This is a genomic window from Lysinibacillus sp. FSL M8-0355 (assembly GCF_038008985.1).
In the GTDB taxonomy this organism is placed as follows: Bacteria; Bacillota; Bacilli; order Bacillales_A; family Planococcaceae; genus Lysinibacillus; species Lysinibacillus fusiformis_D.
Genome location: NZ_JBBPAI010000001.1, coordinates 3,056,589 through 3,114,259 on the forward strand (window position 1 = coordinate 3,056,589; position 57,671 = coordinate 3,114,259).

Consider the following 57,671-nt stretch of genomic DNA (forward strand, 5'->3'; position numbering starts at 1 on the left):
TCCATGACTTTTTTAGGAGAAATCATGTCTAGTAAATTTTCAAATTTAAAATCTACATTCGTGATGCCCTGACTTCTTTTTGTATCAATGAGCGTAAATAGCATCTTTAAAAAATCGTTATTTTGGTCGATTGCTATTTCAGATATACAATCATCTTGAATTCCTTCAGGCTTTTTCAAGGTATACATAACCTTTTGATTTGCCGCGTTATAAAATGAATACACAGTAGGTGAAAACTTATCTAAAAATTCGTCGAAGCTTTTTACAAGAAGATGTTGACTAATTTCTTTGATCTTTTCATCACTTAGACTGTCGATTCCTTTTACATCGCCAACAAGCGTAATTAAATCCAATTTCTCTGGGTTTATTTCTTCAAAGAGCATTGTTCTGTTCGTTTGACTAATAATCTCCATTCATTTGGCTGTATATTACTACAGCCATCCCTCCTTTAGATAACGAATTTCGAGTAAGCATAAACATTAGTGCGTAAAAAATACAGAATTAGAATTGTATAACTACTTGAATCGAGCATCTTAAAAGAACATTTAGACACTTAAATTAAGTCGATATATACATTTAAGATAAAATTTTACAATAAAAACAATAATGTACTGAACTATGTACGAGAAGCTCTAATTCAACTTTATGCATTTTTTATACAAAATTCACTAATGGTTTTATGTATCACAAAAGTAACTATACAATACCTAAAATCAATGTCAATATTTTCTATAGAATATATTGTAAGCAAAAACATTTTAAGGACATTTTATTAAAAATATTACATGGTAATAATTATGATATTTTTTAGGGAAATAGTGGATAAATCCTATTTTTTTATAAAAAAAACAACTAAAGGTCCGATTGCTATTAGGCCCTAAGTTGTTCTTTTGAATATCATACTTTTAAGACTAAAATGAGTAAAAAGTATTAAAAATATAGTAATTTTGGTCTTTTAGAATTAATTCATTTAAAATAGTTCTTTATACATTTGAATTTTCTTTCCAAAATAATCATGTATTTAATAAAAGAAAGGGAAGAACATCTTTTTTTATGCTGCACTTGCAAGCCCCATAAAATAGTCAATGACATAAGAATGCTCACTTTTCTATTATATTTTCTCACATTTGTAAGTTTATCCTCGATTACTCTTTGTGAAACATCTAGTGGGACTTCGTTTGTTAATGCGAAGTATAAAGTTGCCATCAAACTATAAATATCTGTATAAATGCCTTGCTCTCCTTTAACGGAATACTGCTCAATAGGTGAGTATCCCAGTGTAGTAAATATTGGATATTTTTCCACCGTTTTATAATAAATTGCTGAACCGAAATCTAATAAGCAAGGTTTCCCTTGCGTATCAATTATAATATTATTCGGCTTTATATCCCGATGAATAATGCCTTTACTATGTAAATACGAGATGGCATCAATTAAGGGAAGGAATACTTCTTCATATAGATGATGCCTTTCGTGAATAGCATATTTATGTATATATTGGTCCAGTAATATCCCTTCATAATAATCTGTAATCATATATATAGAACCATTTTCAGTAAAATGATGTCTATACTTAACAATATTTTGATGGTTCAATTGTTGGATCATGAATGCTTCACTTAGAAATCTTTCCTTTAATTCCTGAAATTTTCCCTTTGTTGAGGGTACACGATTGATTACTGATTTGTTATCCAAATCTCGTAACGCTATTTCCATTGGGAAAAATTCCTTAATGATTAGTTGCTCTCCAGTATTTATATGTTCAGACATATACACAAAGGATAATTTACTAGTGGCAAGAACTTGCGTTATTTTATATGTATTATGTAATAGACTGTTTATTGGTAAGCTCAATTCAAATATTGCTGCCTGCATTTTAATCTCCCTTCAAAAATCAAATATACAAATTAATGTAATTATATCAATTACTATATTTTTATGTATAGTTTGTACTAGCCTAAAGTGCGTAAACAAAAAACCGTTCAATATGAAGTGAACGGTTTTTTGTGGATTATGCTTTTTGATAGCGCAGCACTGGTGTACGAGCAGCGCGTGTTTCATCAAGACGAGATACGACAGTTGTATGTGGTGCTTCTTGCACGATAGATGGATTTTCTTCTGCTTCTTTCGCAATTTGAATCATCACATCACAGAATGCATCTAATGTTTCTTTTGATTCTGTTTCTGTTGGCTCGATCATTAATGCCTCTTCCACGTTTAATGGGAAGTAGGTTGTTGGTGGATGGTAGCCAAAGTCTAACAGACGTTTTGCAATATCTAATGTGCGAACGCCCAATTTCTTTTGACGACGACCTGATAAGACAAATTCATGTTTGCAGTGACGGTTATATGGTAAATCAAAGAACGGCTCTAAACGACGCATCATATAGTTTGCGTTTAATACAGCGTATTCTGTAACAGCTTTTAAGCCATCTGGACCCATTGTACGAATGTACGTATAAGCACGAACATTGATACCAAAGTTACCAAAGTAAGGTTTTACACGTCCAATTGATTGTGGACGATCGTAGTCGAAGTGGTATGTGCCTTCTTCTGTTCTCACTAGTACTGGTTTTGGTAGGAATGGAATTAAATCTGCTTTTACGCCTACTGGACCAGAACCTGGACCACCGCCACCATGTGGGCCTGTAAATGTTTTATGCAAGTTTAAATGCACGCAGTCAAAGCCCATATCGCCAGGACGTGCTTTACTCATAACGGCATTTAAGTTCGCGCCATCATAGTAAACTTTCCCGCCTACAGAGTGAATAAGCTCCGCCATTTCAATAATGTTTTCTTCAAATAGACCGAGTGTATTCGGGTTTGTTAGCATTAATGCAGCTGTATCAGCACCAACGACTTTACGAAGGTCTTCGATATCAACTAAGCCATTTTCATCGGATTTCACAGTGATTGTTTCAAAGCCTGCTACTGTTGCTGAGGCTGGATTTGTACCGTGAGCTGAGTCAGGAACAATAACTTTGTTACGGTGACCTTCACCATTTGCCTCATGGAATGCGCGAATCATCATTAATGCTGTCCATTCACCATGGGCACCTGCTGCTGGTTGTAATGTTACTTCATCCATTCCTGTAATTTCTACTAAAGAAGTTTGTAAATCATAGAGAAGCTCCATCGCACCTTGTACTGTCGATTCATCCTGTAATGGGTGAACATTCGCGAAGCCTGAAAGACGTGCAACTGCTTCATTAATTTTTGGATTATATTTCATCGTACAAGAGCCGAGTGGATAGAAGCCAGAGTCTACCCCATGGTTTCTACGAGAAAGTGCTGTGTAATGACGCATAATATCAAGCTCAGACACTTCAGGTAACTCTGCAGCTTCCGTACGAACTAAGCTTGCAGGCAGTAAATTTGCTAGGTCTACTTCAGGTACATCAAGTGCTTCTAAGCTATAGCCAACGCGACCTTCTTTTGAAATTTCAAAAATGAGTGATTGATTTTCGTTATGCATTAAGAGCCCCCATTTCTGCAACAAGTGCATCAATTTCTTCTTTTGTGCGTAATTCAGTTACTGCAATAAGCACATGATTTTTCAGAGAGTCATAATTTTGCCCTAGAGGATATCCACCGATTATACCCTTTTCGATTAAGCCTTTATTGATTTCCTTCACACATTTATTCGTTTTCACAACGATCTCGTTAAAGTGCGCACCTTGGAATGCTACTGTAAAGCCAGCTGCTTCAAAGGCATTTTTTGCATAACGTGTTTTGGCAATATTTTGCGTAGCCATTTCACGAATACCTTGTTTACCTAAAGCTGTCATCGCTACAGATGCAGCAAGTGCTAAAAGTGCTTGGTTCGAACAAATATTAGATGTTGCTTTATCACGACGGATATGTTGTTCACGTGCTTGTAATGTTAATACATAACCACGGCGCCCTTCACCATCCACTGTTTCACCAACAAGACGACCTGGCACTTTACGCATTAATTTCGTTGTCACTGCAAAGAAACCACAGTGTGGCCCACCAAATGCTTCAGAGATACCGAATACTTGCGCATCCCCTACACAAATATCAGCACCTAGCTTACCAGGAGGCGTTAAAATGCCTAATGAAAGTGGGTTAGAAGAAACAACAAATAAGCTTTTCGCTTCATGTGCAATATCACTAATAACTTGAATATCCTCCACTTGACCGAAGAAGTTTGGATATTGAGCAATAACAGCTGCTGTGTTGTCATCGATTAACTCTTTTAATGCTTCGACATCTGTCACACCATCTTTTTGTGGGATTGTCACGATTTCAATGGATTGACCATAGGCATATGTAGCAACAACATCGCGATATTCTGGGTGCACTGCTTCAGACACTAATATTTTCTTACGACGCGTATGACCTGCTGCTAGCATACCTGCTTCTGCTAATGCTGTACCACCGTCATACATAGAAGAGTTTGCAAGATCCATGCCAGTTAGCTCGGCAATCATCGTTTGGAATTCAAAGATTGCTTGTAGCTCACCTTGTGAAATCTCTGGTTGATAAGGTGTGTACGCTGTATAGAACTCTGAACGAGAAATGACATGGTCCACGATTACTGGTTTATAGTGATTGTAAACACCTGCACCTAAAAACGATACATTAGCATTTGTGTCCTTATTTTTTGCAGAGAGTGCTGTTAATTCTTTTAATAAAGCAGATTCTGATTTTGCTTCCTTAATATCATAAAGGCCTTTAAAACGGACTTTCTCAGGAATATCCCCGAATAATTCATCAACTGAGGATACACCGATTACGTCTAACATTTCTTTTTGATCTTGCTCCGTCATTGGTAAATAACGATGTTTCATAAATGTAGGTCCCTCTTTTCAACTATTATTTTGAACGCTTGTAAAACGGTGTTTCTACTGTTACTACCTTTAAGTGTTTCCCACGAATTTCGATTTCTAGCTCAGTTCCGATTGTTGTGAATTGACTGTCAATTAAAGCGTGACCAACATTACGTTTAGATGAAGGAAGCTGTGTACCCGTTGTCACTTCACCGATTTCCTTACCGTCCTTGAACACTTTGTAGCCATGACGTGGAATGCCTTTATCAATCATTTCAATGCCTACCAATTTGCGTGTAAGACCATTTTCCTTCTGCGCTACTAATGCTTCATGACCAATGAAGTCTTCTTTATTTAATTTCACAGCAAAGCCAATCCCAGCCTCAAGTGGAGAAATTGTTGCCGATAGCTCTTGACCGTATAATGGTAGCCCTGCTTCAAAACGTAGTGTATCGCGGCATCCTAAACCTGCCGGTACTACGCCTTTATCATGACCAGCATCTAAAATTTTACCCCATAGTGCTTTAATATCTTCTGGAGCACCGTAAAGTTCAAAGCCATCTTCTCCTGTATAGCCACTACGAGAAACTAATACTTGATGACCCGCAACTTCAACGCCCTCTTGGAAGCGGAAAAATTTAATGGCACGAACATCAGTCGAAGTAAGGGATTGAAGAACTTCCTCTGCTAATGGTCCTTGAAGAGCAATTTGTGCATAAGCATCGGACTGGTTATCAATCGTCACATCATATTGATGTTGATTTTCCATCATCCAATCATAGTCTTTTTCAATATTGGCTGCATTGACACATAATAAATAGTGATTATCAGCTAATTTATACGTTAATAAATCGTCAACAACGCCTCCATCTTCATAACACATGGCTGTGTATTGCGCTTGGCCATTAACAATTTTAGATACATCATTTGATAAAAGATTTTGTAAAAAACCTAATGCATCGGGACCTGTTACTAAAATTTCTCCCATATGTGATACATCAAATAAGCCTGCACGATGACGCACTGCATCATGTTCTTCTTTAATGGAAGTAAATTGAACAGGTAGTTCCCAGCCACCGAAGTCTACTGTTTTTGCACCGTATTTCGCGTATTCTTCAAATAGAGGTGTACGTTTTAATTCATTCGTCATTCTTTTTTGCCCCCTTATTGTTCGTTACATTTTTACTGGTAGTAGTTCGTCTGCTTTTGTATTAATACAGTCAGTGCGTATCGTTTCCAATCTTTAAAGCACCTGTGGACATAAAAAAAGACAGACGAACCCCTTTTCGGGATTCTCTGTCCTTGCACCTGAAAGTTACACCAGACTGGCTCGCAAGTTTTCACACTGCCAATCAGCCGGCTTTCCCCTTTGGTGGCTGTTATTGTTATACTACAGCTCTCTCCAGAGTTGCGTCTTGTACGAGTCCTTTTACCTGAGAGATTCATAGCCATTTACTACTTGCTCCTTCGGTGGCGTCTACACGCGCTCTCCCCGCACAATCATCCGCCCAAGATAGTTCTTGGTACTATTTAGTAGTCAATGAACATTTAGTTACTTATTTGTCTATATCCTAACATTAAATGCATTGAAAAGGCAATCATTTTTTAAAAGATAATAAAACACGAACATAATTTATCAATAATACAATCATCGTTCGTTTTTTAATCTTTTCACTTGAAATACTAAATACTCTAGAATATGACGGATAGTTCTACCTTCTGTCAATACTTGGATATGTCCTACCTCACGGTAAAACTTCCTTCTGTAATGATACAGGCTTTCTAGCTCTTCCTTTGTAGAGCTCTGGACAATGGGTCTGTTTGGATCATGCTGTATTCGTTTATAAATATCTTCAAAAGACGCATCTAAAAAAAACACTAATCCACTACGTCTCATAATTTTTCGATTCTCAGCATTAATGGCAACGCCACCACCTGTAGAAATAATACAAGCCTCATCTCTGAAATTTTTCAAAAATTCTGTTTCTATTTCTCGAAAATGGGCCTCTCCGTATTTTTCAAAAATCTGTGGAATTGTCATTCCCTGCTGGCGCACAATCTCACGATCCATATCATAATATGGCATCTTTAATAAATAACTTAAACGTCTTCCTAACGCACTTTTCCCACTGCCCATAAAGCCAACTAAATATATTTTTCGCAATTCGGATCACCTTCTTATAACTACGATTCTACACTGTCTGACAAAATTTGTCCTAATAAATTTATCGTAGTTTGAACATTTAATTTTTCTAGCCCATCATATGTTCGAAACTGCATTTCATAAGACATACAATACGCAAGAACAAAAGTAGTTACAAAAAATAATAATGCAATTGCGATCAAAAAAATAGCCCCTCTGTCATTTTTCAATAATTGGCACATAGAAGCTTCGCTCCTTTTGAATACCGCTAGTCATTTCAACAGCTACCGTCAGCATGTTTTCTGTATAATTAAATTGGCATTTATTAATTCCGATTAGCATGGGAACATGTCCACCATTTATTTGCTCACGAATAATATTAGGATAGCAATCAATATGATGGATTGTATTTGCAGTTTGAAAGCTCACTCTTTTTCGATCTTCCCGAATAGCAAACGCAGAGACATTCTGTAGAGAATGATTTACATCATAAACAAATAGCTCCCACTTTGTTTGTTCATCTGTTAGCATGGTTGATTTCATTTCAGCAAACCACAGCATAATAAGAACAAAAAGTTGAGATACAAGCACAAAAACAACCAATTGAAATATGGCTTCTATTAATGTATAGCCTTTGTCATTCACGGACTTCACCTGTATCTTGTATACATTTTTGGCGCAGTTCACGCATGTTTTGAAAACGGACACAAATTTGTTGTCCATCAAATTCCCAATGATACTCTACTTGTTCAATGGTCCTAGAGCCTTCTGTTTGCTGTACTGCCTGATATTGCTTTAAACCTTCATAGGCAGTTTCAGCTGCGATGAGTTCTAGTTTTTTATTTGTAAGATTCGTCTTCATCGTATAGGTAAGCGGTATTAACGACATACACAATATTGTTAAAATCCCCATAGCTAAAATGGTTTCTACAAAAGAATAGCCTGACTCATTCAACTCTAGCTCTCCCTCGTCCTAATGTAATAACGACCTTTTTCTTTCCTTGAGGGGTTTTAAAGGCAATGGTTCCAGCTGACATAACATTTCCTTTAGTATTATAACTAAGTGTATGAATAGAACTTTCTGCGTTCAAAAACTCCACTCCTTTTGGAAAAGGACGTTCATATAAAATGGTATAAAAATCTTTTTGAATAACATAACGATTACTGGGACTTATTATTTTCATTGCTATATATTGCCGTTCATTCATGCTATAGGTTTGAATATACTGAATATCTAGTTGCATTTGCGTAAAAAATCGTTCCAATTCCTTTGCTTCTGCTATTTTGAATGAAAATTTACTAACAATCGCTGTTAAACTCATAACAAGAAACAAAACAATCAGTATTTCAAGAATTGTAAAACCACCATTTTTATTATGTTCATCAGCTATTTGACCCTGTTTCCAAATCTGCATTGGCTAGTCGTACCTCTCCCTCATTCGTGATGACTATTTCGGCTTTATTTGGGCAAGTCGTTTCATGTTCTTTTAAATAGCCTTTCATCACTAGATCATCTAATGTTGGATAGGTCATAAAATCTACTCGATAGGCCTCGACCTGCCCTTGTACCATAGATATATAAGCCTTACAGCCCTTCTCATCAATGGTAGCAAAATGCTTCGTAACATTTGGAATCGTAATTAAAATAAGGATTGAAATGATTAATAAAACAATTAGCATCTCGATTAAAGTGAACCCTGCTTGTTCGTTGATACGTTTCATCTTTTCCCTCCTAAACTAATTCAATCATGTGATAGATGGGTAATAATAAACTGACATAGGCAGCTACTATACAGACTGCTATGAGGATAAAGAAGGTTGGTTGTACAAATGCTAATACTTTTTGCAGAAGTTGTTCCTGTTTTTCCAGTAATAATTCGCTATACAACACTAATTCTTTTCCTAAATAGCCGCTTTGCTCACCGTGCTCTACAAAAACAGGAAAATCCTTTTGAAAAACAGCTAGTCTCATTACGGCAAGTGTTAGTGACTCTCCAAAAATAACCCTTTCTTTTATGCGCTGCGAAAGAATTTGCAGAAAAGGTTGAAGTTGTTGCTCTTCTAAAAGTTGGAGGCTGGCTTGTAATGAAAATCCACTTTGCAGTAAGCTTCCTAAATAAGCAGCAAACTGTCTTGTTAATATCAGTCGCATATAGCGTTGAATAAAAGGAATCTTGAATAGGATGGTGAGTTGATGTGCAGTAGGCTGTCGATTGAGATAGAGACGAACAATAAATAAACTGCCTGTTGCGATGAAAATGGTGAGGATGACTACATCAGGAACATGTAATAACGTAGTGGACAACGTAATACTTGTTTCTGTTTCTGCGGTTCGGCCGGCTACCAGTCTTTCGATGTTTGGTAAAAAGATGGTACGAAACACCAAAAATAATAACAGCAAAAATACGATCAGCGTGACAGGATAGATCAGCAGCTTTATGAGCTTTTTCTTGGTCATTTCACTTACCTTTATTTGCTTAGCTACACCTTGTAAAGCTTCTATCATATGACCATTATTTTCTGCTACCTTGATGGCCATTAAATAATGCTTGCTCAGCTGTAAAGTTTCAAGTATCCCTGCAACCCCTTCCCCTTGCTTCAGTTTTTCATCAATTTGCTGCTGCATATCTTCATGCGCCTTTATATGATGAGGCAATAGCATTGAAATGGCCTGAGGAAATAAATATCCTTCTTGCATTAACACACATAATCGATTAAAAAATTGTGCCTGCTCCCTTACTCGCCATTTTGTCGCCCTACTATAATAAAGCAAAACATTATGGATATATGTTTGTAGGTGCATAAAAGCTCTCCACTAATTCTTTTTGTCCCATTAATGTTAATTCATAAGGGAGTTCATAGTTGACCTTTTCTTTAATCGCAGAAATGGCTCTTGTTAAATGAACATCCTGTAAAATTTCATATACCGCACGGCGTTCATCTTGTACTGCTGAAGTCTGAACAAGTATTTGTGCCACAATACCGATAATCGTTTGATGAAGCTCCTCTATCGACACATCTAAGTCCATTAAACGATACAGGCAACGAATGGTATCTTTTGCATGAATGGTTGAGACAACTAAGTGTCCTGTTAAGGCAGCTTGGATAGCAATTTTTGCTGTCTCTTTATCTCGAATTTCACCAATCATGATAACATCAGGAGAGTGACGTAAAATGGCTTTTAGTCCCATAGCATATGTAACGCCCGCTCGCTCGTTCACTTGAATTTGAAGTAAATTTGCTTGGCTATTTTCTACAGGATCTTCTAAAGAAATCACATGCCGATTTAATTCTGTGGAACAATAGTGGATTAAGGAATAGAGTGATGTAGATTTGCCAGAGCCTGTTGCGCCTGTAAAAAACAGAAGACCTTGACGATGTTGCACAAGCTCCATTAAATTGTGTGCTGCACTTTTGGAATAGCTTAATGACGTTAGTGGGAATGTATGATTTTGGAGAAGTAAACGGATAATCAGGCTTTCTTTTAAAAAGACGGAAGGCAGTGTGGATACTCGAAAGGCGTATGGATTATGTTCCATTGCTTTTTGAAAGGAGCCGCTTTGAGGTTTTCGTCGTTCACTGATATCTAATGCCGCAAGAAATTTATAGTAGGAAATCATTCTTTCTGCAAGTTCATTTGGGAGCTCACCAGCTTGGAGTAGCTTATCATATTTTCGAAAATAAACCTGATATCTTTTATTACCTGGAACGAGTAATAAATCGGATGCACCAAAATGATAGGCCTTTAGTAAAAGTTGCTCACATTTTTGTTCGACAACTGTTTCAAAATTCTGCATATATGCACCTCACTTCTAGTTCATTCGAATATGACCGCTCTATTCGTTATTTCCTAGTATAAAGATGAAAATGCCACGAGAAAAGCCCTTTTCTGAAAATAAAAATTTGTTGTACATTTTCCTGTCAATCATGTTTTTTGCTATAAAAATGTGGATAAAGTGCAGTTTCCCACTAAAAAAGAAGATAAATGCATGAAAAAATTAATATTTATGCCGAAATGAACTGTACCTTTTTCAATAATACAATATAATAGAATGAACATGATTATTTTCCTAACACTTGGTAGGCGAACATAATTTTTTAAAAAAATTTAAAGAGGTGAAGCGCATGATCCATCCATTGAAAATTACTAGTACATTAGCCGATGAAACAAGGTACTCTATTTATGAGTACATATTGCAAGAGAAAAAAACAGTCACAGTACAACATATTGCTGATCAATTCGGCATCCATCCAAACGTTGCTCGGCTTCATTTAACAAAGCTTTCAGAAATCAATATTATTTCTGCGGACTATGTCAAAACAGGCAAAGGTGGTAGACCTGGACGTGTTTATAAAGCTTCAGAGAAAGGCGTATCTCTAACATTTCCAAGACGCGATGAAGATCGTTTATTAAAATGGACGATCCAATTAATTGAAGACATTGGACCATCTGCCTTAACGAAGTGCCAAGAAATTAGCTACCAAGACGGATACCAGCAAATGAAAAATTATATCAGCGCTGAATTAACATTAAATAATTCTCTATCCTTCGATGAAAAGCTTCAGCTGTTAACGGACAATGCCGCTTTAATTGGCTATATTCCACAAATTCAACAAACCGAACATGGCAAAAAAGTGACCTTCTCCATCTTCAATTGTCCTTTCCAGGAGCAACTTACTTCGCATTCTGATATTGTTTGTTCATTACATGAATCCTATTTAAAAGGTCAATTAGATGCATTGTTTACGAACAATGAATTTGTGCAAATTGAAAGTATGATACATAATTGCGATTTATGTAAATATGAAATAAACGTGACAGAAATCGAAAGCTAGATTAAAAATCCATTTGTTTGTCACAAAGACGGAGAAGTTCCAGTTTACAGACACCTTTCATATCATTTATAATGAGTAAGAGATTATTGTGTCGTGGGCAAAAGGAGGGGAAATCTTCATGGATAATATGTATAAAGTTATGGCATTCTGGACAGGTATTTTTGCCGTTATGTTCTACCTTGGTGGTATGAACGAGGTATCGCTATTATTCTTAGGTAATACAGGTTTATTCTTATTATTAGGCTTCTTAAACCTTTCAGAACGTATGTACATGTACATTTTCGGAGCATATTTAACTGTATTCTTCGCTGGCTTCACGTACTATACAACATTCATTCACGTACCTGGTGGCGGTCATTAATACAAAAAAAATCGCGTATCTCACAACTGCTGAGATACGCTTTTTTATGCGCTTTGGTTATTCCTTTTTAAAATCCATTTAAGAAAGGATTTGTCTCCATTTCAGCGCCTACTGTTGTATAATTTCCGTGTCCAGGATAAATAATAGTATCCTCGGGTAATGTCAACAATTTGTGATGAATGGATGCTAATAATACTTTTGTTGAGCCACCTACTAAATCTGTACGTCCCACACCTTGTTCAAATAACGTATCTCCAACAATGGCAAAACCGTCATTATCAAAAACATAAGAAATACTACCAGGTGAATGTCCAGGCGTAAAAACAGCTTGGAAAGCAAAATTACTGATCTCAAATAGCTGTTCTTCTTTAATAATTGTGTCTTGCGCTGGTGCTGCTACCCTATAATCTGGTAATGCAGCATATTTACTAGAGCCATTCTTCGTTGGATCTCCTAGCCAGCTAACTTCCTTTTCATGAATCCATACAGGAATATCAAACACTTCGCGTACAGCATCTACAGCCCCTATATGATCAAAATGGGCATGTGTTAAAAAGATAGCAAGTGGTTTTAAGCCATTGCTACGAATTGTTTTAATAAGACGCTCTGCTTCCTCACCTGGATCAAATATAATACATTCTTTTTCTTTATTCGATACGATATAGCAATTCGTTTGAACAGGTCCAAGAGAATAACTTCGTACGTTCATCATAGTGATCACCTCAACTTTCTATTATACAGGCTTTGCCACAATTTGACGATAAATGTTCATAGTTTACGCTATTTTAGTTCTCGACAAAAACAAACAGAACGTTTACAATTAAGGAGGAATATTGTTTGCGACATTCATTTTCTGATGTCGAAAGGAGTGTCTATTTTTAATGAACTTATTAATGGTTATTTTTGGTCTAGTAGCGATTTTAGCTGTAGTTGGTACATTCCAAGCAATTAAAGAAAAGAACCTATTAAGCGTTGTTTTCAACTTATTAAGTGCCGCTGTATTTGGATGGTTCGTCATCATGACGATTGTTCACAGTGGGTATCCACCACAATTACACTAAAATTCAGACAAAAAGGAGCAGTCTCCCTGGAGATTGCTCTTTTTTTGTATTTATTATTTATTTAATTTAAGAAATCGTTTCTTACCAATTTGAATGACATCATCATTCATTAGTACAAGTGATAAATCATCCATCACTATTTTTTCTCCATTCAAGGATACTCCATTTTGCTTGATTAACCGCAGAAATTCACTCTTACTATGAATATAATCCATTGCCACTAGTTGTGGGATAATATCCACTATTCTTTCCTTATCAATTTCTAGGAGCAGTATAGGAATATTTTTTGGTATTTCCTTTCTTTGAAATGCAGCTTGGAAATAGGATTTAGCTTCCTCCATTGCTGTAGTCCCATGGTATAATGCCGTTATAATTTCTGCTAACTGTAATTTTACATCACGGGGATTCTCTCCCATTTGCAGTCTATCTTGAATGGTTTGCACTTGTAGTGGATGCTCATCTGTTGCTAGTTCAAAATATTTGATGAGTAAGGCATCTGGTACTTCCATTACCTTTTTAAACATGACCTCTGGCGCTTCACTGACACCAATATAATTGCCAAGGCTCTTACTCATTTTTTCAATGCCATCTAAACCTTCGAGTAATGGCATAAAAATGGCAATTTGTTTTTCTAACCGCCGTTGCTTTTGTAAGGTGCGGCCCATTAAAATATTGAATGTTTGATCTGTTCCCCCTAATTCAATATCGGCCTGTAGCTCTACCGAATCATATGCTTGCATAAGCGGGTAGAAAAATTCGTGGATGCCAATTGGTATTTGCTGACGGTACCGTTTTTGAAAGTCCTCACGTTCTAACAGTCGAGCAACGGATGTCGTGGCTGCCAGCTGAATGACTTCTTCAAATGACAGCTTTGCTAACCATTCACTATTGAAACGAATAGTTGTCTTGTTCATATCTATCACTTTAAAAATTTGCTCACAGTATGTTTTAGCGTTTTGCTTGACCATGTCATCACTTAACGCGACACGGCCTTTTGCTTTACCCGTTGGATCACCAATACGCCCTGTAAAATCACCGATAACAATGACCGCCTGATGCCCTAAATCCTGCATTTGCTTTATTTTCCGTAGAACGACTGCATGCCCTAAATGAATATCCGGCGCGGACGGATCAAGCCCTAACTTAATGATTAAAGGCTTCTGCTCCTTATAGGATCGCTCTAATTTTTCGAGTAATTCCTGCTCATCAACGATTTGATGAGCCCCCTTCTTAATTATCGCTAATTGCTCTTTTGGTGTTAAAAACATATGAAACATCTCCTTGTAATATTAAATATTAATATTGCAAGCTCTATAAGAGTTCACTAATCAACTACGCCTCAGCGTAAGAGGACGGCCAAATCAAGATAAACACTTGGGCTGTAAAGGCATAAAAAAAGCCCTTAGGACTAATCCTAAGGACGTTCATGAACGTGTTACCACCTTTTTTCGAGAGCTATTCACACAGCCCTCCTCAATAAGTACAGCCATAGCGATACTTTTGCAATGATTACGGATGCAACCCCGTCGTAGCCTACTAAAATTTCGGTACGCAGCTCCAAGATGTATTCACTTTAATATCCCTTGCGCCTCTCAGCAACCGGCTACTCTCTGTCAGTTCGATTAAAGCTACTCGTTCTTTTCCATGCCTTTCACTCTTATACTCCGAAATGCAAAAACAAATCTTCGTTATGCAGATATTTAAATTTATTATAATTGCTTATAGTAATTTGTCAATCAAAAAAGAAAAGAGAGACCTCAACTTGAGATCTCTCTTTTGTTATTTGACGGAATCCTGTTTTAAATTACCTGTCTTTTCATCATAGAAACGTAGCAGGTCTCCATTTATGATAGCATCGGAATTTTCCAGCTCCATTGTCGCACGATCAGCATATGACTGGCATGGCTCACCATCTATTTCTTCACCAGTTGCTTTGTCATAGCAAGCTTCTCCAGCATAAACATATTTATCTGTTATAAAGCGTCCATCACGGAAGACAACAAAATCCTCATGCTCTGGAGAGAATAAATCTGCACCCATTTGCATGTCTTTTGACGTTTCAACGCCAAGAAGATGTAAGATTGTTGGACGTAAATCCATTTGCCCTGAAATCTCTTTCATTTCTTTACCATCGTCAGATCCTGGGATATGGATGAATAAAGGCACTTCTTGAAGCAATGCATTGTCCATTGGTGTAATTTGTTCTTTTCCTAAATATTGTGCCATCGCTTTATTATGGTTTTCAGAAATACCATAATGGTCTCCATACATTACGATAATAGAGTTATCATAAACACCTTGATCTTTTAACTCTTGGAAGAAGTCTTTTAAAGCTTCATCCATATAACGTACTGTTTGGAAGTAACGATTTAATGTACCTGAATTTGAATCATATTCAGGAATCATAATATCTTCAGGATCCAAAGTGAATGGATAGTGGTTCGTTAACGTAATTAATCTTGAATAGAATGGCTGTGGCATGTCTTTCATTAAAGCAGCAGATTGCTCTAAGAATGGTGTATCTTTCATACCCCAGTTGACAGCTTGCCCTTCTTCAACCGTATATGAATCTATATCGTAGAATTTATTAATTTTTAACGATTGATACATGATATCACGGTTCCAGAATGATTTATTATTCGGGTGCATGACATTTGTAAAGTAGCCATTTTCTCCAAGGCGTTCAGCCATTGAATTATACGTATTTCCACCATGCGTGAAGAATACAGCGCCACGACCTAATCCAAACAATGAGTTTTCAACAATAAACTCTGAGTCAGATGTTTTTCCTAAGCCTGTTTGGTGATAGAAGTTACTGAAATAATACGTATCTTTATCTTTTGTTAAAGAGTTTAAGAATGGCGTAGTTTCATGACCATTCATATCATTATTGATGACAAAGTTTTGTAAAGACTCCATCGACACAACAATTAAGTTGCGACCTTTATATTTCCCAAACATCTCTGGGTTAACGGCAGCCTGATTAGAACGCACATAGTTGTTTACTTCAACTAATTCACTGCCATCCGCTAATGCACGTTGAGCAGATGATTTAGTTTGAATATAAATATCATACAAATGGTAATTGTACGTACCAATATTTTTCACTAATAATTCGCGGTCAAAACTACGTGTTAATAATTGTGGACGCTCTGTTTCAGCTAATCCTAAGTTTAAAAATGAAATTGCGACTGCTAATACAAAAAATGCACGTCGGAATTCAATATTCACTTTAAATGCTTCTTTCATTTTCGGTAAAAATTTATTCGCTAAGATTAAAATAGCGACATCAACGAAATATAATACATCCCATGGCTCAACAATGGCTGCTACTGATGTTCCTAAGTCACTGAAATTACTTGTTTGGAATAATACTGGTAGCGTAATAAAGTCATTGTAGAATCGATAGAACGCTACATTTCCGTATAAAACAATGGATAAAATAACGCTGACCGTAATCAGATAACGATTTCTAGCTTTTGCTGATTTAAAGAATAGTGATAAACCATACGTAAATAGCAAGAAGCTTAATGGATTAATAAACAAAATAAATTGTTGCATTGCATTTTCAATTTTCATCTCAAAGCTTGTGTGGTAAACAATGACCGTTTTGATCCATGTTGCTATAATTGCTAGTATCATAAATGAATGTTTAGGCCACTTTATTGATTTCATTCCTAACATCCTCCCTACTTCCTTACAAAAAAATAATAATTTTTTACATTTTGTTACGGAAACAAAATATATCTTAATCCTTTTTTAACAGATAATCAACACATATCTTTTGGAAATTTTTTTCTCCGCGCTCTTTTTATGCACCAGACATCTATATATACGTTTTGGAATGTAAAAAGTTTCTTAAAAACATAAAAACAGCGGAAATCCACTGTTTTTAAGAATATTACATACTTGTTACATTATTTTCACAATACTCCATTACATTATATTTTAAACATTACTTTTTATTTTCTTCCATACGAAGTTTTGTTGTTTCTTGTCGAATGAGTAACAATGCCATTTGATAGTCTTTTATGTCTAGTACATTTGCTTTATAGAGCTCACGTATTTCATCCTCCATTAACATCAAATCGCCAATGGGATCACGTGTATAAATAAAAGTACCATATGTTTTCAAAAGTTCATAAATATCTAACATTTTATCCATTTTCGCTCGCTCCTCGTTGTGCTAGACAATCAATACGATCTGTCGGTGTCATAATGATGTCTACTGGGCAATCATGCTCCTCGGCTGGGACACAATCAATGATTTGCTCATCAAAGAGCAGCGACATCAGCTTCCCTTTTTTATAGTTTAATACATAGCGGTCATAATAACCACCGCCATAGCCGATTCGATAGCCATTACGGTCAAAAACAACGCCAGGCACAAGGATGACATCCATGTCATTTGCGTCAACTAACTCACATCTTGCTGGAATAGGCTCACGCAAATGCATATATACAGTTTCAAGCTGGGCAAATGAATCAATAATGTAAAATGACATTGCTCTTGTTTTTGGATGACATTTCGGAACAGCGACCTTTTTACCAAGTCGCCATAATTCTTCAATTAAAAGAATGGTGTCGACTTCTGGCTTATTTGAAATGGTCATGCCAATTATATTTGCTTCTATTATATATGATTCCTGTAGCACCTTTTTTACGATAGCTAATGATTGATATTGATAAGCTTCATCAGTCATTGTCGCAAGAGCTTGTCGCATCTTATTTCGTAATGTTGTTTTATCCATCCAGGCTACCTCCTATATCATCATACTTCGTATCCTTATACCCGAAATGATTTCATAAAATGTAGAAAGCCAAAACCACTTGTGGTTTTGGCTTAATGAGCGATTACTTAGTTTCACGGTGAAGAGTGTATTTCTTCTCGCGAGAGCAATATTTTTTAAGTTCAAGACGCTCTGGATTGTTACGCTTGTTCTTTTTAGAAATGTAGTTACGTTCGCCGCAATCTGTGCAAGCTAAAGTAATGTTTACGCGCATCATTAACCCTCCCACTCTATATCAAGAATTAAAATTTGAGCATGATTTATACGACTAACCTATTATAACATAAACTGAAAAAAAATCTACCTTCATTTCATATTAAGTTTGCATATGGTAAAATATCTTATAATTACATACTACATTGAGGTGAAACTATTGGATTTATCCATCTTACTAATGAGTATCGGCATAATTTTAATCATCCTATCGTTCTTTTTCAAAAATAGCTCGAAAAAAATCGAAAAAGATGTCGAAGAATTATCCATCTCAATCTTCCAAGAAACAAATAATTTAAAGCGTCGCCTAAAAATTGTCGAGGAAGAACTTTTATTAGAGCCTGAATTCCAAGTGAAATCAACATCAGCTCCGAGTCAAAAAGGACAAAACCCTAAAGTTCAACAAGTCATGCAAGCTGTTCAACAGGCTGCACAAGCGTCGAAAATTGCACAAACGACAACCCAAGTCAAACCGATTCATCAAATTATTGTTAGTCAGGTGCTCGAATTAAATAAACAAGGTCTTTCTGTAGCCGATATCAGTATTCGTTCTAATTTAACAGAAGAGCAAGTTCGTCAAGTCATTGCAAACGGAGGTCGATAAGTGATGAACAAGTCCGCCATCCGCGCATTTGGCATTGCCATTTTTCTTGTCGGAGCTTTGCTAGCACTCGCCAGTCGCTTTGATGTAAATATTGGTCTCCCTACTAAAGAAGCTGGCAATCTGCAACAGGTAGAACAACTGCAAGATAAGCTAAACAAGGCCAACCAAGAAATTGCCTCGTTAAAGGGACAATTAAAGCCAGTACATACAACAGAAGAAACGTCTACGACAGATTCTGATGAACAAGCCGTTGAAGAAACAAACGGTGATGTGACAAAGATGACATTGCAATTATACAGTGGAATCACACCCTATATTGTGGCACAAAAGCTTGAAGACGGCGGCATTATTACCAATAGTGTTGAAATGGAGTTACTACTCGCTAACGCAAAATATGCCCGCAGCTTACAAATCGGCTCCTATGAAGTCAATTCTTCCATGTCTTTAGAAGAAATTGCTAAGTTAATTACAGGCAAAAAGCAGTAACCTAAAAAGCTGTCGTCACATTAGACGACAGCTTTTTTGCGGCCATTACGCTATACTATCGAGGAAGGCTTGCATCATGATATTGCCTTCTTTTGTGCCGATTGATTCTGGGTGAAACTGCAGACCATAAAGAGGATAATTCTTATGTTGAATGGCCATAATCTCCCCATCATCACCGGCTGTTGCAATTATGTTAAAATCCTTATGCAATGTCCTTGCTTCAATAATTAAAGAATGATAACGCATTACTTCAATATCACCCTTTATTCGCTTAAATAAACCTGTTTGCTCGTATTGTAATGGTGACAGCTTTCCATGCATAATATTTTGGGCCTGCACAATATTGGAGCCAAAAGCCTGCCCAATCGATTGATGGCCAAGGCATATACCTAAAATGGGGAAATTTTGATACAGTTCCTTGATGACAGCTACCGTGATACCTGCTTCAGCAGGTGTTCCTGGTCCAGGAGATAAAATGATGGCTTCAGGCGACATTTCTTGAATTTCTTCTATTGTAATAGCATCATTTCGCACGACTTTAACGTTTTTTCCCAGCACGCTGATTTGTTGAAATAGGTTATAAGTAAAGGAATCATAATTATCGATTAATAAAATCATTTTTTGACCTCCAATAGCGCACGGGCTTTATTGAGCGTTTCCTCGTATTCCGACAATGGGATGGAGTCATAAACAATTCCCGCCCCTGCCTGTACATGGGCTTTTTGATCCTTAATGAGCATTGTCCGAATAGCGAGTGCTAAGTCCATATCACCTGTTGTTGAAATATAGCCCACCGCTCCCGCGTACACGCCCCGCTTCACTGGTTCCAATTCATTAATCAGTTGCATGGCTCGAATTTTAGGTGCTCCTGACACAGTCCCAGCTGGTAGACAAGCACGCAGTACATCCAGAACATGGAGGTCGTCTCGTAATTCGGCCATTACCTCTGACACCATATGCATCACATATTTATACCGTTCAATATTCATGTATTTCATTAGCTTTACAGAACCGACTTTGGCAATGCGTCCAAGATCATTGCGACCTAAATCCACTAACATACGATGCTCCGCTATTTCCTTTTCATCTGCTAATAGAGCATTTGCAATTGCTTCATCCTGTTCTGTTGTCGCGCCACGCGGCTTTGTACCAGCTATTGGATTGGTTGTCACCTGACGATTTTTTACCTTTACCAGACTTTCCGGAGATGTTCCTAAAATAACATAGGATCCAAAATCCATATAGAACATATAGGGTGACGGATTCGATGTGCGTAATTGACGATAAAGTGAGAATGGTGAACCTGTGAACGGTGCTGAAAAGCGTTGTGATAATACGATTTGAAAAATATCACCTCTTAAAATATGCTGCTTAGCACGTTCCACCAAAGAAACAAATCGCTCCTTTGACATCATTGGTGTAAAATGTAGTTCATCTACCTTCAATGCCTCAAAGGTCGTACCTGCACAAAGCTGTTGCTCTATTGTCGCAATAGCAGCCTCCATCTCCTCTATTGAACGCCCCTCCTGAAATAGATCAATCGAGGCCAGTGTGATTTCCTGTGTTACATGATCAAAAACAATAAAGGTATCATAGAAAAAAACATGCACATCAGGCATGGCTAAATCATCCTGTAAATAGTTTCCGATTTTTTCTGTATAAAAAGCTGTTTCATAGCCAAAGAAACCTATGATCCCACCAAAAAAGGCGAATGGATAGTTCTCCTCATGAAATGGCATAACTTGCTTTAATTGATGGAGCACATTCCCACTAATTGTGTCTTTTTCCATTCCTCTTGAAAAGATGAATTCTTCCTTGTTCCCTTTCAATTCAGCCACTGGATTGATGGCGATAAAGGAATATCGCCCACTTTCCTCATGCTTGGCTGATGATTCGAACAACATTTTATGCTGCCCACTCAGTGATTGATACACAGAGATAGGGGTCATCATATCCCCTTGTAATACTTTCATGGCATACTTTCTAAGCTCAACTGTCATACTCTTCTCTCCTTCTCTAAGCTCTTCTCTGCTCTTCTACACCTATCTATCGCTTCCTCCTCAGCGTATGTGTGTTCAGATTTTTTCAAGTTACCAACATAGCACCTCTTCAAAATCTGTGACATCCGATGGAGGGGCTTTCTCTTGCTTCAGCGGGTGTTTGAATCTGCTAAAAAAGTAAAACAAGCATCTATCTCCCCTATAAAAGAGGAAAATTTCTGCACCTCACGCTTCACTTTCAGACAAAAACATGACTGAATCAAAATAAAAAAAGGCCTTTCCATCACAAAAGGACGGAAAAGCCGTGGTGCCACCTTCATTGGTCTCCAATCTAGAAGACCCTCTTGAAGCCTTATAACGTAGGCATACGCTAATCCCTACTGTTGTTCAGGATTAGAGCTCCGAAGTCCATTCACCATTCATTTGTACTAGTTTCCACCACCCACTAGCTCTCTATGACAAATTTGAATAGCTACTACTCTTCATCAACGCTGATTTGTAAGTTATATTGTAATGCAAACTATCTCACAATTCAATTTATTTTTTATTTCGTAGACTGTCATCCTCATAAGGGGTAGCTAACGTAATGGATAACTCCTCCATTATTTGACGAATAGCAAATAAAATATCCTGACGCACTTCTAGCATAACAGCTGTATCATTTGTAGCAATAAAGAAACGAACAAGTACACGATATGAATCATGATGAAATTCATCAATAAAAACATGGATCATCTCTTTCTCCGTTTTGGCATGCAAATAAATTTCCTTATGAATGGCTGTTAAAGCACTACGTAAATGGTCCTCCTCTTTTTCGGCTGCTACATAGATAAATTGCTCACATTTCCGTTTTTCTCGTTTTGATAAATTATAAATAGGGCGGTTGACTAAATAGGAATTCGGCACATAGACAAGCCCCTTATCCCCTGTTTGAATTAAGGTACTTCGCAGATTGATATCTTCAATTGTGCCTTCAATTTTTTGATCTTCCGTTGCGATCCAATCTCCTATTTGGAATGGATTATCCAACGCGACGGACATACCACCAAATACATGTGCTAAAGTATCACGAATCCCAAAGGCAATCGCCACACCAGTTAAACCGATCCCTGTTAAAAAGCCATTGAGGTTAAAATCCCAAAACGAAGCAATCGTGAACATAGCAAAAATCATAATGATTACTTTACCGATTCGTAGAAAAAACGGTAATAAGACATTCTGATCCTCTTCACTCGTTAATTCGAATGGTTGTTTCGTATAAAAATTTAATACATCATAAATCCCTTTAAACGCAAAAAACACCAGAATTGACAATACAAAATTTTTCGTTGATTTATGTGTAAATAAAGGAACTTCTATTAAATAAGATAAACTCAGGACAATGACTGTCGTCATAAATGCATAGCCAATTGCTTTACTGAATTGGGCAAGTACATTCGCCTGGAATTTCCGCTGGCGATTTCTTAAAAAAGTCACTACACAATGAATGATTTTTTTTATGATGAAACGTTGAATAAGCCAACCAACTAAACAAATAATGGCGGCAATCAAGACATCCATCCAAGTTGGGACTGTAAATTTAGGTAATAACCAAAGTAATGAATCCATGTATTTCTCCTTTAAAAAACCTATGTATCTCCACCAAAAAGGAGCAAACCTTCAGAAACGGTTAGCCCCTATTTTTTTATTGTATAGCATCATCCGCAAAAAAAGCCTTATTGGCAAACCAAAACTGCTGTTTATTAAAATTATGTTCGTGCATGGCGATCACTGAAAATTCAGCATGGTATTTCCGCTTCATTTCCTCTAGCATCGTTCTTGCTTGTTTAGTTATGAGATGCTGTCCATCAATAGGCGTTCCTTCTGTAAAAATAATGACATCCGCTTCAGCATCGAGTTGATTTTCCTGTAGTAATGCTTTAACAAACTGTAAAACAGGCAATATTGCGGCTTCTCCTTGTGCCTTATATTCGATAAAACTCTTAAAATCAGCTAAATTTAAATGACCATTTTCAAAGCGATAGTGAACATGAATTTGACGATCATATGGAACAATATATAAATCGCGACCTTCACGATGAGCATTCATAAATAACGGTAAAATCATACTTTTACAAAGATCAGAGTAAGCAGCCATCCCCGTCGTTTGTTCTAAACAAATAATCATAGGCCCAGGTTCCTGTTGATATTCATGAAATGGCACATAAAAAATATTACCACTTTTTGTTGTCTGTTGCTTGAGCTTTTGACGTCTCAGCTCTGACCATTTTCGTTCATAATATAGGTATTGCTCATGGCCGTTTGCTAAGCGTTCAGCTTTTTCAATAGCAGGGATATTTTCTCGAATTTCATGCATAATATCTGCCAATTCTAGTGCAAATGCTGCCATATTTCGTAATGGCTCGCTCTTGAAAAAATAGTCGATAAAATAATGTTGTTCTCCTTCACTTAACTCCTCTAAATGTAAGTTTTTATAGAGAAAACGTAAATAGTCTAGTTGTTCGTTTGACATCTGCTGGTCAAATTGCTCAATGAATGTTTCGATTGCATCTTTCACGTAGCAGCACCTCCTAAGCATCACATTTTTCAGATAATGTCTATAGTATAGCCAAAAAAATTTTTTGACAATACAATAGTGCTCGTTATAAAGACGCTAGGGAAAAAGACAATGTTGCTGCTATATAAAATTTTTTTATCCAAATGAAAAGAAGAGCTAAAAGTAGCTCTTCCTCATTAATTATTTAATTCATAATGCTTGCCTTTGACTAAGTAAAATAGATGTTCTGCAATATTTGTCGCATGATCGGCAGAGCGTTCTAGATATCGGCAAATAAATGTGAGATGGGTTATCTGCGAAATATGTGCAGGATTTTCTACACCCGCGCGAAGTAAAAGTGTAATTGTTGCCCCGTATAAATCGTCTACATAATCATCTAATTCTGCAATTTCTTTGGCACGTGCCGTATCTTCCTCTGTAAAGGCCTTCATGATACTCTCTAGCATTTCGACTGTTTTATTACACATCGTTTGTAGATTGGTTATCGGAAACACTATCGGTTCTTTGCCAATTCGAATCGCTTCCTTAGCAATATTAACCGCATAGTCGCCCACTCTTTCCATATCTGCTGCTGCTTTTACAAGGACCATAAGTCGACGCAAATCTGTTGCCACTGGTTGTTGCTTAGCAATCATTAAAATCACATGGTCATTAATTTCCTCTTCAAGACGATTAATGACTAAATCATCTTCTAAAATTTTCAAGGCTTTTTCTAAGTCCTGCTCTACTAATGCTTCAAAAGCCGTTTGTAGCGCTAGAATACTGCTGTTGGCAAGGGCAATAAATTGACCCTGTACCTCTTGTAACTCTTGTTCAAAACGCTCACGAACTACCATCTATTGCTCCTCCTTAGCCGAAACGTCCTGAAATATAATCTTCTGTGCGTTGATCCGCTGGTGTTTGGAAAATAATATCTGTTTTATCGTATTCAACAACCTCTCCACTTAGGAAGAATGCTGTGCGATCAGAAATACGAGCCGCTTGCTGCATATTATGTGTCACGATGATGATGGAATAATCTTTTTTCAGCTCTTGCACAAGCTCTTCCACCTTCAACGTAGAAATTGGGTCCAAAGCAGATGTTGGCTCATCCATTAAGATGACATCTGGTTCAATCGCTAAGCAACGTGCAATACAAATACGCTGTTGCTGACCACCCGATAACCCATAGGCATTTTGATTTAAACGATCTTTTACCTCATCCCAAATCGCTGCCCCTCTTAGTGACTTCTCCACAATCTCATCCAAAATCTTTTTATTTTTAATCCCATGGATTCTTGGTCCATAGGCAATATTATCATAAATAGATTTTGGGAATGGGTTCGGCTTTTGGAACACCATCCCTACACGTGTCCTTAATTCCTCTACTGTATAGCTTTTATCTAAAATATTTCGCTCACGATAGATGATTTCACCTGATGTTCGAACGCTTGGTACAAGTTCTACCATTCTATTTAATGTTTTTAGATACGTAGATTTACCACAGCCAGATGGCCCAATAATAGCCGTTACTTCATTTTCATAAATACTTAAATTAATATCTTTTAAACCATGGTGATCACCATACCATAAATTTAAGTTTCGTGTATCGTAGACAATCTTCTTCGCTCTATCATCTGAAGACTTAGTTGCCATTTGATTCAACTTGACAATCGTTTTTTCCTCTTTTAAATCTAGCACCATAAGGTCACCTCATTAATAACGTTTTTGGAATTTATTTCGTATAAAGATAGCAATAGAGTTCATTAATAGCAGAACCGTCATAAGCACTAAAATACCTGCGGCCGCCACATACTGAAAGGCTTCTTGTGGTCGCTTTGCCCAATCATAAATTTGCATCGGTAATGCAGTGAATTGACTCAATAAACTATTCGGTAAAAACTGTAGAATAACTGGAATCCCGATGACAACAAGTGGAGCTGTTTCTCCAATGGCACGAGACATGGCTAAAATACTTCCTGTTAAAATACCCGGAATGGCAGCTGGTAGCACCACGCGTAAAATGGTTTGCCATTTCGTTGCACCCATACCATATGATGCTTCTCTTTGTTCATTTGGTACGGCACGAATAGCCTCCTGTGCAGCTACAATGATAACAGGCAATATTAATAAGCTCATCGTAAACCCTGCGGCTAAAATACTTTTGCCTAGCCCCATCATACGGACAAAAATTGTTAATCCAAGTAATCCAAAAACGATGGAAGGTACACCTGCTAGATTCGATATGTTCATTCGAATAAAGTCGTTAATTCTATTTTTTTTAGCATACTCCTCTAAATAAATCGCAGTACCTACACCTAAAATAATAGATACTGGCGCAACAACTGCCATTAACCACAGTGACCCAATTAAGGCAGCTTTAATCCCTGCCTTATCTGCAAATCGTGATGCAAAATTAGTTAAGAAATCGATATTTAAATAACCAATTCCCTGTGACACTATGCGATATAACAAAATAGCTAAAGTCACAAGCGCAAACATAGTTGCTAAGAAAAATAAGGTTTTCCAAACTTTATTAAATGTAATACGCTTGGTCAATCGTTTCATGACGACCGTGTCATCCATATAGCGCATGCTAGTAAACCTCCCTGAAGCGTTTCGAAATATAGTGAGCAAGTAAATTCATGATTAGTGTAAAGATAAATAATGTAAATCCTACTGAATAGATAGAGTAGTAGATTGTTGTACCATAACCTGCATCACCTGTTGAAACTTGTACAATGTACGCCGTCATTGTTTGAATGGAATCCGTTACATTTAAATCAAATTTCGGTGTAGATCCTCCAGCAAGTGAAACAATCATTGTTTCTCCAATTGCCCGGGAAATAGCTAACACGATTGAAGCAATAATTCCCGATAGTGCAGCTGGTAATACTACTTTAATAGCTACCTCAAATTTCGTCGCACCTAGAGCTAAAGCTCCTTCACGCATACTATTTGGTACGGATGACATCGCATCCTCTGATAGAGATGTAATCATAGGTAAAATCATGATACCTACAACAATCCCAGGACTTAATGCATTAAATAATTTGAGTCCAGGTACAATTTCTTGTAAAACAGGTGTGACAAACGTTAATGCAAAGAAACCATAGACGATTGTTGGTACACCTGCTAATACCTCTAAAATCGGTTTCACTGTACGTCGTGTTTTCTCACTTGCATATTCACTTAAATAGATAGCTGAAGCAATTCCAAATGGTACGGCTACTACAACTGCAATAAGTGTCACTTTTAATGTACCTGCGATTAATGGCAAAATTCCAAATAACGGTTCATTTCCTGAAAATGGTAACCACTTTGTCCCAAATAGGAAATCCGTAATCGACACACGTTTAAAGAACTCAAACGTTTCAAAAATAAGGGTGAAAACAATGCCAAACGTTGTTAAAATCGAAATAATAGCGGCAGAAAATAATAGAGCTGGCATTGCTTTTTCCACTATTTTCTTTGTTTTTTGATTGCGAGAATTTGCAATTAATTGCTGCACAGATAATGTCTTATTTTCCTTTTGAGAAACCATTGGGAGCTCCTTTCAAATAAGTGAGGGAAAGAGCATACATCTCTTTCCCTCTATGCATGTCTACTTATTTTAAGCCTTCTAAAGTTTTTAAGCCTTCAGTATATTTTTCTTCTGGTAAACGAACATAGCCAACTGCCTCAGCCATATCGCCTGCATTTTCAAGTGTAAATTGAATGAAGTCATATGCTGCTTCATTATCTTTCATAGCACTATTTTTCACGTAAGTGAATAGTGGGCGTGAAAGTGGTGTATATTCGCCACCCTCTATTGTTTCATTTGTTGGTTCAACACCATTTACTTTGACAATGTTTAATTTATCTTTATTTTCAAGATAGTAAGCATAGCCGAAGAAACCGATTGCGTTTTTGTCACCAGCTACACCTTGCACTAGCATATTATCATCCTCTGATAATGTTGCTGAGCTTACTAGATCCGCACCATCTAAAATGACTTCATCGAAGTAATCGTATGTGCCTGAATCAGTACCTGGTGAATAGTAAACGATTTTTTCATCTGGCCATGATGGATCAATATCAGACCATTTTTTCTCTTTTCCATCTTCAACCCAAATTTTTTGTAATTGTTCTACTGTTAAATCCTTCGCCCAATCATTTTCTGGGTTCACCACTACAGATAAACCGTCATATGCTAAAGCTAGCTCTGTAAAATCAATACCCGCTTCTTCTAATTTCGATTTCTCTTCATCTTTTATATTACGAGATGCATTTGAAAAGTCTGTTTCACCTGCGATGAATTTTTCAAAACCACCACCAGTACCAGAAACCCCCACTGATACTTTGACATCTGGTTGTGCGCCTGCATACTCTTCAACAACTGCCTCAATGATTGGTGCTACTGTTGATGAGCCATCTCCAGCTACAGATCCTTGTAGCTTTTCATCAGCAGCTTCTTGTCCTGAACTAGCTGGTGCGTTCGTTTCTGCATTGTTTCCATTTTGTGCAGAATCGCTACCACATGCACCTAGCATTAATGCAGAACCCATTACTGCTGTCATCGTTAAGTACTTCCACTTTTTCATCTCATTTGCCTCCGTCGTGAACTGTTTTATAGTTATTTGTCTTACAATCTTTACTATAATGACTGATTGTTGAAGTCGTATAAACGGTTCGTAAAAGAGATGTAAAGGAATGTAATGCTTTGTAAATGATTGTAAAGATGAGTTTACAATAGGGGAAACTTGCTTCCTATAGGAAAGGTGTTATAATAAGCAATTGTGTTAGGAAATATTTATTTTAATGATAAGGAGAGTTTGACCTTTGTCATGAAACATGCAAAAGTACAAAATGTCGATTATTTTAAAACATATTTATCATTAGTAATGGAACATCGGGACTACACACTTCAAGAGGCGATTGACTTTATGCTAGCTTCTTATTTCTATAACAATATAGAACTTTATGGGGTAAAACCAAGAGAGCAATTTGAATTAGCCATTCAGCAATTATCTGCATAAAGGCACTAAATATCTGAAAGGGGCGTTTTGCTATGCAAACGCCCCTTTCACTACTTAGTTAAGTTTAAATTTCGCAACTGATTGAGTTCATCAGCAATTTTGACAAGTGCCTCTGAATTGCCCACAATGTCAACTCTCTATAGTGGCTTTTTAAAACAATACCTTTGATTTGCCCCTTTATATGCCTACTGATAGCCTTGCTTTAATGATTCATTATCTCATTGGATTCATTTTGAATACCTGTCATAATACTCGTAGTTTCGCCCTTGAGCTCTATACACCCTCTACTAAATTTGGAATACTCCCCCACATCATTACCCTCTAATGTTATATTATGATATAAAATATCCAAACACAATCCATGACATAACATTCAATAAAATATGTTATCCCATTATAATAGACTGAATATTATTATTTAATTAAAATTTAGCTCACTATCTATTGAAAATCAAAAATAAAAGCGGGTTCTAAAAATTTAAATTTTAATTTCACATAAATCGTATCCTCACCATTTTTCGGAGCTGGTAATATTGATAAAATTGGCTATTTCACAGTATTTTCAGTTATATTTTCAATTTTGACACTTAACTTTTAATTCAAAATACTCATCTAGAGAACGTATACAAATATGCAGAATAGAGTTAGTATTTGCCCTTTTAATTTATGGTTTAAAATGAAATTATTCTAATCACTAATTTTTATAATACATTTTTCAAACGGCCATACTCTATAAATTTTTATATAGTAATATTGAAGGGGTCTTTTCTAAATCAATTACTTCATCTGGGAAATCACTTGCATTTATAGGAACAGACACAACATAAAATGTATTAAAATCCTCTAAATTTTTTACATCGATATTTACTTCAACAATAGACATACTTCCATCTGCCAACTCTGTTTCAAATGTACTTTCTTCTTTATTTAATACAGGTTTATGATTAATATAGAAAGTATTTCGATATCGAACTTTCGGATGGCCGTATATTTTAAACTTTACGCTAAGAGAACTATCATCATTTATTTGTATATTTTCAACATTTTCTTTATTTATATCAACATGTGTAAACACACTATGTTCTAATCTATTTAAATCTGTTAATTCCTTATCTAATATCTCTTTGGTTAAAGGTTCATTATATACACTTACGTTATTTAAAAATTGACTTTTTTCTATTTCTGACAAAACATTGGTGTTTGGATCCTGTTGGAAAAATAAAGAACTCACCACTTCTAAAGTAGAATGATAATTACCATAGCTACTTGTTTCCTTAATATCAGGGATAAATGACGGGTTGTAAATACTTGTAATACTAATACTAAGTGTATCACCTTTTTTTCCAGTGATAGGTGTAAACATGAAAGTAAGAGGAATATCTTTATTATCTTCCTCTATATCTAAAACATGTAAAAATTCATAAGATTTTTCTTCATCGACTTTATAAGGTTGTGGTAATCCATCTATAAATACTAGAAACCCAATATTTTTTGCCTTTCCAGAGGCATTTACTATGTAATCTATTTTCAACTCTCCTCCGCTATAAATTAAGGGAATCATTTCACCACTATCATTTATTTTTGGATTGAAGAACCCATGACTTAAAGCACCCATAATTGTTTCGTCACCTTCTATCTGAAACGGATTCTCTTTTGTATCTGGCATTTCTTCAACGTAATCATTTTGTTTCGAACAGGCTGTATTTAATAAAATAATTACTGATAAAACTATTAACAACCTCGAAAAACTGAATATTTTCATAATTACCCTCCACCAAACTATACTCTCTTAAAGTAATAAGAAGAGTATATTTGCTTGTTAACAAATTGAAAACCCATCCTGTATGGAAAAATTACTCTAACTTGGTACATAAAAAACGATTTTTATCTCTATACAAAATACAAACATAGATGTGCTAATAAAACAGCACATCTATGTTTTGAATTAACATATTATCTTATACTACCTAATACCCACTGAAGTATAAACAGCTTTAGCAGCATATGTATTTCCACCTTGTACACCGTGTGTACCATGTATTGTATATGCGTTTGTAGGAGCAGAATAATCAATACTGTGAGTTCTTTTCCCCCTAGCACTTGATGTTTGATTACTAGCTAAGTTCTTACCATTTCTATCTTGAATTGTATAACCAGCAACCAAATAAGCATTATCGTTATTACTATCTACCCATGTTTCTGCTCCACCAGTACTACCAGTAGTCCAAGAAGAACCTTTTAATGTTCCATATCCAGGGGCTGATGTTTCGGCGGCATCAGAACCATATGCAAATGCTCCTGTGGCCAATGATAAAGAAAGAGCCGTTGCGGCTAATCCAATTCCAAATTTTTTTCCTAACTTCATATTAAAACCTCCTAAAAATTTATAATAAACAGGAATTTTGTTATATATTCCTATTTATTATAATATACTACAAAATATTAAAATGCAAGATAATTTCCAACTATATTGAAATATTTAACATATTTTAGATGCATATATCGAGGTCCATCTATCTTTAAGGTTTTTGATATATAACTTTCTTTATATATAAACTAGATGTATTTGGCCAAATAGTGCTTTTCACTTAAATTGGAATTCTAGGTAGTAATTATAATAATAAAAATTAACACCCTTAAATTTCTCTTATTATGTAAAATAATTTAGTGAAAGGAAGGCATTCACATATAAATTCAAGGCAATAACGATTCGGAAAATGAAAAAGGAAAATGTTCATTTGAAATCTTTGAAGAAGCAGAATTCGAAATTAATCTTGTACGAATTCATAGGTTAAAATCATCTTTACCATTTGGTTCACAAATAGAAAATGCTAGATTAGTAGCACAGATTGCCCTTCTATATCAGGGCAGTGGAACCTAAAAAAGATGACGTCTGCTCAGTACAGACATCATCTTCTATAAGTTACTATGGCTTTTTTTAAACATACTAACATTAGTAGTACAAACCAAGGCCATGGTTTGTGCTACTATTTTTTATAATAGAAGTGAAAGAAAAGTCGACCAGCCTCTGGGACCATTTGTGGTCCGTATATAAAACCGGCTAACTTCATACCCTTAGAGGAATCAGTTTAGTATGTTGGGCCTAAGAGATCGTGTATAAGAAAGTGGAATCGATAAGGTACTGTGAAGACTTCTATGATTGGTCACAAGGAGAAGAATGAGATGAAACACATCATTGCGTTAGATGTCTGTAAAGGAAAAAGTACTGTTGTGATTTATGATGGTTACCTCCAGAAGGTGTGCTACTTCATACACGGACATGGAATGCATTATCGTTCACTTATATTTACGTAGGGTTCAACTGCTTGTGATTTATCTTCTACAGTAAATTTAGCAATAGAAAAACTGCACTTCTAGTTGTAGATGTGTCTAACAATAGAGGCACAGTTAATGCATTCGAATGCGCTAGCAGTATTTCTTATTCTTCCTCATCTTCCCCAATTTTGTCTTTTGTAATAGCAGGTAAAATTGTTTGTTTAACATCACTTTCTGTCACTTTTTCAGATTTATATTTTGCTTTTAACTCGAAATATTTATCCAGAGCCTTTCTTGCAATATCATTATTAGCAGAAAAAGGTTGATTAGGGTTTGTTGATGCCCAAGGAATAACTACGGCATAGGCAATTTCTGGATTTTCATATGGCGCAAAACCAACATGTGTATAAGTAAGGGAGTACTGACCCCTATACTGTCGTAAATCCCCATAATACATTACTTCAGCTGTTCCAGTTTTCCCAGCCGCTGTATATGGTGCATTCCCAAATTGTCTTTTAGCTGTCCCCTTTGAACCTGTATAAACACGACGTAGCCCTTGTTTCACATAGTTAAGATCAGATAGTGGATTATCAATTTGATTTAAAATAGTTGGTCCTATTTCAGTCACTAATTGGCCTAGCGATTGTCCATCTTTTGATGGTTCACGCACTTCTTTGACAACATGTGGCTGAATACGATAACCACCATTTGCTACTGTAGAAATATACTGTGCTAATTGTAATGGTGTATACGTATCATATTGTCCAATCGCTAAGTCGAGTATTTTCCCTCCATCTGTAGGACCAGAGGGACCTCTTACACCGCTAAATTCATTTGGTAAATCAATTCCTGTTTTTACACCTAATCCAAATTGTGCATAAGAATTACGCATTTTCGGGAATGTGTTTTGATTTAAAAGAAGAGGCATTCTATAGCTATATGGTGTTCCATTAATAAGCAGAGCTGTTTTAAACATATAAACGTTTGAAGATTGCTCTAATGCACTTAAACCATCCATTGAAATATAGCCTCCATGATTAAAAATTGATTTTTTTGCCTCAGTACCCTTTAACCAGATTGGTTCATCTCCTAATATTGTGCTTGGAGTAATGGCTCCTAGATTGTAACCAGTTAGTAATGTTGCTGCCTTAACTGCAGAACCTGCTTCATAAGCTGTTGTAAAGGTTCCATATGAATAATCGTACACCTCATATTTCCCTGTTTCGGGATTATTTTCAATTTTTTTACCAACCATTGATAAAATATCACCTGTATTCGGGTCCATCATTACTAAAAATGCACGATCAAGCAAAGTCGAAGCCCCTTGTGATTTTAATTTAAGCAATTCTTCTTCGACTATTTTTTCTGTTTCAGCCGACAATTCACTATCTAATGTTAAAACCAAATCTTTTCCAGGCTCTCCTTCATAAATCGTAGTGGTGTCAACGACCTGCCCTTTTTTATTGGTAATATTTTTGACAACTGTTTTTTGACCTTGTAGTAGCTCTTCATATTGAGCTTCGATATAACTTTCCCCTACTCGATCATTTCGTGAATAATCACGGGCTAAATAATAATTCAGCTTCTCTTTTGGTATCCCTTTTGTTGGGACCGTTGTACGACCAAGAATCGATAGAGAAGATAATTTTACGCGTTTCCAATCTGTCGTTGTGTTAACTCCTGGCAGTTCCGTTAAACGCTCGGAGACACGTGCAAATTCTTCTGCCGAGACATTTTCACTTTTTATAATTTGAGGTGATAAATTATAACCAGATGTCATCTCTCTAAAGATTGCTAATACTTCTAAATCTTTCTCTGACAATTGCAAAAGTTCTTCATTCGTAATGCGTTCACGTACTAGTTTATCAATCTCTGCATTGATTTGACTTGTCGTAATATTTTCTTTCGCTCGAATTTTAGCTTCTTCTGCCTTTGTCACTTTTTCGTAAGCCGCATCATGATTTTTGATAATCCAAAAATCTTGTTTATCACGCAATGTGACGCGTTTTGTTGGTTGTTCAATTAATTGCGCCAGCTTTTCAGCTATATTTAGCATTTCATCTGTTGTAGTCGTTTGCATTTTCGTATAGGTAATGGCATTTTCAGGGTGATTATCGACTAAAATACGCCCGTAACGATCATACATGCGGCCCCTTGGCACACTTGTATTAACAGGAACTTCCTCTTTACTCTCTAAAAGTCGTACATACTCTTCCCCTTTGACGATTTGCATATAACCCAGTCTAAAAATTAACATTGAAAATACGATAAATATTGCAAAGAAAAGGATATTCATACGAAATGTTAAATTAGAATGATGTTTTGCTTTAACACTCGCCGCGCGATTTTTTCCGGGTGCTTTGCGCATATGTATTCCCCTCCTCATCTTCTGATCATTTCAATACACGATACTTAGTATACCATTCGAAGGTATGACAGAAAAGCACGCACTTACGAAATCTTATGTAAAACATCATTTATTTGACGGCACTTTCTGAGGAAAGGTTGCTTTTTTTTATACTTTCCCTCACGCTTACTTTTCTATCCAATAAAAAAGGCTATGCCTTGGTGATTACTCACCTTTGGCATAGCCGAAGATTCATCATTATTTTGCAGCTTGGAATTTAGCTTCTACTACGTCCCAGTTTACTACATTCCAGAAAGAACCGATGTAATCTGGACGACGGTTTTGGTAGTTTAAGTAATATGCATGTTCCCAAACATCTAAGCCTAGAATTGGCGTTTTACCTTCCATTACTGGAGAGTCTTGGTTAGGAGTAGACGTAACAGCCACTGAGTCACCATCAACGATTAACCAAGCCCAACCAGAACCGAAGCGAGTTGTAGCAGCTTTAGCAAATTCTTCTTTGAAAGCATCGAAAGAACCGAATTTAGCATCGATTGCTTTTGCTACTTCGCCAACTGGTGTATTTGAACCGCCTGGAGCGATAACTTCCCAGAATAATGTATGGTTAGCATGTCCGCCACCGTTGTTGCGTACAGCAGTTTGTTTGTCAGCTGGAAGAGCGTCAAGGTTTGCGATTAAGTCGTTAATGTTCTTTTCTGCAAATTCAGTACCTTCTACTGCTGCGTTTAAGTTTGTTACATAAGTATTGTGGTGTTTAGAATGGTGAATTTCCATTGTTTTTGCATCGATATGTGGTTCTAATGCGTCATAAGCGTAAGTTAATTGTGGTAATTCGTAAGCCATTGTTAAGTTCCTCCCTAAAATAAGAAATAAATAGTACATCCTTAGATTATCAAAATTGGTCAAACCATTCAATGAAAAATACTTCAAATTGAAGATTTCAGCCTTTTGACTGAAATACCAATACGTTTACTATCTTACCCTTTCATCATAAACACTAAACCTTAAAAGTGAAGCATTAAATCGCGATAAAAAATACAATAATCATCACGATTTGAATAACAGCCTTTGCAATGGTAGATGTTAAAAAGCCTATTAGAGAGCCCACACCACTTTTCACAGCCTCATTCAAGGTACGTTTCTCAACAACAAGTTCTGCAATCACCGCGCCTAAAAATGGACCAATTAATATCCCTGCAACGGGAATAATAAATGGACCAATTAATAAACCGATAGTACTTCCCCACATTCCTGCGTTAGAACCACCAAACTTTTTAATACCGAACGCATTTGCCACTGTATCGGCACCAAATAATAGCACTACAAATAGGATTTCAATCACCCAGAACCACCAGCTCAGCTCTGCGAATGAGAAAAATACACCATAAAGCAAAAATCCGCCAACTAAAAATAGTACACCCGGAATAATCGGATACACTAAACCAATAAACGAAATAATAAAGCAGGCAATCACTAAGATCCAGCCAATAACTTCCATAAAGTTTCTCTCCTTTTACCGTGCATTGCCTTTCATACGGAATAACAAAGTGAAAAGTTTCATCTCGCTAATGACGAATGCCTAAAATCGAGTCGGCAATGTTTACTGCATGGTCTCCTATACGTTCTAGATTGCTTACAATATCCATATAAACAATTCCCGCTGCTCCACTGCATTCATTAGTGTTCAAGCGAGCGATATGTTTTTGACGGAGTTTATCTTCCATATCATCTATTAAGCTTTCTAGCTCTGTTACCTCCTGAGCTAAACTTAAGCTCGCCGTATCTAAAGCTTCAATGCTTTTCCGTACTGCTTCAATGGCTAAACTAAACATACCAATTAAATCTTGTCGTGCTGATTTACTTAAACTCACTTCATGATGATCTTTGTATTGTAGAAGCTCTAATATATTTTCAAAATGGTCTCCAATCCGTTCAAAATCTCGCACATTTGTTAATAAGGTATGGTGTCTTACTGAGTCTGCTCGAGATAGCGGCTGCTTAGACACCATGACTAAATAATCCGTAATTTCATTGTCGAGATGATTGAGGCCGACCTCTAATTGCAAAACCGTTGGAATATGTTCTGCTTCCCCCGTTTTCATATATAAAAACGTTTCTTCTAGTCCTCGCAATGCATGTTCACCCATTCGTAACACTTCCTCTTTCGCTTGACCAAGGGCAATGGCTGGAGAGGAATCAATAAAGGATGGATCCAGATGCTTAGTTGTCACATTGATATGACCGTCATTTCCTGGCAGCAACTTCGTAACTAATGTTGCAAGTCCAGCGATAAATGGAAGTTGAATCATCATATTAAATACGTTGAATGAACCATGTGCAAGGGCAATTTGCATGCGAGGCTCTAAATGAAATAACTCGCTTACCCACTGGACAAACTGGATAAATGGTGTAAAGAATAGCATGAAAATAATCGTGCCGATGACATTAAAAAGGACATGTGCGGCAGCTGCACGCTTTGCATAAATAGAAGCACCAAGGGAAGCTAATACCGCTGTAATGGTCGTGCCAATATTTTCACCAAACAAAATAGGTAATGCACTATTTAAACCAATTAAATGTTCAGCATATAACCCTTGCAGCACACCAACCGTCGCAGTAGAACTTTGCACCAATAATGTGAATACGGTTCCTAAAAATATGCCTAAAATCGGTTGATTACTTAAATGAAGCGTTAATGATGCAAAGTCTGCCAATTGATGTAGTGCCTGCATACTTGCACTCATTAGCTCTAGCCCTAAAAATAAACCACCAAAGCCAAAAAGAATCTGGCCAATATGTTGATACGTTGCTTTTTTCAAGAAAAACAAACAACCTGCACCGATTGCCAACAAAGGGTAAAAATAGATACCAATATTAATGCCAATAATAAATGCTGTAATGGTTGTACCGATATTTGCCCCCATGATGACGCCAATGGCTTGACGCAATGTTAAAAAACCAGCACTCACTAAACCTACAGTTATGACTGTTGTTGCAGAACTTGACTGAATACAAATCGTTACAAATATACCCACTAAGACACCCATAATCGGGTTTGTAGTAAAGCGATTTAACCATTCACGTAATCGATCATCCGCTGATTTCTGAAGTCCATCACCCATAAATTTAATGGAAAATAAAAATACCCCTAACCCACCTAAAAATTGAAAGAGTATGCTTTGCCAATCTATTGTCAATTGTTTTCGCTCCAATTCCTACATCTCTACTACTCTATTTGTAATCATTAAATGATTACCAACAAAAAGTAAAGAAATCCTTTAACTTCTTTACATAATGTTAACATTTTATCATCTAGTTCCTCTTCATTTATACTTCTTTCATATCCTGTCCTCTTTGAACATGTTAAAATATCGATTGGAGGAGATATAGTATGAAACACTCACAGCTTTTTATCGATAGTCTCATTCATCCTAAAAAACTAGCAGCCTATCGTTTATTACCTATTGGAAAGGTTATTCAATATACTTTTCTACTCATTACCATTGTGTCCGTATTTTCTTTAGGTCGCTTTGCAGCAGGTATGTCTGTTGATACATTTGATATGGATAGTTTAACTGGTTTAACGGAATATATAGAAGGCATTAAATGGCTCTTATACCCATTCACCTTCCTCATGCTTTTTGTTGTGACAACCATGCTCATATTTGCACAAATTGCTCTCTATGCTTTAGCTGGTTTATTTATCTTAAAGGCAATGAAGCGTCGAGGTGAATATCGTCACATCTGGCGAACAGCTACCTTTGCCATCACTTGGGCAACTTTGCTGTCAATGCTAGCAGACTATTTACCAATTAACAGTACCATTATCACTGTATTCTCTTTATTGTTAACCATTACTCTATTAATTGTGGCCTTTACAAAATATCCAAAACAACCAATTACAAAATAATGTGCATGAATCCCCTCTCTTCTCAATATAGTGTAGAAAAGGAGGGGATTTTTTGCGCGCATTCATCTTAACAGCCATCATCATTGTGATCGCCTTTGTCGTCAAAGTAGATTTAACCGAAGGATCTATCCCACTGGCAGCTTTATCTACCAAAAATACAGAAAATACTCTTTGTGAAAAACAGCGTGAGCCAAATTATATTACAGTACAAACGATTGAAGGTGACACTATCCATAGTTTATTTGCCCTACATCCTGCAAAAGTTCCTATGACCTTTCCAGAGCGCTTACAACTTTTTTACAACTTAAACCCACACTTACAATTACAAGCTCTCATTCCAGGTGAAAATATCAAGCTTCCACTGTCGTTTGAGCTTGAAAACAAATGTGGAAAATGAAAAGTTAGCGTTTCTTCCTTGTCCTTATTTTCCTACACTGCTAAAATAAATGACAGTGACGGCTGAAAATAGTGGCCCGAAAAGGAGAGAAAGTTAATGAGTGAAATTTGTCACCGTTCAAATACGCGTCCCGTACGTGTCGGTAACTTAACAATTGGTGGTAGTAATGAATTATTCATTCAAAGTATGTGTACAACCAAAACACATGATGTAGAAGCAACAGTTGCGGAAATTCTTCGTCTTGAGGAAGCGGGCTGTCAGGTTGTTCGTGTTGCTGTACCAGATGAGCGTGCAGCGGATGCGATTGCCGAAATTAAAAAACGTATTCATATTCCATTAGTAGCTGATATTCATTTTGACTATAGATTAGCATTAAAAGCCATTGAAAATGGTATTGATAAAGTACGTATTAACCCAGGTAATATTGGCCGTAAAGAAAAAGTGGAAGCTGTTGTTAATGCTGCCAAAGCGAAAGGTATCCCCATTCGTATTGGTGTTAATGCCGGCTCATTAGAGCGTCATATTTTAGAAAAATACGGCTATCCTACAGCTGATGGTATGGTTGAATCAGCTCTACACCATATTAAAATTTTGGAAGACTTGGACTTCCACGATATTATCGTGTCAATGAAGGCATCTGATGTTAATCTTGCTATTGAAGCTTATGAAAAGGCGGCGAAAGCCTTTAATTACCCGCTTCATTTAGGGATTACAGAATCAGGGACACTGTTTGCTGGTACAGTAAAATCAGCAGCTGGTCTTGGAGCCATCCTTTCAAAAGGCATTGGGAACACATTGCGTATCTCCCTTTCAGCTGACCCTGTAGAAGAAATAAAAGTAGCAAGAGAATTATTAAAATCATTTGGTCTAGCCTCTAATATGGCCACACTTATTTCTTGTCCTACATGTGGGCGCATTGAAATTGATTTAATTTCGATCGCAAATGAAGTGGAAGAATATATTTCAAAATTAAAGGTTCCTTTAAAAGTAGCTGTGTTGGGCTGTGCCGTAAACGGTCCAGGTGAAGCACGAGAAGCGGATATCGGAATTGCTGGTGCTCGTGGTGAAGGCTTACTTTTCATGAAGGGAAAAACAGTTCGTAAAGTACCTGAAGAAACGATGGTGGAAGAACTGAAAAAAGAAATTGATAAATTAGCAGCAGAAATGGAAGAAAAGCAAGCAGCAGAAGCAGCACAAAAAGCGAATGCTTAAGGAGGTGCTAGCATGAAAAAGCCTCGTTTTGGTATTGATATCGATGGGACTGTGACATGTCCAAGTACACTCATTCCACATATTAATAAGCAATACAATGTAAATATTACACTTGATGATGTTTGTGAATATGATTTTTTATCCGCCTTTCCACACCCTGTTGACCGCAGTGCATTTAATACATGGTTTAAGGAAAATGAGCCTTATATGTATGAAGTCTCTGAAGTGGCAAAAGATGCAAAAAATATTCTAACCGCTTGGAAAAATAATTTCGAGCTGTATTATATTTCTGCACGAGGTGAAAATGTAGCAAACATCACTGTCAATTGGTTTAAAACGCAAGCTATACCATACGATCATATCGAACTTCTAGGTAGCCACGATAAACTAGCTGCCGCGAAAAAGCATCATGTAGAAGCTTTCTTTGAGGATAAGCACGATAATGCGGTAATGCTGGCGGAGGAACTAAAAATCCCTGTTGTGTTATTTGACACACCATATAACCGCCTCACTGTTCCTGATAATGTTATACGAGTATATAATTGGCAGGAAGCCAATCAGTTTATTACAGATTATTTCAAATAAAGCAGAGTCGTGTTCAAACTTGGACACGACTCTTTTGTTTAACTTGTCTACTAAATCGAGTGTTACCGTTTTTTCAATTTTTCAGAGCATGCTCAAAAAATTCGGACATCATTATCAAGGCGGCATTGATGATTGCTATACCTCAAGAATTCCTCGTAGCCAACGATCCACAAAGTTTTCAAAGGTAATACCATAATTATCATAAACAGCATGATAGACAAAATAAGTTCCTAATCGATCAAGCATTTCATCATTAATTTTCATCCAAACCGCTCCCTTTCTCTCATCATTTTACTAAATCTTCAGACTTATATACTTTCCAAATGCCGAACAATCAAGTGGAGATCGCATCGTTGCAAAACCGTCACAAACTGCCGCCTTCATGCCCTTTCTTCGTATTTTTCTTTTCGTTAAGATAGTAATAACAACTTACTAGACTGGAGGGACTACTTGTGAAATGGATGACGAAGGTAGCTTGTATAACATGCATCTGTGCTTTACTAACAGGCTGTGGTGATCGATTAGCAGAAATTAGAGATGCTGCTTCAGGCATCAATTCAGCGGCCAATTCCGCAGCTAGTGCAGTTAGTCGAGATGTCCATGCCATGCGCGCTATAGACATTAACTATCAAGATACATCTTTTACAGTTAATGACCTATTTAAAACTATTTTACGTGACATCCGCTGGGATTATGACCTTGAAAAAAATGAGCTACATGTGAGAGGCACTTGGCAGCCCCCACTATTTTCTGACCAGCCCTGGGATGGAGATATGAAAGAAAAGCTAGCGGAAGCGGGCTTTGTCACGGTAACGTGTAAATTCATTGATGATAAAATCGATAGTAAGCACACAAACGTCATACTTACATATAATGAGGAAATTCTCTTACAAGAAAATGGTGAAGAAGCACTCCATCACCTATACGATACCTATTTACTTCCCTAATCTTAGTAACGTTTCTACCAGTTAACAATGGCAGAAACGTTATTTTTTTATTAAAAAAATCTTACAATTTTGAAATATTGACGCCTATCATTTGAATATATTTAGACCATCACGTTATAATCAAAGTATCACGTGATGGTTTGGAGGTGTTTGCATTGGGACAGAGAAATTAAAAATTGGCGAACTTGCAGAAAAAACAGGCATTACTAAACGAACAATCGATTATTATACCAATATTGGTTTGTTGGATGCAGAACGTTCTGCAACAAATTATCGCTTCTATGATCCAATAATGATTGAACGACTTCAATTTATTGAACAACGCAAACAACAGGGGCTCTCACTCGTAGCAATCCAACATGAATTGAACATCACACCCTATGAAGAAATCGATGTACAAATGCTTCGTTTAAAAATGCAAGATTTAGAGCATGATGTAGCTTCATTGCTAGAGCAAATGAACAAACAAGATGATAAAAAAATTGAAACCATTAAGAAAAACGTTTCACCCGAAAGTATTGCATTAATGCAATCCTTACTATTACTTATTCATAATTAGGAGGTGACGTTCTGTTTTTACAGAACGACTATTTGGAGACCATTATAAACCTATCGATTTTTACCATTTTATTAGCTTTAACAGGCTTTTTCGTAGCAACAGAATTTGCCATTGTCAAGGTGCGCTCCTCAAGACTCGATCAGCTGGTTGCAGAGGGCAATAAAAAAGCAATTGCTGCTAAGCATGTTGTCCATCATTTAGATGAATACTTATCTGCCTGCCAATTAGGTATTACAGTAACCGCACTTGGTATCGGGATGGTTGGTGAAAAAACCTTTGAATTTATGCTTCACCCACTTTTTGAAATGGTCGGCATTTCTGATAAATATATGACGATCTTTACAATTGGTACAGCCTTCGCTATCGCAACGTTTTTACATGTAGTAGTTGGCGAACTAGCTCCAAAAACGGCAGCTATTCAAAAGGCTGAAGCTATTACACTTCTTTTCGCAAAGCCAATTATGTTTTTCTACAAAATCATGTACCCATTTATTTGGTTTTTGAACGGTTCTGCACGTGTTTTAATTGGACTATTCGGCATGAAGCCCGCTAGTGAACATGAGCTTTCTCATACAGAGGAAGAATTGCGATTATTAATGTCTGAAAGCTTTAAAAGTGGTGAAATCAATAAATCTGAGCTTAAATATGTGAACAATGTCTTTGAATTTGATGAACGTATTGCTCGTGAAATTATGGTTCCCCGAACAGAAATAGTTGGTATTGAACAAAATGAATCGTTTACCCATATCATTCATACCATTGCCGAGGAAAAATATACGCGCTACCCTGTATACGATGGTGACCGCGATAATATTCTAGGCTTTATCAATGCCAAGGAGCTATTTACGCATGGGTTACTTGAACAACTTACAGACGACACATTAGTTTTAGAGGATTTCATTAATCCTGTCATTCGTGTTATTGAAACAATTCCTATTCAGGAATTACTTGTACGCATGCAAAAAGAACGAATCCATATGGCCATTTTAATGGACGAATATGGTGGTACATCTGGACTAGTAACTGTTGAAGACATTTTAGAAGAAATTGTTGGTGAAATTCGGGATGAATTTGACGGTGATGAAATTGCTGATATTCGAAAAATCGCAGATCATCACTATATTTTAAATGCCAAAATGCTTGTGGAAGATGTTGAAAATCTATTAAACATTACGCTGGATGCAGAGGAAGTAGAAACATTAGGTGGTTGGTTCTTAACAGTGAATAATGGCATTAAAGCTTCAAGAAATATTGAATTAGACACCTATCTCTTTAGCATCTATGAGCAACAAGGGCATCAAATTCATTATATTGAGGTTCGACCTCTACGAAAAAGTGCACCAGTTATCACAGAAGTACAATCAACATAACAGAATGAAACTGGTATTTATTATTCCATTATTAGCCATTCCACTATATAATGGATAACGTAATAAGATTCTAGTTTCAGGGGGCAATACACATGACATTGTTTAAGCTATATCATTCAGATGGTATTCACATTATTACCGACGTAAAAAAACACAAAACAAATATTGAATTAAAAACGGTTACAGGAGAAATTTTATATATTATCGTTGTAACAGACGAAAATTACACAGTCTATGACGATCGTTTTGCAGGAGCTTCTAAGCAATTAAATTCTGTGGAAGCCTTCGATATTGATGGTAGTTTCCGCAGTTTAGATTTCGATAATATGCGTGCCTTATTTAAGGAGGCTTTTACAAACCTATTACATGAGATTGCCTTATGTGTCAAAAATAAAGAAGAACTGGTGGATATTGATACGCTCCGCCATAAAGTAAGTGCACAGATTAAAGGCATCCATTTCCGTGTAATCTCTGATACGAAAAAATATGAGATTTAATCATCCAACAGACTGTTCCATTATGGGCAGTCTGTTTCATTTTTAATTCCACTATCGAAAGAAAAACACGTATCTTTACTTTCATGTATAATGGAACATAACAATCTGAAAAAAGGGGTGTTAGGATGAATCGTGAACAATTAATCACACTCATTTCAGAAAAACTGAAATTAATCCGTACAGAAAAAGCTTTTACACAGGATCAAATGAGTGATTTATTAGGACTATCTAAGAAAACACTTGTACAAATTGAAAAAGGCCGTATCCTAGCTGGTTGGACAACTACTGTTGCCATTTGCACTTTGTGTCGTGACAGCTCGATTTTACAGCATGAGCTTGGCGGTGATCCATTGGAGGTAGTAGATTTAATCGCGAATAATGGAACATTGCAGCCAAAGGAAAAAACAATGGGTGGATACATATGGTGGAAAAATATTCATGAGCACGATGGTTATAAACTACAGCAAAACGTTATCAGTCAGCATTTCCGCATTTTAGACAATAATAACTTTCGCCTTATTTCAACATTTGATGAACAGATCGTTAAACAAGCTTGGGACGAATTAATGATTTAATCTAATAGGTTAACAGTATAAGTATTCTAACCTGCTTCTGCTGTTAACCTTCAGCCCCTCCCCTCTCGCAAAACCCCCACCCCTGACAAATGAATAAGGAAATAAAATCTCCTTTCATATGATAAAGAAAAATAGTAGGAAGTGAATTATTTCTTCGACCATTCTATGTAAAAGCTGGAAAAGTCGAAATTTGTAGAAGAATTCTCTATACTGAATAGTAATGCTTTACTATTAGAAAGGATGCTCGAAAATGAATCGAATACTAGCAATTAGTGATATACATGGAGAATTAGGGCTGTTAGAAGAATTACTTTTAAAAGCAAACTACGATCCACCGAATGACCAACTTTTTTTACTTGGTGATTACGTAGACAGAGGTCCCGCTTCTAGTGGTGTATTAAATTTGGTTAATGAATTACAAGCAAAGGGTGCACGTGTTTTGCTAGGTAACCACGAGGCAATCATGCTCAATGCCTGTCGTTCTGGCCTTGCTAAGCCATGGAACCATTGGGTCGGACTATGTGGTGGAGAGGCCACACTGGCAAGCTATGGCTACCAGTTGGAAGATTTTGAGGAAGCTATTGAAAACAATACATTGCCTAGCTTTATTCAAACATTACCGAAGCTTGAAGAACATTTACAACTAATTGAAACATTTGAAATATATATTGAGTTAGAGGATGCTATTTTTGTCCACGGGGGCGTTGTTCCTGGTGTCGCTATCGCAGACACTGACCCCATGCGTTTACTGTGGATTCGTGAGGAATTTCATGCAGGTTATAATGGGGATAAAACGGTGATCTTTGGACATACCCCTACGTATAATCTTCACCAAAATCCAACGGACTATCGTGTCTATTTCGGAGAAAATAACATCATAGGCATTGATGGTGGCGCAGTTTTTGGCGGACAGCTACATGCATTAGAGTGGCCAAGTCGCCAAATTATTTCAGTAGCTAATAAAAAACCAACAAGTAACGAATAACTTGTTGGTTTTTATTTTGAAGATTGTTTTTTCAAGCGAGCTCTATAAATCTGGACGCCATGACGTCTAGTCATCATTGATTGAATCAATATAACTTAAAGATAACCCCTACTAATGAGTATACAATGACAGTTGAAAATAGTATTGTCATATGGAAAAGTGAAAAGACAAACATTTTAGTAGCCCATTTCACTTGATCCGTATTACTATGATAGCCGTAAATACTCATCACTAACCAAGCAACACTTAAAATCAATGCCACAAGCATAATTCCAACACTTAACGAGCCAAATAAAAAGCTTGATAGAATCAATAAAACTAAATAAAAATTGGTTTGATAATACGTACGGCGCATTCCTTTGACAACGGGCAGCATAGGTACGCTGGCTGCTTCATAGTCTACACGTTTGCGGATCGCAATGGCATAAAAATGGGGCATTTGCCAAATCACCATGACAAAAAATAAACCAAGTATCGCAGGATGTGTAATATCTGTTGATACCGCAGACCAACCAATTAATGGCGGCACTGCCCCACTAATACTACCAATTTCCGTATTATAAATCGTACGACGTTTTGTCCACATTGTATAAGGGACTACATATAAAAACACACCTAATAGACCAAACGCAGCTGCTAATGGTGAAGCCAGTGCCAACACAGCTACCCCGATGATCAACATCGCAACGGCTAAAGATAGCGTCGTTTTTGCTGACATTTCCCCTGTTACAGTTGGTCGGCTTTGTGTACGAGGCATAATCGCATCAATATCACGATCATAGACATTATTAAATGCCCCTGCTGCTCCAATTACAAGGGCAGAACCGATTGTTGAAAAAATAATTTCTGGTATATTGTCCATTAACGTCATTTTATTTTTGTACATGCCTAGCGTTAAACCAGCCCACATCGGTATTAAATTGGATTTGATAATGCCAGTTTTGACCGTTTGCGCTAAAATAGCAGAGCGTGATGACTTCCCTCTTGATTTTTCGGAGGATTGCGGTTTATGCTCCGTTTTCAGATTTTGTTCCATTCATCTTAATTCCTTTTCTCCATAATTTCTACCCGCTTCCATCGATAGAAAGCGACAAAATTTGCATCTAGCACATCAAATTATTATTTTACCCCTTTTAGATTGGTTCTGTCTCTATGTTCACATAAAGTACATGTTTTCATCTAACCAACCACGCTCATTCACAACATCTTCTATGATACCACCGACTGACATGAATTTGAACCTTCTTGCCTCGATTCTTCTAATCACTATTGGAGAAAAATAATTTGATGAGTGATCTTTTTTCCATAGCCAAAAAAACCGAGACATTTATTTGCCTCGGTTGTCATTTTATTGAAGATCTTCTTGTAATTGCTGTGCTAAAAATGCTACAAGGTCACGAAGATTATCAGGTGTGACACCATGTCCATCTGGATATTGCTTAAAGGTTACCTTTGCACCAAATTGTTCAAAAATCTCCTTACTCTCCATGCCCCATTGAGAAGGAATGACATAATCATAATCACCATGAGAAATAAAAGCATGTAAATGCTCTACTGAGCGAATGGCATATTCCTCCGTTACAAATTTAGGGGTATAGCCACTTAAAGCAACGATTCCTGTCACTAAATTCCCCATGACAAAGGCAAGTGATTGTGCTAATACGGCGCCTTGGCTAAAGCCTAAGACGAATACTTTATGAGGATCGATTTGATATTCATCGATCGCTTCTAATATAAAACGTTGAAGCGCCACTAATACTTTATCAAAAATTGCGCGATCTGGTTGTCCCACCTCTTGAATCGTGAAAAAAGCATAGCCAGGATTCTGTGTAATCGGCCCTCGTAAGCTAAATATATGACATTGCTCTTGAAAATCTTGCACTAATTGTGGTAAGTCCTCTTCATGACTACCCATACCATGCAATAAAAAAATAGCAGGATATTTTTTCGTAGAATCCATTTCAGTTGGTTGTGTATGTTTAAAAGTAAATGGTGTATTCATTCAATTAAATTCCTTTCACGTAAAACTTCGTAACAAAGTTAGCATAATTTTGTTTTATTAATCAAACCATCTGTATAATAAGCAATATACCCATTTACAATACGAATTGTTTCTTCTGGGTCTGCATCAAAAAGTACTTTTGATTGCTCTGGCGTTGATACAAAAACAGTTAATAAATCCATCCGCATTGAATGACCGGCTGAGCTATATGCATAGTCATAAATGATGGCTTCCTCTGTCATGTTTTCCGTCTCATACTGCTTATGGAATAATTCCTTCGCTGCCTCCATTTGCTCTGCTACTTGCTGACGAATTCGCATCTGGTGCATTAATAACTCTTCCTCCAGCGCTGCAGGCTTTAGCCAATTTTTTGCATGAAGCATTTTTAAAAATTGTTGCTCCCAAGCCTGTTCATTCTCAGTAAAAAAGAGCATATTGACCATCAGCATATCCCAAAAGTCCTTAGTGGATGCGGCTGATTGTCGCTGCACGGCAATGGTTTCTTTAAAATGCTCTTCCACCTTCGTTATATTCATATTGCGAACTAAATGATTACATACGTTTTCAATAAATTTATTTGCCACTTCTTGTGCCATAAAAAAATCCGTCCTTTATATCTACAAATCATTTTCTTTCTTATCATACCATGATTGTGGAATATGGCAACGAACCTCTCTCAGCCGAAAAAAGATGCCTCCATTTACAGTTGGAGACATCCTACATAAATTAAGAGAACACATAGCTATCCATAGTATCCATTGTATTTTGAATGGCATCTTTCAATGATCGTTGCTGTTCTCCGCAAGAGGCTAGTGCATCCTCCAAAGCGAGTGCGGCATTCGCCATAAATGGAGCCATTTGTAAATCCTTCGCCAATTGAATAAGGACTAGTGCTTTATTCCATTTCCAACGAGGATTTATAGGATCTAGTTGAATCGCTTGCTCTAAATAACCAAGTGCATCAAAAGGCATCCAACCAAAGCGATGCATTGTCTGCCCCGTAATCCCCCAGTAGACAGCCTTATTTGGGTTTTCCTTTACTGCTTGTTGAAAGCAGTGAACACTCTCATTGTAGTGGTGAGCAAATAAAAACAGCTCCCCTTGTGTAAAAAAGGATTGAGCCTTATCGGATGGTGTGCCTGTTTTCGCAGCTTCCTCTAATTGCTGAATACGCTTGGCAAATGCCTCTTCCTCTTCTATTGCACGTATTTCCACCACCAAATCCGATTCAGGGTAGCTTTCATCAGCTCTTTCTGCATGCTGTACTTCCCCATGTGCTGTAGGCTTTGGGTAGCGATCAAGATCATATTGTTCGAATAAAGCCATGTATTTTTGTGCCCGTGCTTTTTCTTCTTCGCTTGTCACCTGCTTCGCCAATTCATAGCATTTCATCAGTTCACCGTTATAAAAATAATCATCCATTGACATTGTCGATTCCTCCAGTGTACAACTTTTCAGTATTTTTAGTATACACTACAAAAACCAAAAGAGACTGTATCAAAAGTTATTTTGATACAGTCTCTTAATGTGGAAAAGAAAACCATCCATAATAGCATTTTTGTGAAAGGTAAAAAAGGATTTCTGTTGTAGGCTACTTGCTTTCCTGTGGGCGAGCGCCGAGCCGCTTCCTCTGCTACCGCTCCGTTTAGAGGCTCGCCTGTCTCGCTATCCCACGGGACTCAAGTAGCCTTCCACCCCATAAAATAAAAATGTTAACTTTTTAGCAAAGGTTCAAGTGAAGGCATTCACTACTCTTTTATGGAGGGGTGTTGTCACACATCACTTCTCCACATTGAAAATAAGAGGCTATCCTCTCTTATAATATAAATAATGGTCTATTTTGTTCAGGAAAAGACACTTTTGCAGAAAGGTTGATTGGAGTGGAGCCAGCGTCACTCCTAGGGAATTTAGCGTCATAGAGGAGACCCTGGAGCGAACGCAGTGAGTGAAGCGGCTCATCGGACGCCCCCTGGAAAGGACGCTGGCGGAACGGAAATCAACCTCTTACCTTGTTAAAAAGTCTTGTTCTGCTATTAACATCATCTTTTTCAACAACATGAGACTGTATCAAAAGTTATTTTGATACAGTCTCTACTTCTCTATTTCTTTAACACGACGGTATTTAAAAAAGTACGTAAATCCTCTTCTTTAAGAGCTCCTACAAAGCGATTTACTTCTTTACCACCTTCGAAATGAATAAATGTCGGTGTTGCTTCAATATTATACTTATTCCATAAATCTTCATATTCATAGACATTCAATTGTGCAACATCAACACCTAGCTCATCGGCAACTGGCATTAATACTGGTGTAAATGCTTGGCAGTGAACACAAATTGGACTGAAGAAGTAAGCATTAACCGCTTCACCAGCTTCAATTTTAGCTTCTAGTTCATCTGGTAACATAATGTTTTGATAGTTTTTATCGTCTAATTGATCGATTGTTTCTTGTTTTAGCTTTTTATCGCCGTAAGGGTTGTTTGCGCTTTCTAATTTACTCTTGTTTGAGACATTGGTAAGCACAATAATTGCTGCAAATAATACAACAATCACTGAGCCAATAATTAATAATTTTTTCACTAAAATAGTGACCTCCTTTTTTACACTAAAAGCCTAATTTTAGTGTATTCGCGTTTGATTATAAAGTGTTTTGAAAACCTAGTAAACTAATTTGCCTTTAAATGAAGATATTTCACATTTATAACATAATTTTAAGTATATTTGGGAACATACATAATGAGAGATCATGCAAATTTTGAAATGTGGGGTGATTTAGATGAAAAACTCGTTCCAGCATGTTTTTCAAATTTATACAAAGGATATCCGAAATATTGTTACCAATTGGGTCGTAGCTGTCATTATAGGTGGACTTATTTTCCTGCCTTCTCTTTACGCATGGTTGAATATTTATGCTTCCATGGACCCGTACGCCCACACAGCTAATATGAAGATCGCAATAGTCAATGAAGATAAGGGAACTACTGTTAGAGATGATGCCATCAATGTTGGAAAAGAGGTCATAGAGAATTTACGTACTAATAATAGCTTTACATGGGAGCTAGAGACGGAGAAACAAGCGCTGGCACAATTAAAAAATGGCGAATACTTCGCTGCCATTGTCATCCCCCATGATTTTTCCGAAAAGCTAACTTCCATTCTAACCGATCAACCAACGAAAGCTCATATCGATTATTATGTAAATGAAAAAAAGAATCCTATTGCCCCTAAAATTACAAGTAAAGGTGCAAGTGTCCTTACACAGCAAGTTTCGAATGAATTTGTGTCGACTGTCAATGGCACTCTTTTTTCCATTTTTAATACAATTGGCGTTGAAATGGAGCGTGACATTCCTGATTTTCGCAAATTTGAAAACTATGTCTTTACAATCGAACAGCATTTACCTGATATCAATTCATTTTTGACTCAAGCCTCTACGCAAGGGCAGGATGCAAATCAATTACTGAATCAAGCACTTACACAAATACCTCAAGTAGAACAACTTACAACAGATGGTTTAACGACCATTCAGAAGGGTTTACATTTAGTGAATGAAGCGGATGTTCTGTTTAATGAGCTGTCACCTGTTATCAAACAAGATGTAGCCACTGTCCAAACTATCGCACAACACTTTTCAGATATCATAAATAAGCTCAATAATATCGACTTAGATCCATCCTCCTTTGCTCAAACGAAGGAAGCATTGCAACAGCAATTGACAACCGCCAAAGATAACATCACTAATAGTATTCAAACGCTTGAAGCTTTGCAAAAATTAATTCAAGCTGATGCCTTAACACGACAGCAATTAGAGAAGTCTTTGACAACTATTATCAATTCTTTACAGGAAAATAATGCCGAAGAGAATCAGTCACTCATTGAACAGCTTACAACGATCCGTGAAGCCTTACAGCATCAACCAAGCTTCATTGATTCCACGACAAACGCTCTTAGCGCATTACAACAGTTACATGCTTTACATGACGATGTACTAAATAAACTGGCACAAGTAAAGCCAATTGATAAGGAAGTCATCAAGCAGGATATTGTCGCTATTCAAAACATGGCACAAAACGCAACGACTAATTTGCAGAAATTTTTATCCTATTATAATGATAGTCTAGAGCCACAAATTCGATCCACCTTAGCTAGTGCTAAACAAACATTAACAAATGCTTCGGCTATGCTGACGGATGTAAAGCAATTCATTCCACAAGCAACAGCTAAATTGTCACAGGCTAAAAATACACTAGGAACGGCTAATAATGCTATTCAAAAAATACAAACGGAATTTCCGACTTTAAGCTCAAAAATTAAGGAATTAGCGACTAAACTGCGGACACTAGAAGAGGAAGCCGATATTGCAGAGATTGTGCAATTACTGAAAAATGACGTCAATGCTGAACGCGATTTCTTTGAGGAACCTATTAAACTGCAGGAGCATCGCTTATTCCCTATTGCAAATTATGGAACAGCTATGACACCGTTTTACACTGTGCTATCTATTTGGGTAGGTTGTTTACTGTTAATTTCATTATTATCTGTGAATCTTCATGGCAATTCATCTTACAGTATTCGTGATATATACTTTGGTCGACTTTTAACATTTGGAACTTTTTCTTTTATCCAAACATTGATTATTACCATCGGCGATACATTTTTAGTAGACGGCTCTATTCAAGCACCCGTTTACTTTATCTTATTTGGTCTTTTCATTAGTCTCGTATTTATAACCGTTGTGTATACACTCGTATCCGTCTTTGGAAATGTAGGGAAAGCATTAGCTATCGTGATGCTTGTGCTACAAATTGCAGGGTCTGGTGGGACATATCCTGTCGAATTATTACCAAGGTTTTTCCAAATAATCAATCCATTTTTACCTTTTACGTATGCTATAGAATTAATGCGTGAAGCTGTAGGAGGGATAATTTGGTCCACAGTTTGGGTGGATCTCCTCTTCTTAGCAGGTTTCTGGTTCATTTTTATCCTGTTCGGCTTTTTCTTAAAGAAATTATTGAGCGAGAAAATGGAACATTTCATGAACAAAACACGTGGATTAGATATATTTCATTGATTTTCAAATAGACTGCCTGTAAATGTTTACGGAAACGATGTTATAATGGAAGTATTGTAAACATGTAGGAGGCGCTATTTTTGAAGAAAACGATTTCTATTTTTGTTGTATTGGCGTTATTATTATTAAGTGCATGTGGTAAAGATAAAAACAGTGTTGAATCGAACCATGAAGCTAATGACGCTTCACATGAAGGACATACACAAGCTTCAGGTGATATACAGGAAGAAACCGCTTCGGCTGATGTCCTGCCATCCTTTTTAGACGATAAACAGGAAAATATTCGTTTAGTCTATCAGCTTGCAGGACAATCGACAGAGGTTCTAGAATGGATGCCATGCTATTGCGGTTGTGGCGAATCAGTAGGCCATAAAAGTAATTTAAACTGCTTTATTCAGGACAAACGAGAAGACGGATCCATCGTCTGGGATGATCATGGAACACGTTGTTTAGTATGCTTAGAGATTGCTGTACAGTCCGCACAAATGCATAAAGAAGGAAAAAGCCTAAAAGAAATTCGTCAGGTCATTGATGATACTTATAAAGAAGGCTATGCAAAGCCAACACCAACTGATATGCCTGCATAAAAAAGCAAAGTCGCACGCGACTTTGCTTTTATTTTTTCAATTGATTTTTCTTCCTTTTGCGAAGAATGATATATAGAATTACTGCGATGACAATAATCAGCCCCACAAATTCCGCAATTAAGACATAGGAGATCTCACCTTTTTTATCTACGTTTATAACGCCGTTATTAGCATGCTGATTCACTGCCACTACAAATTGTCCTTCTTTTGTTTCAATCGCAGCAGCTATCTGTGAATCCGTCTCTTTTAAATGGCTATAAAAGTCTCCCGTTATGGGAGTATCTCCAAATGAATGAATCCATAGTAAAGGCTCATTAACCTGCCAGAAATTTTTTGTTATAAATGCATATTGACCAATAGCCTCAGGTAAAAATCCTTGTTTGATGAACTGCTTAGTTGTATGCGGAATCGTGGTAGCATGTTGTGACAGCCATGTCAGATGCTCCATATCTCCCGTAAAAATAACTGCATGCTTTTGTAACTTTTCCTTTGTGACATTTTTGTCCTTCATCAGTGTGATTTGCGCCATTTTTCCATTCATCATTAATGCTTTATAAAGCGACACCATTTTTGTATCATCCATATTTTCGTTACTAGGGATGACCATTAACGTATTTTCATGAAAGGCATTGGGGAAATCACGTAATGTAAAGGTTGGCTCTGCTGTATCTTTTACAATGGACAATGTGCTGTCACTATCAATATACAGCCAGTATCGCTCATTAGTTGTTTCACACGGATCTTCAAGTTGGAAGCCCGTTACCTCAAATTGAAGATCTGTCATTGATTGCTTGTTAAGCACGTTGGTTTGGATCGGTATGATCGCCTCGTACATATCTGATGTTGTTTGTTCTAATTTTCGTAAATCTACAGCATGTGGCACATTATTAATATAAGCAATCAATTCTAATTTTCGATCCTCGTCCTCTTTACTGCTCGGTATAGTAGCAGATTTTTTTAAGATCAATCGCATCGTCGCTTCTTTATTTGCCTCTAGTTGCGGCAAGGAAACATAATAATGAGGTGTCATTGTGACTTGACTAGATAAAAGTCGGTCCTCAAAGCCAAATTGCTGGAATGGAATCGTTGTGTCGGATGTCTGTTCCACTGTCGGTACATCTTTAATCGCTACTGTATTACCGATTAATTGCTCGAATAGTCTTGCTTCGGTTAAAAATGATAGTCGATCCTGTATCGCTTGAGCATTCGAAGAGGTTACCACTAAAAGTTGAACTTTTCGATTAGAGTCTGTATTCAAAAGTTCCTGCATTGTCAGTGTCATTGCATCATCCGTAACACTTATGTTGTTTACTATTTTTTTCAATAGGCTTGTACTAAATTCGGTTTTCGCCCCGACGATAATGATTGGACCTGACGCTTTACTAACAGCATCTTCTCGTTTAATCTGTACATCTATATCACCATGTTCGGATAAAAAAGCAGCAAGCTGATAGCCACTGTTTAATGTGGCTTCAGAGGCCTGCTTCGGTAAAACAACCGTCGTGACATAGCCCTCATAACCTAAAAATGCAGCAGGATAACTTGTTAAGGACCCTGCCTGACTTTCCTCGCTGAATGCTGAAATAGATGATAATATTTCGATGCGTAACCAATTCCCTGCATTGCCTGGAGCGACGCAAATTCCTTCTTTCAGAATGCCATAAAAACTAGCTGTTATTTTATGTGAGCCTTGTAACAGTGCTTCTTTTGGAAGATTGACCGTAACAGTTTGTTTTAATAAATCGGCTCTCAATGGCACTGTTTTAAGTGCTACATCATCCACTTTCACCGTGAAGGAGGACGGTGCTATCAGTAGTTCTGAATGCTGAATTTGAAATGTCACTTGTTGATTATTTGAGGGAACATCCTCAGTTAAATTGTAGTAAAAATCTCTGGACGAAGAAGGCCCCTGTAATTCGATTGGCTGTGCTAATAACGGCTTTTTCTGCTGTTGATTGCCTTCTATTGCAATTATGTTGTCATCCACGGTAATGGTTGCCGCAACTGCATCGTTAGCAAAACATAAAAAACCAATACAAAATAACAATGAATAGAAGAATTTGGTTCTCATTATTCTGCTCCTTTATCTGATTGCTTGGAAAAACGCTCTGTTTTATACCATTGAACTTCCTGCCCTGTAAACATGCGTTTTATTTCTAATAGTAATGACCAAACGACTAGCACGATCCACATTTGCGAATAGGTAAAATACATAAGTATGACATAGAAGAAATTTTTTCGATTCATTTCTGTTTTTTCAATACTTAAAGTAATCATAACTTCACCTAGGAAAAGTAAAAAGGCTAATACCCATAAAACAAGGGCAATATCGCCAACGGTCAAACCAATATCATAAAATAAATTAATGATAAACAAAGTATTGGATAATATAACGCCAAAGAAAAATAAGAAATACGTAAAGAAGAAGTAAAATAAATCAAACATAATACTTTTTCTTTTTAAGGTAAAAAATTGACTCAAGAACTTTAGCACTACATATTGATTGCCCCTTGCCCACCTTGTGCGTTGCTTCCACCATACTTTTAATGTTTCTGGCTCTTGCTCCCATGTAATAGCCTTTGGGAAAAAGCGAATGTGGTAGCCTAAATTATAAACACGAATGGTCAGCTCTGTATCTTCTGCTAATGCTTTTACATCCCAACCACCTAATTGCTCTAAAACAGTGCGCCGGATAGCAAAATTAGTGCCAGGTATGGTAGCCACCTTAAACCATTTCCAACGCCCTCCCTGAGCCATCCATTGGAAACATATCGTTTCAATATTAATAAAGCGTGTCAACCACGTTTCCGCTGCGTTGATAACACGAAACTTCCCTACAGTAGCAGCTGCTTTCGGATCATTTATTAATCCCATCACTAAATACCAAACTGCCATCCGTTCAGGAGTATTATCAGCATCATAGACCACTACGATATCGCCTGTTGAATCAGCAAGTGCCGAATTTAACGCAGAGGATTTCCCTTTCCCCTTGTTCGGCTCTACTGTTTCAATCACACGAATAAATGGAAATTTCTTAGCGTATTGCTCTGCAATCGCACCTGTTTCATCAGAGGAATTATCATTAATGACAATCACCTCTAGTTGATCTTTAGGATAATATAAACGAGACATGGCCCTTAGTGTCTGGTCAATCACGAGCGCTTCATTGTGAGCAGGGATAAAGACACTAACAGAAGGAACTTTGTCCATTTTTTTAGCCCATTCATCAATCGGTTTTTCAAATGTACGAAAGTGTAAATAACCACCCTCCATTAAAAACATATGATAGAGTAACATGATCCAAATGAGGAAAAGTGAAATAAAAAATAATGTATTAGCCATTTGTTTTCCTCTCCTCAAATAATCTCTTACGTAATGTGATACGTAAACGTAAGGTACTTATAAAAAATAATGTAACAAACAGGGAAACAATGAAAACGAGCGCCCATAATATTAACTCAAATGGTCGTTCATCAAATGAAATTTTTAATCGTTCTAATTTCGAAAACGATAAGTGAATGGTTTGTTTACCCTTTTCATCCTGCACGATCGAAACGTTCTCTGACGTTACTTGCTGTTTCGTATGACGGAAATCGAAAAATTCGATTTGTGGATGTTCCCTTAAATAAGCTACAAGACCCTCTACGTAGGAAGCATTTAAATAGGCTGGATATTGAATACCAATGATGGAGCTAGGCACTTTTAATAATCGATCTATTTCCTGTTGGACAGGATATAGAGGAAGATTGTCCGTATTGGCAATAGACCCAACCGTTATCGGGTAAATGATGCGATTGTCACTTTTCGATAGATATAGTTGTTGATTTCCTTGTTGTATACTCCCTTTAAATAAGGGGCTATCACCATTGATGACTGTAGGATAAATTTTACGAAGTACTAAATAATCAAGACTTCTTTCAATTGGAATAGTGGTGGATGATGAAAGAATAAATGGATAATTTTCCTTTTGCAATTGTTGCAAATAACTTAATAATTTTTTATTGTCGTGCAAGTGATAGGATTTTTTTTCATGCTCATCCATGAAAATGGGTGTGACTTCAAGAGCAATGGGTATTTTTTTTTCAGAAAATCCCGTCACTACCTCTTTTAACTTTTGCACATCTGTTTTCATATTAATATCTGTTAACACGATATAGCCAGGATGTACCTGTGGCTTGGGTAATTGTAAAAGCTCGCCTATGATAGCAGGCCATTGATAGGACCATGTATCTTTATTGATGAATTCTCCAATAAATGACCATTTGTCCTTGCTGATGATAAAAGGATAGGATTGGTTTACTGATAAAGCCCTCTGGATTATTTTTGAATCATCGGTTGGTAGTAAACTGTTCCACCGCACAGGGCTGTGTAAACTTTCTTCTCCTATCGCTCTAAGTTCCACTACTGGACCTTCCTGCCATTTGGAAAAGGGTGCAAATTGAAGCGCATTGTCACCTATCAACAGTACGAACCCTTTGAATTGATTCAGT

General features: G+C 36.8%; 60 protein-coding genes, 1 riboswitch and 2 other annotated features (2 of these 63 cut by a window edge). Of the genes, 18 read left to right on the forward strand and 42 right to left on the reverse strand.

Going from position 1 to position 57,671, the window contains the following annotated elements; genetic code table 11:
- The 12 genes from MKY46_RS14790 to comGA all read right to left on the reverse strand — a co-directional run.
- A protein-coding gene (locus tag MKY46_RS14790) for a hypothetical protein (protein ID WP_036120196.1) crosses the window boundary here: on the reverse strand, nucleotides 1-413 show its beginning. Its footprint begins 1,756 nt before the window's first position; the window shows 413 of its 2,169 coding nt (coding positions 1-413); it begins with the start codon at nucleotides 411-413; its stop codon lies off the left edge, out of view.
- Nucleotides 414-966: 553 nt separating this feature from the next.
- Nucleotides 967-1,875, reverse strand: a complete 909-nt coding sequence (locus MKY46_RS14795; protein WP_340834665.1) for a serine/threonine protein kinase — start codon at nucleotides 1,873-1,875, stop codon at nucleotides 967-969.
- Nucleotides 1,876-2,011: 136 nt separating this feature from the next.
- Nucleotides 2,012-3,475, reverse strand: coding sequence for an aminomethyl-transferring glycine dehydrogenase subunit GcvPB (gene gcvPB / locus MKY46_RS14800; protein WP_340834666.1), 1,464 nt, complete (start codon nucleotides 3,473-3,475; stop codon nucleotides 2,012-2,014).
- On the reverse strand, nucleotides 3,468-4,814 hold the full coding sequence (gene gcvPA, locus MKY46_RS14805; protein ID WP_036120201.1) for an aminomethyl-transferring glycine dehydrogenase subunit GcvPA: 1,347 nt from the start codon (nucleotides 4,812-4,814) through the stop codon (nucleotides 3,468-3,470). The genes gcvPB and gcvPA overlap by 8 nt, the downstream gene beginning before the upstream one ends.
- 25 nt (nucleotides 4,815-4,839) lie before the next feature.
- On the reverse strand, nucleotides 4,840-5,943 hold the full coding sequence (gene gcvT / locus MKY46_RS14810) for a glycine cleavage system aminomethyltransferase GcvT (RefSeq protein ID WP_036120204.1): 1,104 nt from the start codon (nucleotides 5,941-5,943) through the stop codon (nucleotides 4,840-4,842).
- 261 nt (nucleotides 5,944-6,204) lie between these two features.
- Nucleotides 6,205-6,297, reverse strand: a riboswitch (glycine riboswitch).
- 144 nt (nucleotides 6,298-6,441) lie between these two features.
- Complete coding sequence (locus tag MKY46_RS14815) at nucleotides 6,442-6,957, reverse strand: shikimate kinase (RefSeq protein ID WP_036120210.1); 516 nt, start codon at nucleotides 6,955-6,957, stop codon at nucleotides 6,442-6,444.
- Nucleotides 6,958-7,155: 198 nt separating this feature from the next.
- Nucleotides 7,156-7,581, reverse strand: a complete 426-nt coding sequence (gene comGF, locus MKY46_RS14820; protein WP_036120216.1) for a competence type IV pilus minor pilin ComGF — start codon at nucleotides 7,579-7,581, stop codon at nucleotides 7,156-7,158.
- A complete protein-coding gene (locus tag MKY46_RS14825) occupies nucleotides 7,574-7,891 on the reverse strand; it encodes a type II secretion system protein (RefSeq protein ID WP_036120217.1) in 318 nt (105 codons plus the stop codon). Before MKY46_RS14825 ends, comGF begins: the two co-directional genes overlap by 8 nt.
- Nucleotides 7,884-8,351 carry a competence type IV pilus minor pilin ComGD gene (gene comGD, locus MKY46_RS14830; RefSeq protein WP_051891606.1) on the reverse strand — a complete coding sequence of 156 codons (468 nt, stop codon included), beginning with the start codon at nucleotides 8,349-8,351 and terminating at the stop codon, nucleotides 7,884-7,886. The genes MKY46_RS14825 and comGD overlap by 8 nt, the downstream gene beginning before the upstream one ends.
- Nucleotides 8,320-8,658, reverse strand: a complete 339-nt coding sequence (gene comGC / locus MKY46_RS14835) for a competence type IV pilus major pilin ComGC (protein WP_036120220.1) — start codon at nucleotides 8,656-8,658, stop codon at nucleotides 8,320-8,322. The genes comGD and comGC overlap by 32 nt, the downstream gene beginning before the upstream one ends.
- Nucleotides 8,659-8,668: 10 nt before the next feature.
- Nucleotides 8,669-9,739 (reverse strand): competence type IV pilus assembly protein ComGB, encoded by a 1,071-nt coding sequence (gene comGB / locus MKY46_RS14840; RefSeq protein ID WP_036120223.1) that lies wholly within the window; start codon nucleotides 9,737-9,739, stop codon nucleotides 8,669-8,671.
- Nucleotides 9,714-10,733 carry a competence type IV pilus ATPase ComGA gene (gene comGA, locus MKY46_RS14845; RefSeq protein WP_036120226.1) on the reverse strand — a complete coding sequence of 340 codons (1,020 nt, stop codon included), beginning with the start codon at nucleotides 10,731-10,733 and terminating at the stop codon, nucleotides 9,714-9,716. The genes comGB and comGA overlap by 26 nt, the downstream gene beginning before the upstream one ends.
- 328 nt (nucleotides 10,734-11,061) lie before the next feature.
- On the opposite strand from comGA, the gene MKY46_RS14850 reads away from it, so the two are divergent.
- Complete coding sequence (locus MKY46_RS14850; protein WP_036120229.1) at nucleotides 11,062-11,772, forward strand: helix-turn-helix transcriptional regulator; 711 nt, start codon at nucleotides 11,062-11,064, stop codon at nucleotides 11,770-11,772.
- A 118-nt stretch (nucleotides 11,773-11,890) separates the two neighbouring features.
- Nucleotides 11,891-12,133 carry a DUF2626 family protein gene (locus tag MKY46_RS14855; protein WP_004231035.1) on the forward strand — a complete coding sequence of 81 codons (243 nt, stop codon included), beginning with the start codon at nucleotides 11,891-11,893 and terminating at the stop codon, nucleotides 12,131-12,133.
- Nucleotides 12,134-12,200: 67 nt separating this feature from the next.
- On the opposite strand, the gene MKY46_RS14860 is transcribed toward MKY46_RS14855, so the two are convergent.
- Nucleotides 12,201-12,845, reverse strand: a complete 645-nt coding sequence (locus MKY46_RS14860) for an MBL fold metallo-hydrolase (RefSeq protein ID WP_058844132.1) — start codon at nucleotides 12,843-12,845, stop codon at nucleotides 12,201-12,203.
- Nucleotides 12,846-13,014: 169 nt separating this feature from the next.
- Between MKY46_RS14860 and MKY46_RS14865 the strand changes: the two genes are divergently transcribed.
- The gene (locus MKY46_RS14865; protein WP_036120238.1) at nucleotides 13,015-13,194 is read left to right on the forward strand and encodes a DUF2759 domain-containing protein; all 180 of its coding nucleotides are present in this window, start codon (nucleotides 13,015-13,017) and stop codon (nucleotides 13,192-13,194) included.
- A 53-nt stretch (nucleotides 13,195-13,247) separates the two neighbouring features.
- Here the strand turns inward: MKY46_RS14865 and tyrS are convergent, their stop codons facing one another.
- The 5 genes from tyrS to rpmG form a co-directional block, all read right to left on the reverse strand.
- Nucleotides 13,248-14,462, reverse strand: a complete 1,215-nt coding sequence (gene tyrS / locus MKY46_RS14870; protein ID WP_058844131.1) for a tyrosine--tRNA ligase — start codon at nucleotides 14,460-14,462, stop codon at nucleotides 13,248-13,250.
- A gap of 145 nt (nucleotides 14,463-14,607) precedes the next feature.
- Nucleotides 14,608-14,848, reverse strand: a binding site (T-box leader).
- A gap of 125 nt (nucleotides 14,849-14,973) precedes the next feature.
- Nucleotides 14,974-16,869: an LTA synthase family protein gene (locus MKY46_RS14875; RefSeq protein WP_340834668.1), complete on the reverse strand. Its 1,896-nt coding sequence runs from the start codon at nucleotides 16,867-16,869 to the stop codon at nucleotides 14,974-14,976.
- Between the two features lie 280 nt (nucleotides 16,870-17,149).
- Nucleotides 17,150-17,359, reverse strand: coding sequence for a YqgQ family protein (locus MKY46_RS14880; protein WP_036120247.1), 210 nt, complete (start codon nucleotides 17,357-17,359; stop codon nucleotides 17,150-17,152).
- Nucleotides 17,352-17,945, reverse strand: a complete 594-nt coding sequence (locus MKY46_RS14885; protein WP_058844130.1) for a 5-formyltetrahydrofolate cyclo-ligase — start codon at nucleotides 17,943-17,945, stop codon at nucleotides 17,352-17,354. The genes MKY46_RS14880 and MKY46_RS14885 overlap by 8 nt, the downstream gene beginning before the upstream one ends.
- A gap of 103 nt (nucleotides 17,946-18,048) precedes the next feature.
- Nucleotides 18,049-18,198, reverse strand: coding sequence for a 50S ribosomal protein L33 (gene rpmG / locus MKY46_RS14890; protein ID WP_008408521.1), 150 nt, complete (start codon nucleotides 18,196-18,198; stop codon nucleotides 18,049-18,051).
- A 150-nt stretch (nucleotides 18,199-18,348) separates the two neighbouring features.
- Between rpmG and MKY46_RS14895 the strand changes: the two genes are divergently transcribed.
- Together MKY46_RS14895 and MKY46_RS14900 are read left to right on the forward strand one after the other, a co-directional pair.
- Complete coding sequence (locus MKY46_RS14895; RefSeq protein WP_308221987.1) at nucleotides 18,349-18,801, forward strand: hypothetical protein; 453 nt, start codon at nucleotides 18,349-18,351, stop codon at nucleotides 18,799-18,801.
- 3 nt (nucleotides 18,802-18,804) lie between these two features.
- Nucleotides 18,805-19,287 carry a hypothetical protein gene (locus MKY46_RS14900; RefSeq protein WP_340835684.1) on the forward strand — a complete coding sequence of 161 codons (483 nt, stop codon included), beginning with the start codon at nucleotides 18,805-18,807 and terminating at the stop codon, nucleotides 19,285-19,287.
- 45 nt (nucleotides 19,288-19,332) lie between these two features.
- On the opposite strand, the gene MKY46_RS14905 is transcribed toward MKY46_RS14900, so the two are convergent.
- The 9 genes from MKY46_RS14905 to MKY46_RS14945 form a co-directional block, all read right to left on the reverse strand.
- On the reverse strand, nucleotides 19,333-19,905 hold the full coding sequence (locus MKY46_RS14905; protein ID WP_036120254.1) for an anthranilate synthase component II: 573 nt from the start codon (nucleotides 19,903-19,905) through the stop codon (nucleotides 19,333-19,335).
- On the reverse strand, nucleotides 19,902-21,287 hold the full coding sequence (trpE, locus tag MKY46_RS14910; protein WP_340834671.1) for an anthranilate synthase component I: 1,386 nt from the start codon (nucleotides 21,285-21,287) through the stop codon (nucleotides 19,902-19,904). Before trpE ends, MKY46_RS14905 begins: the two co-directional genes overlap by 4 nt.
- Before the next feature lie 286 nt (nucleotides 21,288-21,573).
- Nucleotides 21,574-21,785: a binding site (T-box leader), on the reverse strand.
- A 39-nt stretch (nucleotides 21,786-21,824) separates the two neighbouring features.
- Entirely contained in the window at nucleotides 21,825-22,895 is a 1,071-nt protein-coding gene (locus MKY46_RS14915; RefSeq protein WP_340834672.1) for a mechanosensitive ion channel family protein, read from the reverse strand.
- A gap of 76 nt (nucleotides 22,896-22,971) precedes the next feature.
- Nucleotides 22,972-23,844, reverse strand: coding sequence for a hypothetical protein (locus tag MKY46_RS14920; RefSeq protein ID WP_089934838.1), 873 nt, complete (start codon nucleotides 23,842-23,844; stop codon nucleotides 22,972-22,974).
- A gap of 176 nt (nucleotides 23,845-24,020) precedes the next feature.
- A complete protein-coding gene (phoU, locus tag MKY46_RS14925) occupies nucleotides 24,021-24,680 on the reverse strand; it encodes a phosphate signaling complex protein PhoU (RefSeq protein WP_340834675.1) in 660 nt (219 codons plus the stop codon).
- Nucleotides 24,681-24,693: 13 nt separating this feature from the next.
- Nucleotides 24,694-25,479 (reverse strand): phosphate ABC transporter ATP-binding protein PstB, encoded by a 786-nt coding sequence (gene pstB / locus MKY46_RS14930; RefSeq protein WP_340835686.1) that lies wholly within the window; start codon nucleotides 25,477-25,479, stop codon nucleotides 24,694-24,696.
- Nucleotides 25,480-25,539: 60 nt separating this feature from the next.
- The gene (pstA, locus tag MKY46_RS14935; protein WP_036120300.1) at nucleotides 25,540-26,418 is read right to left on the reverse strand and encodes a phosphate ABC transporter permease PstA; all 879 of its coding nucleotides are present in this window, start codon (nucleotides 26,416-26,418) and stop codon (nucleotides 25,540-25,542) included.
- A gap of 1 nt (nucleotide 26,419) precedes the next feature.
- Nucleotides 26,420-27,367, reverse strand: coding sequence for a phosphate ABC transporter permease subunit PstC (gene pstC, locus MKY46_RS14940; RefSeq protein ID WP_340834677.1), 948 nt, complete (start codon nucleotides 27,365-27,367; stop codon nucleotides 26,420-26,422).
- Between the two features lie 64 nt (nucleotides 27,368-27,431).
- Nucleotides 27,432-28,406: a PstS family phosphate ABC transporter substrate-binding protein gene (locus MKY46_RS14945; protein ID WP_036120305.1), complete on the reverse strand. Its 975-nt coding sequence runs from the start codon at nucleotides 28,404-28,406 to the stop codon at nucleotides 27,432-27,434.
- 243 nt (nucleotides 28,407-28,649) lie between these two features.
- On the opposite strand from MKY46_RS14945, the gene MKY46_RS14950 reads away from it, so the two are divergent.
- Nucleotides 28,650-28,841: a hypothetical protein gene (locus MKY46_RS14950; RefSeq protein ID WP_009370174.1), complete on the forward strand. Its 192-nt coding sequence runs from the start codon at nucleotides 28,650-28,652 to the stop codon at nucleotides 28,839-28,841.
- Between the two features lie 730 nt (nucleotides 28,842-29,571).
- Here MKY46_RS14950 and MKY46_RS14955 read toward each other — a convergent pair.
- From MKY46_RS14955 to MKY46_RS14980, 6 genes are all read right to left on the reverse strand, one after another.
- Nucleotides 29,572-30,603 carry a hypothetical protein gene (locus tag MKY46_RS14955; protein WP_051891609.1) on the reverse strand — a complete coding sequence of 344 codons (1,032 nt, stop codon included), beginning with the start codon at nucleotides 30,601-30,603 and terminating at the stop codon, nucleotides 29,572-29,574.
- A 201-nt stretch (nucleotides 30,604-30,804) separates the two neighbouring features.
- Entirely contained in the window at nucleotides 30,805-31,206 is a 402-nt protein-coding gene (locus tag MKY46_RS14960; protein ID WP_036120313.1) for a hypothetical protein, read from the reverse strand.
- A 1,074-nt stretch (nucleotides 31,207-32,280) separates the two neighbouring features.
- Nucleotides 32,281-34,485: a peptidoglycan D,D-transpeptidase FtsI family protein gene (locus MKY46_RS14965; protein WP_036120316.1), complete on the reverse strand. Its 2,205-nt coding sequence runs from the start codon at nucleotides 34,483-34,485 to the stop codon at nucleotides 32,281-32,283.
- Nucleotides 34,486-34,722: 237 nt separating this feature from the next.
- The gene (locus MKY46_RS14970; protein ID WP_036120319.1) at nucleotides 34,723-35,328 is read right to left on the reverse strand and encodes a superoxide dismutase; all 606 of its coding nucleotides are present in this window, start codon (nucleotides 35,326-35,328) and stop codon (nucleotides 34,723-34,725) included.
- A 175-nt stretch (nucleotides 35,329-35,503) separates the two neighbouring features.
- Complete coding sequence (locus MKY46_RS14975; protein ID WP_340834680.1) at nucleotides 35,504-35,983, reverse strand: DUF456 domain-containing protein; 480 nt, start codon at nucleotides 35,981-35,983, stop codon at nucleotides 35,504-35,506.
- A 67-nt stretch (nucleotides 35,984-36,050) separates the two neighbouring features.
- Entirely contained in the window at nucleotides 36,051-37,682 is a 1,632-nt protein-coding gene (locus MKY46_RS14980) for a Na/Pi cotransporter family protein (protein ID WP_036120325.1), read from the reverse strand.
- Nucleotides 37,683-37,876: 194 nt separating this feature from the next.
- Between MKY46_RS14980 and MKY46_RS14985 the strand changes: the two genes are divergently transcribed.
- The 4 genes from MKY46_RS14985 to MKY46_RS15000 all read left to right on the forward strand — a co-directional run bounded on the left by MKY46_RS14985 (nucleotide 37,877) and on the right by MKY46_RS15000 (nucleotide 40,589).
- Nucleotides 37,877-38,395 carry a DUF1189 family protein gene (locus tag MKY46_RS14985; RefSeq protein ID WP_036120327.1) on the forward strand — a complete coding sequence of 173 codons (519 nt, stop codon included), beginning with the start codon at nucleotides 37,877-37,879 and terminating at the stop codon, nucleotides 38,393-38,395.
- A 52-nt stretch (nucleotides 38,396-38,447) separates the two neighbouring features.
- Nucleotides 38,448-38,792, forward strand: coding sequence for a hypothetical protein (locus MKY46_RS14990; RefSeq protein ID WP_340811678.1), 345 nt, complete (start codon nucleotides 38,448-38,450; stop codon nucleotides 38,790-38,792).
- A 105-nt stretch (nucleotides 38,793-38,897) separates the two neighbouring features.
- The gene (gene ispG, locus MKY46_RS14995) at nucleotides 38,898-40,004 is read left to right on the forward strand and encodes a flavodoxin-dependent (E)-4-hydroxy-3-methylbut-2-enyl-diphosphate synthase (protein WP_170829863.1); all 1,107 of its coding nucleotides are present in this window, start codon (nucleotides 38,898-38,900) and stop codon (nucleotides 40,002-40,004) included.
- Between the two features lie 12 nt (nucleotides 40,005-40,016).
- Nucleotides 40,017-40,589: a 5' nucleotidase, NT5C type gene (locus tag MKY46_RS15000; RefSeq protein ID WP_036120338.1), complete on the forward strand. Its 573-nt coding sequence runs from the start codon at nucleotides 40,017-40,019 to the stop codon at nucleotides 40,587-40,589.
- A gap of 135 nt (nucleotides 40,590-40,724) precedes the next feature.
- Here the strand turns inward: MKY46_RS15000 and MKY46_RS15005 are convergent, their stop codons facing one another.
- Complete coding sequence (locus MKY46_RS15005) at nucleotides 40,725-40,853, reverse strand: hypothetical protein (protein ID WP_255358828.1); 129 nt, start codon at nucleotides 40,851-40,853, stop codon at nucleotides 40,725-40,727.
- Between the two features lie 197 nt (nucleotides 40,854-41,050).
- Here MKY46_RS15005 and MKY46_RS15010 point away from each other — a divergent pair, with 197 nt between their 5' ends.
- The 6 genes from MKY46_RS15010 to MKY46_RS15035 all read left to right on the forward strand — a co-directional run bounded on the left by MKY46_RS15010 (nucleotide 41,051) and on the right by MKY46_RS15035 (nucleotide 45,522).
- Nucleotides 41,051-41,536 carry a hypothetical protein gene (locus MKY46_RS15010; RefSeq protein ID WP_230593778.1) on the forward strand — a complete coding sequence of 162 codons (486 nt, stop codon included), beginning with the start codon at nucleotides 41,051-41,053 and terminating at the stop codon, nucleotides 41,534-41,536.
- Nucleotides 41,537-41,753: 217 nt separating this feature from the next.
- Nucleotides 41,754-42,095 (forward strand): MerR family transcriptional regulator, encoded by a 342-nt coding sequence (locus MKY46_RS15015; protein WP_036120344.1) that lies wholly within the window; start codon nucleotides 41,754-41,756, stop codon nucleotides 42,093-42,095.
- 32 nt (nucleotides 42,096-42,127) lie between these two features.
- Nucleotides 42,128-43,465, forward strand: coding sequence for a hemolysin family protein (locus MKY46_RS15020; protein WP_340834682.1), 1,338 nt, complete (start codon nucleotides 42,128-42,130; stop codon nucleotides 43,463-43,465).
- A gap of 92 nt (nucleotides 43,466-43,557) precedes the next feature.
- Nucleotides 43,558-43,962, forward strand: coding sequence for a hypothetical protein (locus MKY46_RS15025; protein WP_036120352.1), 405 nt, complete (start codon nucleotides 43,558-43,560; stop codon nucleotides 43,960-43,962).
- Nucleotides 43,963-44,087: 125 nt separating this feature from the next.
- Nucleotides 44,088-44,537 (forward strand): helix-turn-helix transcriptional regulator, encoded by a 450-nt coding sequence (locus tag MKY46_RS15030; RefSeq protein WP_036120355.1) that lies wholly within the window; start codon nucleotides 44,088-44,090, stop codon nucleotides 44,535-44,537.
- A 250-nt stretch (nucleotides 44,538-44,787) separates the two neighbouring features.
- Complete coding sequence (locus tag MKY46_RS15035; protein ID WP_036120358.1) at nucleotides 44,788-45,522, forward strand: metallophosphoesterase; 735 nt, start codon at nucleotides 44,788-44,790, stop codon at nucleotides 45,520-45,522.
- Between the two features lie 85 nt (nucleotides 45,523-45,607).
- On the opposite strand, the gene cyoE is transcribed toward MKY46_RS15035, so the two are convergent.
- From cyoE to MKY46_RS15060, 5 genes are all read right to left on the reverse strand, one after another.
- A complete protein-coding gene (cyoE, locus tag MKY46_RS15040; protein ID WP_036120361.1) occupies nucleotides 45,608-46,558 on the reverse strand; it encodes a heme o synthase in 951 nt (316 codons plus the stop codon).
- Between the two features lie 312 nt (nucleotides 46,559-46,870).
- Nucleotides 46,871-47,524, reverse strand: a complete 654-nt coding sequence (locus MKY46_RS15045; protein WP_036120364.1) for an alpha/beta hydrolase — start codon at nucleotides 47,522-47,524, stop codon at nucleotides 46,871-46,873.
- A 38-nt stretch (nucleotides 47,525-47,562) separates the two neighbouring features.
- The gene (locus tag MKY46_RS15050; protein WP_036120367.1) at nucleotides 47,563-48,120 is read right to left on the reverse strand and encodes a hypothetical protein; all 558 of its coding nucleotides are present in this window, start codon (nucleotides 48,118-48,120) and stop codon (nucleotides 47,563-47,565) included.
- A gap of 130 nt (nucleotides 48,121-48,250) precedes the next feature.
- The gene (locus MKY46_RS15055) at nucleotides 48,251-48,952 is read right to left on the reverse strand and encodes a tetratricopeptide repeat protein (RefSeq protein ID WP_036120370.1); all 702 of its coding nucleotides are present in this window, start codon (nucleotides 48,950-48,952) and stop codon (nucleotides 48,251-48,253) included.
- A 671-nt stretch (nucleotides 48,953-49,623) separates the two neighbouring features.
- Nucleotides 49,624-50,103 (reverse strand): thioredoxin family protein, encoded by a 480-nt coding sequence (locus MKY46_RS15060; protein WP_036120381.1) that lies wholly within the window; start codon nucleotides 50,101-50,103, stop codon nucleotides 49,624-49,626.
- Nucleotides 50,104-50,299: 196 nt separating this feature from the next.
- Between MKY46_RS15060 and MKY46_RS15065 the strand changes: the two genes are divergently transcribed.
- Both MKY46_RS15065 and MKY46_RS15070 read left to right on the forward strand, forming a co-directional pair.
- Nucleotides 50,300-52,594, forward strand: coding sequence for a YhgE/Pip domain-containing protein (locus MKY46_RS15065; RefSeq protein WP_058844125.1), 2,295 nt, complete (start codon nucleotides 50,300-50,302; stop codon nucleotides 52,592-52,594).
- A gap of 80 nt (nucleotides 52,595-52,674) precedes the next feature.
- On the forward strand, nucleotides 52,675-53,181 hold the full coding sequence (locus MKY46_RS15070) for a PCYCGC motif-containing (lipo)protein (protein WP_036120389.1): 507 nt from the start codon (nucleotides 52,675-52,677) through the stop codon (nucleotides 53,179-53,181).
- Between the two features lie 28 nt (nucleotides 53,182-53,209).
- Here MKY46_RS15070 and MKY46_RS15075 read toward each other — a convergent pair whose 3' ends face one another.
- The 3 genes in view from MKY46_RS15075 to MKY46_RS15085 are tightly spaced (each overlapping or abutting the next) and all read right to left on the reverse strand, a layout consistent with a single transcriptional unit that may run on beyond the window.
- A complete protein-coding gene (locus tag MKY46_RS15075) occupies nucleotides 53,210-55,252 on the reverse strand; it encodes a cellulose biosynthesis cyclic di-GMP-binding regulatory protein BcsB (RefSeq protein WP_036120392.1) in 2,043 nt (680 codons plus the stop codon).
- The gene (locus MKY46_RS15080; RefSeq protein ID WP_036120395.1) at nucleotides 55,252-56,523 is read right to left on the reverse strand and encodes a glycosyltransferase family 2 protein; all 1,272 of its coding nucleotides are present in this window, start codon (nucleotides 56,521-56,523) and stop codon (nucleotides 55,252-55,254) included. Before MKY46_RS15080 ends, MKY46_RS15075 begins: the two co-directional genes overlap by 1 nt.
- Nucleotides 56,516-57,671, reverse strand: the 3' portion of a protein-coding gene (locus MKY46_RS15085; protein WP_230593779.1) for a DUF2334 domain-containing protein. The gene runs 293 nt beyond the window's last position; 1,156 of the gene's 1,449 nt are visible here — the last part of the coding sequence; its start codon lies beyond the right edge, outside the window; it ends in the stop codon at nucleotides 56,516-56,518. The genes MKY46_RS15080 and MKY46_RS15085 overlap by 8 nt, the downstream gene beginning before the upstream one ends.

Coding starts and splice junctions, on each gene's coding strand:
- MKY46_RS14795 (WP_340834665.1), bottom strand. CDS start 1,875: ATGCAGGCAGCAATATTTGAATTGAGCTTACCAATAAACAGTCTATTA.
- gcvPB (WP_340834666.1), bottom strand. CDS start 3,475: ATGCATAACGAAAATCAATCACTCATTTTTGAAATTTCAAAAGAAGGT.
- gcvPA (WP_036120201.1), bottom strand. CDS start 4,814: ATGAAACATCGTTATTTACCAATGACGGAGCAAGATCAAAAAGAAATG.
- gcvT (WP_036120204.1), bottom strand. CDS start 5,943: ATGACGAATGAATTAAAACGTACACCTCTATTTGAAGAATACGCGAAA.
- comGD (WP_051891606.1), bottom strand. CDS start 8,351: ATGCAGATTTGGAAACAGGGTCAAATAGCTGATGAACATAATAAAAAT.
- comGC (WP_036120220.1), bottom strand. CDS start 8,658: ATGAAACGTATCAACGAACAAGCAGGGTTCACTTTAATCGAGATGCTA.
- comGB (WP_036120223.1), bottom strand. CDS start 9,739: ATGCACCTACAAACATATATCCATAATGTTTTGCTTTATTATAGTAGG.
- comGA (WP_036120226.1), bottom strand. CDS start 10,733: ATGCAGAATTTTGAAACAGTTGTCGAACAAAAATGTGAGCAACTTTTA.
- MKY46_RS14850 (WP_036120229.1), top strand. CDS start 11,062: ATGATCCATCCATTGAAAATTACTAGTACATTAGCCGATGAAACAAGG.
- MKY46_RS14855 (WP_004231035.1), top strand. CDS start 11,891: ATGGATAATATGTATAAAGTTATGGCATTCTGGACAGGTATTTTTGCC.
- MKY46_RS14860 (WP_058844132.1), bottom strand. CDS start 12,845: ATGATGAACGTACGAAGTTATTCTCTTGGACCTGTTCAAACGAATTGC.
- MKY46_RS14865 (WP_036120238.1), top strand. CDS start 13,015: ATGAACTTATTAATGGTTATTTTTGGTCTAGTAGCGATTTTAGCTGTA.
- tyrS (WP_058844131.1), bottom strand. CDS start 14,462: ATGTTTTTAACACCAAAAGAGCAATTAGCGATAATTAAGAAGGGGGCT.
- MKY46_RS14875 (WP_340834668.1), bottom strand. CDS start 16,869: ATGAAATCAATAAAGTGGCCTAAACATTCATTTATGATACTAGCAATT.
- MKY46_RS14880 (WP_036120247.1), bottom strand. CDS start 17,359: ATGGATAAAATGTTAGATATTTATGAACTTTTGAAAACATATGGTACT.
- MKY46_RS14885 (WP_058844130.1), bottom strand. CDS start 17,945: ATGGATAAAACAACATTACGAAATAAGATGCGACAAGCTCTTGCGACA.
- rpmG (WP_008408521.1), bottom strand. CDS start 18,198: ATGCGCGTAAACATTACTTTAGCTTGCACAGATTGCGGCGAACGTAAC.
- MKY46_RS14900 (WP_340835684.1), top strand. CDS start 18,805: ATGAACAAGTCCGCCATCCGCGCATTTGGCATTGCCATTTTTCTTGTC.
- MKY46_RS14905 (WP_036120254.1), bottom strand. CDS start 19,905: ATGATTTTATTAATCGATAATTATGATTCCTTTACTTATAACCTATTT.
- trpE (WP_340834671.1), bottom strand. CDS start 21,287: ATGACAGTTGAGCTTAGAAAGTATGCCATGAAAGTATTACAAGGGGAT.
- MKY46_RS14915 (WP_340834672.1), bottom strand. CDS start 22,895: ATGGATTCATTACTTTGGTTATTACCTAAATTTACAGTCCCAACTTGG.
- phoU (WP_340834675.1), bottom strand. CDS start 24,680: ATGGTAGTTCGTGAGCGTTTTGAACAAGAGTTACAAGAGGTACAGGGT.
- pstB (WP_340835686.1), bottom strand. CDS start 25,479: ATGGCAACTAAGTCTTCAGATGATAGAGCGAAGAAGATTGTCTACGAT.
- pstA (WP_036120300.1), bottom strand. CDS start 26,418: ATGCGCTATATGGATGACACGGTCGTCATGAAACGATTGACCAAGCGT.
- pstC (WP_340834677.1), bottom strand. CDS start 27,367: ATGGTTTCTCAAAAGGAAAATAAGACATTATCTGTGCAGCAATTAATT.
- MKY46_RS14945 (WP_036120305.1), bottom strand. CDS start 28,406: ATGAAAAAGTGGAAGTACTTAACGATGACAGCAGTAATGGGTTCTGCA.
- MKY46_RS14950 (WP_009370174.1), top strand. CDS start 28,650: ATGAAACATGCAAAAGTACAAAATGTCGATTATTTTAAAACATATTTA.
- MKY46_RS14955 (WP_051891609.1), bottom strand. CDS start 30,603: ATGAAAATATTCAGTTTTTCGAGGTTGTTAATAGTTTTATCAGTAATT.
- MKY46_RS14960 (WP_036120313.1), bottom strand. CDS start 31,206: ATGAAGTTAGGAAAAAAATTTGGAATTGGATTAGCCGCAACGGCTCTT.
- MKY46_RS14965 (WP_036120316.1), bottom strand. CDS start 34,485: ATGCGCAAAGCACCCGGAAAAAATCGCGCGGCGAGTGTTAAAGCAAAA.
- MKY46_RS14970 (WP_036120319.1), bottom strand. CDS start 35,328: ATGGCTTACGAATTACCACAATTAACTTACGCTTATGACGCATTAGAA.
- MKY46_RS14975 (WP_340834680.1), bottom strand. CDS start 35,983: ATGGAAGTTATTGGCTGGATCTTAGTGATTGCCTGCTTTATTATTTCG.
- MKY46_RS14985 (WP_036120327.1), top strand. CDS start 37,877: ATGAAACACTCACAGCTTTTTATCGATAGTCTCATTCATCCTAAAAAA.
- MKY46_RS15000 (WP_036120338.1), top strand. CDS start 40,017: ATGAAAAAGCCTCGTTTTGGTATTGATATCGATGGGACTGTGACATGT.
- MKY46_RS15005 (WP_255358828.1), bottom strand. CDS start 40,853: ATGAAAATTAATGATGAAATGCTTGATCGATTAGGAACTTATTTTGTC.
- MKY46_RS15010 (WP_230593778.1), top strand. CDS start 41,051: ATGACGAAGGTAGCTTGTATAACATGCATCTGTGCTTTACTAACAGGC.
- MKY46_RS15025 (WP_036120352.1), top strand. CDS start 43,558: ATGACATTGTTTAAGCTATATCATTCAGATGGTATTCACATTATTACC.
- MKY46_RS15030 (WP_036120355.1), top strand. CDS start 44,088: ATGAATCGTGAACAATTAATCACACTCATTTCAGAAAAACTGAAATTA.
- MKY46_RS15035 (WP_036120358.1), top strand. CDS start 44,788: ATGAATCGAATACTAGCAATTAGTGATATACATGGAGAATTAGGGCTG.
- cyoE (WP_036120361.1), bottom strand. CDS start 46,558: ATGGAACAAAATCTGAAAACGGAGCATAAACCGCAATCCTCCGAAAAA.
- MKY46_RS15045 (WP_036120364.1), bottom strand. CDS start 47,524: ATGAATACACCATTTACTTTTAAACATACACAACCAACTGAAATGGAT.
- MKY46_RS15050 (WP_036120367.1), bottom strand. CDS start 48,120: ATGGCACAAGAAGTGGCAAATAAATTTATTGAAAACGTATGTAATCAT.
- MKY46_RS15055 (WP_036120370.1), bottom strand. CDS start 48,952: ATGTCAATGGATGATTATTTTTATAACGGTGAACTGATGAAATGCTAT.
- MKY46_RS15065 (WP_058844125.1), top strand. CDS start 50,300: ATGAAAAACTCGTTCCAGCATGTTTTTCAAATTTATACAAAGGATATC.
- MKY46_RS15075 (WP_036120392.1), bottom strand. CDS start 55,252: ATGAGAACCAAATTCTTCTATTCATTGTTATTTTGTATTGGTTTTTTA.
- MKY46_RS15080 (WP_036120395.1), bottom strand. CDS start 56,523: ATGGCTAATACATTATTTTTTATTTCACTTTTCCTCATTTGGATCATG.